The following is a 57671-nucleotide window of genomic DNA, read 5'->3' as shown; positions in this document are numbered from 1 at the left end:
AGGCTCCCATTGCGACGGAGACGATGACATGGCGGATCGAGAAAGGCTCGTCCTGCTCGATCTGGCGCCGGTTCGGGTCGATGGGCGCGGGTGAGAGCGTCGTCGCCATGGGGTGGCGGAGCGGCTTGCGTGGAGGGACCACGATCAACACGAACAGAATGTTGAGCAGGACCCAAACAGTCAAAATCGTCAGGACGATCAGCATCCGAGCCTACCGGAAAAATAACTGCGAGTATGAGCCGAGTTTAGCCCCGGGGAACCGAGAAAGAAAGATGCCTAAAGTTTCGGCATTTTCAGGCCTCAAGGCTCGGATCGTCTCGTCTTATCGACAGCTGCTGGCACCGGCACAAACTTTCCCGGCGACCACCGTATCCGTCAATCCTTGCTTTTGGCTAGAGCAATAACTGCAAGTTGTGGATTCCGGACGAATACGGAGCCCGCGAGCAGGTCCGGAGCGCTTGCCGCATCTCGGTCCGTGCGCGAGGGCGCACGGGATGCCCTTCAAGCGACCGCCAAGCACGAATAAGGCCCGCTGCCAATCGGCAACGGGCCCGAGCTCATTCCAGTTGTTCAGTGGGAGCGGCGCCTCGCCTCCGCCTAGGCGTGCTCGACGTAATAGCTGTTGTGGTGCTTGCCCTTGTAGGCCTCGATGCGCTTGAGCATCTTCGGGTTCGCGCGGTTGAGCACGGCGCCGATCAGCTTCTTCTGGAGGACTTCCGAACCCGAAACCGACTCCTGCAGAGCGGTTCGCGTGGTCTGGCCCCATTCGATCACGTAGACCATGGCGTCGATCAGGAAGCTGACGGCCTTGGAATCGGCCACCGGCATCACCGGGGCGAGATCGATCACGATGTACTCGTAGTGCTCCCTCAGCACCTTGAGCAGCTCGGCCATTGCCTTGGATCCGATGACGTCGGCCGAATTGACCATGCGCGAGGCCACGACGGAGGGCAGGAAATCCAGTCCCGTCTCCTTGCTTCGCTGCACGTGGTAGCCGAGGTTCGCGGGATCGTTGAGAGCCTCCACGAGGCCGGTCTTGGCGTTGGGCGCGAGCTCCCGCGTCAGCGAGCGCGTGTGCAGATCGCCGTCGATCAGAACCGTGCGATGCCCGGTGAGGGCGATCAGCTGCGCGAAATTGGCGGCCACCGTCGTCTTGCCCTCCTTTGGAAGCGAGGAGACGATGCCGATCACCTTGATCTCGCGGGTCAGACGCGCGACGTCGATCGAAACCTTGATGTTGCGCAAGGTCTCGGCAAAGCGTGAGAACGGATGATCGACGACGTAGCGGGACAGATCGGGAGGGCCGGTCTTCGCTGACGTCGGGAGCAACGTGCCGGCCGTCGTCGGCGGACGTATGTCCGGCAGCACGCCGAGGCATTTCACGCCGAGCTCATCCTCGACCTCGCCGGGGGTCCGCAGCACGTCGCTCAGCAGTTCACGCGCAAATGCCGCGCCGAAGCCGAGGCAGAGGCCGCCGACCAGGCCGCCCACGAGGGCGAGGACCGTTCGCGGCGAGCTCTTGCGGTCCGGCTTGGTGGCGGTGCTGATGAGGCGGGCCTCGCTGAGGGGAAAGCTCTGGTTCTGCGTCGCGCTCTGCAGCTTTTCCAGGAAGTTGTTGTAGAGATTGCGGTAGGTGTCGGCGGCACTTTCGAGATCGCGCAGCTTGACCTCGGCCTGGCCCTTGTTGCCGGCCTGGGCGACGAGCTCCTTGACGTTCTTCTCGAGCGAGGCCTCCCGGCTCTTCGCGATCTCGTAGTCGCTGCGATAGGCGTCTGCGATCCGACGCAGCTCGTCGGCGATGTTCTTGCGCAGCTCCTCCATCTTGTTGGCCAGATTGACCGCCGCAAGGTGGGTCTTGCCGTAGCGCCTGGACCAGTCGGCATATTGCGCCTGGAGGTCGAGATATTGAGCGCGCAGACGGGTGATCACCGAGTTGTTGAGGGCATCCGTCACGGTCGACTGCGCAACATCCTGATCGGAAATCGTGTCGATCCGGTCAAGCCGGGCCTTGGCTTCGGCGGTCGCAGCCCGCGCCTGAACTAGCTGCGTGTTGAGGTCCGACAATTGCTGCTCGGACATCAGGCCGCGGCTGGTTCCGACGATGTTGTTCTCGGCCTTGAAGGTCTGGACGGCGCGATCGCTGGCCGATGCCTGCTCGCTCAGCTCGAGGCTGCGCTGCTGCAGCCATTCGGTGGCCCGCTTGGTGGACTGATATTTGGCCTCCAGGGCGCCGACGAGATAGGCATTGGCGATCGCGTTGGCGATCTTGGCGGCTTTGTCGGGGCTCCGCGCTTTATAGCTCAGCGACAGCACATATGTCGTCAGCACGCGCTCCGTACGCAGATTCTTCTGAATCTGCTGGACGACCGCATGTTCGATTCGCTCCTGGCTTGCTGGTTCGCCGGAGCCGAATAGCGATGTCAGCTTGCCGATGATGATAGAGAGCAGGCCGGGCTTGGAGCCGTTGAACTCCGGGTCTTCTGTCAGCTTCAGGCGGCGGACGACGGACAGAATGAGGTCGTCCGAGTTGATGATCTCCACCTGGCTGTCGACGTAGCCCGTGTCGATCAGGGCGCTGCTGGCGTTGCTGTCCTTGTCCAGAACTTGCGTCTGCCGCGTATCCATCATGATGCGGGCATTTGCCGTATACATGGGCTGCGCCACGGCCAGGTAGACGATCACCAGGGCCAGCGAAGCTCCCGTACAGACCGCGATGATCGGCCATTGGCGGCGAAGGACGTCGGCCACGCGCTCGAAGCTGAGGACCGCCCCGCCGAATTCGATGCCGAATCGGTGCCCCGACTGGAAATGTTCCCTAGGCTGGTACATGTGCTAATTCGCTGCCTTTGACGATCATGGATCAATTCGGAAGGGGGACGGGCTTGAATGGATTGGCCAGCTTGGTTCTCCACTCGCCTTCGAGGAGTGCTCCGCCACGGCCCGGCTGCGGCGAGGTCTTGATTTGCGATTGGGCCTGGACGCCGGAGCTGTCCTCTCCGGCGCCGGAATAACCGGCCTGCACGTTGAGATCGCCGATCCGCTGCACGAAATCCCTGATCTTGCGCGCGGCGTCCGGCTTGGTCGACGTGCAACGTGCTTCGGCAAGGCGCAGCGCAGCGCCGATGGACGAGCGATCGGCTGAAGCCGACGCCGAGATGAGCGTCTGGACGGACGGCAGCACCGACGGATTCGTCGCGACATAGCGCGCGAGCCAATACCGCAACTTCTCCTTGTCATTGCGCAACCGCTCGAGGAGCGAGGACGGCGACTTTGCGAAGGTGTCGAGTTCGAGTTGCGAGGCGCGGTCCGAGAATTCGACGCACTGCGCGCGGCAAGCACCAGCGCTCGACACAATCAGCGCAGAACCAATCAAGACAATCGCTAGCCATCGCGGCTGCGCATGACGACGTGTTAGTCCGCGGCCCATCCGTGTTCCTTGCTTCTGTTGCAATAGGAGAACAGGCGAAACTTGACAGGTAACTGTGTCATCTTTTTGTGCGACGCAAAAGCTGGTGCAAAGCTGGCGACAAAACAAACGCGAGCCCGCTTGTTCGCCGGTTGCAAAAACAAGTTCTACAATGCCTGCGAGATCGGCAAATCACGCCCATGAATGTTGCAACCTGAAAACATATCGGGCACTCGCGCAGCCGCTCGTCGCAAAACCGACACACAAGTCACGACGCGCGTTTATTGTTCCCCATTGGCGAAAGATTTTTTCGCGCGACATTGGCACGCAGCAATCAATGTGCTGCAAGGGCCTCGATCGCAACAGTGCCGAATTTCGCGCACACTTTGCGCGCAAATACTCGCAATCATCCCATGTCGATTGGCTTGCGCGCCGAAGCAGGCGCACGTCGGATGAAAAGTGGCATGAACTTGGCGCTCGCATGTCCGAATGATCTGCAAGCTTTGAAATTATTGTCGGTCGTCATGCATCGAATGCGGCTCCGTGATTGCAGAGATTGATCACGCGTTGAGACCTGATACACACTGCTGCGGTGCAACAGCTACGGAATGTTGATGTGACGGAGTTGGTTCATCGTGAGAAGGCGCACGTCCTGCCGCTCGACAGCATCCGGGGGATCGCCGCGACTTCCGTGGTGATCCACCATCTGCTGCTGATGCCAACCTTTCTCGCGGCATTCCCGCACAACGCCTGGATCAACTGCTCCTTCTTCAGGAGTGCATGGCTGCTGGTCGATCTGTTCTTCGTTCTCAGCGGAATGGTCATGGCGCTCAGCTACGTCGAGAACGACTTCACGCGCTTCTCGCTGCGCGAATTTATGGTACGGCGCCTGGCGCGAGTCTACCCGCTGCATATCGTCATGCTGCTGGCAAACCTCGTCTTTCGCCTGCTGCGCATCGGCCTGGTCATGGCGGGGGTGGTCGTCGCCGCGCCTGCGGCGTTCGAAGTGAACAATGCCTATTCCTTCGGCCTCAACGTCCTGCTTCTCCACTCGATGGGGTTCATCGACTATCTCAGCTGGAATGCGCCGAGCTGGAGCATCAGCGTTGAGTTCTACACCTACCTGGTGTTTGGTCTGATCGTTCTCATTGCCCTGCGCATGCGCTCGCTGGCGTGGTTTTATGTCCTCTCCGGGCTGCTCGCGGTCGGAAGTCTCGTCTTCATCATCTTCGTGCTCGAAAAGAAGAGCATCGAGCTTCAGACGGATTTCGGCTTGCTACGCTGCTTCGTCGGCTTTTTCCTGGGCGTCTTGATGGTGAGGATCGTCGATCGCCTGCCGGCCAAGCCGGGGCCTGCCGTGCAGGGCGCATTGCAATTCGTCGCCATGATCGCGAGCATCGTCCTGGTGTCCCTGGCGGAGGCCAATCCTGCCGCGACCTTCCTCGCGCCAGTGATGTTCGCGATCTTCCTCGGCAGCCTGCTGGCCTTTCCGGATGCGCTGCTGGTGCCGCGGATCCTGGTGGCCAAGCCGCTGATCTGGTTGGGGCGTCGTTCGTACTCGATCTATATGGTGCACGCGCTCGTGGTGCTGCTGGCTGAATACTTCGTGCGGGGCGTGGGGGCGGGGCGAATCGCCGCCCTGGATTCGATCTGGGCAGGCCTGCCGGCGACGCTGAATCTCGTCGTTTCACTGGCCGCCGTGCTCGCGGTTTCGCACCTCACCTATCTCTATGTCGAAATTCCCGGCGGCAGGCTCCTGCGAAATGCATTCGGAAGCCCCCCGGATTTTGCGCCATCCCCCGCCCGATCGGCGCGGCTGAGCAACTGAGCCGCGCATGAGCACCTTCGCGCTGCAACCCCGCAGGATGATGCTGATCAGCCTCAATATCGAGGCGATCGCGCTCGCAGCCTATCTGGTCCGGGATGCCTTCGGCGGTATGATGCGGTACTACACCAGCATCATGCATTTGGACGCGCTTTGGTTCGTGCCGGATGGCATTGCGCTTCTGTGCCTGGTCCAGTTCATCGTGCATTGCATCTTGCGCAATCGCAGTATCATGGCTGCAGTTGTCCTCGTGCAGATCATGCTGTCGCTGGTGCTCGGCTACTTCATGCTGGGGACGGTCAACGCGGCGATGTCGTCGTTTAAGATGATGCTCCCGGTGTTCGTCGGATTTTGTTTCTGCGACACCAGTCTGGGCTCCTACAAGAAGTTGCTGTCGGTCATCGCCGCGACGTTCTACCTCTCGCTGATCGGCGTGCTACTGACGAAATTCTACTTCATGCCCTGGGTCGGATACAAATATGAGTCCTTCGGCGCCGTTCGTGAGGCGGGTCGCTTATGGTGGGCCTATGGCGGTGACGATCAGCGTCTCACGGGCTTTGCTGCCGAAAGTACCATGGCGGCCTTCTTCATACTCGTGTCCTTCGCAATTACGTCGATCCGTAAGAGCACGATTTGGTGCCTTCTGTACGGCTCTCTTGCGGTCTACATCATCCGTCTGACGACCAGCAAGACGACCATGATCGTCCTCGTGCTCTACTTGATTCTGCTGGTGTTCGTGCGGATGCTCCCGGAGAAGTCGCGCTTCTCCGCGATACGGAACATTGCATTGTGGTCGTTTGCCGCGATCCTGGTGCCGTTCTTCATGATCGTGCTCGCTTCGGGTACCGCCGCGGTGCCGCACACGACCCTGTTCAGCATCGTCGACCGCATCAACAACAGCTGGCAACTGCCGTTCGTCTACCTGAGCCAGCTCATGCCCGTTGGTCTCGTGACCGGCTGCGGCGTGGGCTGCTTCAACTATCCGCAGAAGCTGTTCTCGCCGCTCGCCGCCTTCTGGGTTCCCGTCGACAATTTCTACATCGGCACGTATCTGATGTTCGGACTCCCGTTCGTCGCATTCATGGTGATGGTATTCCGGGCGACGTTCGGCACGACCGACGTCTACAAGCTGACGCTGATCTTCGTCGTCAACTTGTTCACGATCACCGTTCTGAATTACGGCCCGGCGTCCGGCCTGCTGATCATCGCGTTGAGCTTCAGCGAGGTGTTCTCGCGGCGCGCGACCACCGCGCGGGCGGGCGACGCCGTGCCAATCATCGTACGGCCACCGATGCCGTCATTAGAAGGCTTCCGCCCGGATGTACCGGCGGCGAGCGGAAGCAGGTGAGAACGAACAATGCATAAACGGCTCGCATTCATCGACACACTGCGCGGCATTGCCGTGCTGGCCGTCCTGGTCCAGCACGTGTTCGAGGTCATCCTGGAAAAGCACCCGACGGGTGTCTATTACGGGCCCCTCCACGACATATTCGGCTACTACATGAACTTTGGCCGGTTCGGGGTCGTGTTGTTCTTCTTCGTGAGCGGCTTCGTCATTCCGTTCAGCTTCCCGGACAGCGCCACGCCTGTGCGCGATTTTATGATCAGCCGCTTCTTCCGGCTCTATCCGGCTTATTGGACTTCGATCGTTGTCGGGCTCGTGTCGGTGCAGCTGCTGGATTCGAAGAGTTTTCCGCTGGGGCAGATCGCCGCTAACGTGACGATGTTGCAGACTTTCGTGAACGTCCCGAATCTCTGGGTGTTCTATTGGACGCTGGCGATCGAACTCTTGTTCTACGTCGGATGCACCATTCTCTTTGCGATGGGGCTGCTCAACCGGCGCTTCACGGCGGTGACCATCGTCGTTGCCGCCGCGCTGGTGGGAACCACAGCTGCACTTTTCGTTGAGAGCAGGGCAGTCTCCTCGGTGATGGAGGTCGGCTTGAACCTCTCGGCGATGTTCCTGGGCAAGATCATCCGCGACACCGTCATTGGCGGCAAGCTGCGGTGGACGCATGTGACCGTCTGCACGCTTCTGTATGCGGTCTTCGCCGCCACCCTGTCCGACCGCCGGTTCGGCGGCGTGTATCACGAGAATTTCTTCTACAGTTATTCGATCGGATCGGCCTATATCTCCGCGGCGCTTGTCTTCATCGGCTTTGCCGTGTTCGGCGAACGGATGGCCTGGCGTCCGATGGCATTCGTCGGCGTGATCAGCTATTCGGTCTATCTGATGTCGCCGTTCGCGATCGTCTACGTCCACCGCCTGGTATGGTTCGGCGACGGACCCCTCGGATGGTCGATCTTCCTGGTCGTCATCCTGGCATTGTCGATCCTCGTCAGTTGGATGACATACACGTTCATCGAGAAGCCCAGCATTTCCTTCGGGCAAAGATTCCGCTCCGCGCGAAGAAAGCCTGTCGTCCTCGAGCCAGTGCTCAGCACCCAGGGTGCCGCAGAGTGATCAAGGCACCTCACCAGCCGGGCGCCGCCTATGATGGATCGTTCCTTCCTTCGGTCCAGGGCCTTCGTGCCATCGCGGCGCTGAGCGTGCTGATGGATCATTTCTACGACATGCCGAAGGCAGGCATGTACGACATCCCGAACCCCGGATTCTTGCCGCCGATCTGGCCCTGGCTGCAATCTGTGATCAATGTCGGCGGGCACGGTGTCGAGCTGTTCTTCATGATCAGCGGCTTCCTGATCCCGGCCAGTCTGATACGCCACGGTTCGCTGTCGCGGTTCTTCTTCGACCGCGTCCTGCGCATCATGCCGGTGTTCGTCGTGCTGCATCTTGCGCTGTTCGCGATCGGGCCGATCGTGGCCTACAAGTTCTTCCGCGGGATCGATCTCACCAGCTATCTCGCGATCTTTGCGGCCAACCTGTTCTTCGTGCAGGACGCGCTCGGCCTGCCCATTGCCCAGCAGAATGCGTGGACGTTGACCTATGAGTGGGCATTCTACATCTGGTTTGCGCTGACATTCTCGATGTGGCGCGCCGGCGGCAGGCTGCTGGCTGCGCCTCTGATCCTGCTGGGCGTGGCCTGCCTGATGCGCTGGCCTATCACCGCGTTCTTCTGCATCGGGATGCTGTTCAGCGCGACGGGATTTCGCATTTCCATTCCCGGACGGCTCGGTCTGGTCGCAGGGCTCGTCTGCGGGGCCGCGCTGTATGCGAGCCTGGTGCTGTTTCATCCGTTCGTGGGCCTCATTCCCGGATTTCTGCTGTTCGCCATGGTGCTCGCCCCGGAATCAGGCCTCGGGAAGGCCCTGAGCACGCCGGCGCTCCAATATATCGGCAAGATCAGCTACAGCCTCTATCTCGTGCACCCCTTCGTGCTCTTCCCCTTGCAAGTGGTTGGCCTGAAGCTGGTTGCCGCCGGCGTCGACCGCTGGTTGCTATGGGCGGCTTTCATCGGACTCGGGCTGGTGATGTCACTGGCTGCAAGTGCGATCAGCTATGAACTGATCGAGGTCCGGCTGAGGCGCTTGCTGGACGGCGCGTTCCGCAGCACGTTCTTTCGACCGCTGAAAGTGGGGCAATCGGCATGAGAGAGCGCGTGTCGCGCTCACTTCACGGTGCGACCGGCGAGCTTGTGATAGGATCCAAGCAACCGTTCGGCAATGTGGTCCCAGTTCAGAAGGCCGGCCGCGGTCTGCCGCGCGCCGTCAGCCAACGTTGTGGCGAGTGAATTCGACGTCAGCACGCGCTCGAGTGCATCGGCGAGCGCAGTGGCATCGCCGGGAGGGACCAGGAGACCATTGACGCCGTCCGTCACGACGTCGGGAATGCCACCGGTGGCGCTGGCGACGACGGGACGCGCATTCCCATAGGCGGATGCGAGCACCCCGCTTTGTGATGCATCCTTGTAGGGCAAGGCAACCACCGTAGCAGATTGAAATAGACGTCCGGTATCCGCAGGCGAAATGTAGGCATTGATGGTCTTGACCGTCGGCATTGCCTCCATCCGGGCGCCGAGCCGTGTCATCTCGGGGCCGCGCCCGGCGACGATCGCTTCATGCGCGACGCCGCGCTGGGCCAACATGTCGATCGCGTCGATGAAAACGTCGAGGCCCTTGTAAGCCCACATCCGTCCAAAAAACAGGATGCGTCCGGATTCGGGCTCGGTGAACGAGCTTTTGTCCGGCGGAACCATCAGCACGCCGTGCATGCTGGAAACCGTCTCGCCCTTGAAGTCGGGCGAGGCGCGATGAAAATCTGCAATGCAGCTCTCGCCGTGCGTCGTGACGATCGAGGCGGCCGCACGCATGCGTCCGCGCCAGGCATCTTCACGGGGCGAGGTGCCGGAGCCGCCCTCCGAGTGCGGGATAGCATCGTGAACGGTCAGCACCAGGGGAATGCCGAGCGGACGCAGGAGCTGAATCAGCTTGGACGTGTAGATCTCGGGAACTTCGTGACAATGGATCACGTCCGGGCGGAAGGAAATTATGTCGATGAACGAGGCAGGGATGCCGATTGCGCCGCCGCGCCGCAGACTGAGGTCGCGAATCCGTGTCTCGAACGGCGCCGTCACAGCGATATCGGCAAGCTCCCATTGCTGGTTCGCGTCTTTGCGGTTGAGCACAAGCCGAACGTCGCAATGATGCGCCAGTCCCGATGCGAGCCGGTAGGAATATTCCGCAAAATGCGGCGCGTAGATGGCCACGCGAAGGCGCTTGGCCATGTTAGTTCTTTCCGCTCCAGAGGTCGATCGGGAATGCACTCATCAAGGCACGATGATCAAAGTTGAGGCGCGCAGCTCCCCCCATCTCGCGACCTTCGTCAATACTCGTCGCAAACTCGACGGCGAACCGGCCGGTGCCCTCATAATAGTCATGATACTTGAACTCGGCCTCTCCGCTGCTCAGCCGTACGTATCGAGCCGGTATCCCGAATGCCTCGGCGACGATGATGCCGTGGAGCGAGCTGGCCAGAACCAGTTCAGCTTCGAGTATGGCGTCAATTCGGCGGTTCCAGGATCCCAGCGGTGAGACCACCGTATCGGCGGCAGGGTCGACGATGTTCAAATCGTGCAAATTCGGAACAAACACCCACGGCTTCTTGGCAGTAGGGCGAAAACGATTTGGAAACAGCTGAGGAAGCAGCAACGCCGGATCTCCGAACACTTCGGGAACCGCGATGCCCCGGCGCTGCAGAACTTCCCGGGTACGGGGGCCGCGCACCGCTCGCACGTCCAAATTCTGCACGCGATGGTTGAGGTCGCCTTGGCCGGGGCGTCCGTTTACGCCGCTTCCCCAGATCACATCGCCATTTCGCGCGTAGTGGAGCACGGAGCCGATCGCGAACAAGCGCGCTTGCCGCGGCACCTCATCGGCGAGCGTATAGCCGAATTGCCGCAAGAGATGGTCAACGACAACGATCGAAAGATGATCACCGAAATTGATCGTTCCATCGTCGGGACGCCAGAAGAACAAGTCCACGTGCGGATAGGGCAGTTGATGAATAAAGTCGCAGCCGACCTCGTTGATCAGCCGTCGTAGATTGCCTCGAAAATTCATGCTGCCTCGGATGTAGCTGCTTTCTTGCCGTAGTGTCCTCGTAAACAAGGCGACTATTGGACCATAGCAGCCAATGGCTCTCGACGAATGTCGACCTAATCCCGAATTGTGACAGGCTTCCAATTGCGCCACGAGATTATCAAGCCGCGCTCGATCGTTTCGGGCGTCATTTGGTCGGCGCTCGATTCCGCGGTCGGGCAGGCGCTCACGCTCGCAATCTACATGATCATGGCGCGGCTGCTGTCGCCGCAGATTCTCGGCATCGTGGCAACGGGAGCGCTGGCGCTCGAGTTCTGCCGGGCAGTCCTGATCGAGAGCATCGCGATTGCCGTCCAGGCGCGTCCCGATCCGAAGGATGAGGATTACACTGCCTCGTTTTGGCTCATCGCGGGCCTCTCCTTGTTTGCAGCACTCGCACTGTTCGCCTCGAGCGGCGCCATCGAACGATTCTCCGGTCTTTCGGATCTTGCCATCGTTCTCAAGGGATTTTGCATCGTGGTGGCCGTGCAAGGCCTGTCACGGACGCACGAAGCCTGGCTGACGCGCAATCAACTCTTTCGATCCCTCGCCATCCGTTCGCTTTCTTCAATCTCTATCGGCGGGGCGGTAGGGATCGCGCTGGCGATACAGGGATACGGGGTCGTTGCGCTGGTCGGACAGCTCGTCTCGACTTCGTTGATCTCGCTGGTCAGCCTTTGGATCCTGACGCCCTGGCGCCCTCGGCTCCGGGTCAGCCGGCAGGCTGTTATCGATCTGCTGAGCTATGCGCGCTACGTGGCGCTGACGGGAATCACGAACTTTGCCAATGCCAATTCCGATCTGATTTTCGTCACTTGGTATACCGGCGCCGCCGGCGCGGGCTTCTACAGCCTCGCCAAGCGCCTGGTCAACGCCGTGAGTACCGTGATCGGGAATGCGTTGAACCGCGTGTTCTTTTCGACCATCGCTGGCCTCCAGCATGACCGGGAAGCATCGCGTTCGACGCTGGTCGACTTCGTCAAATACACGTCACTGCTGACAGCCCCGCTTTTCGCGGGGATAGCGGCTCTGGCGCCGGATCTCATCGTCGGTTTCTTCGGATCCAAGTGGGGCGAGGCCGCCCCTCTACTCGCGATCATGTCGATCACCGGGTTCTTGACCACAATCGGCCTCTACAATCACTCGGTTATCCTGGCATTCGGCAAACCGCACTGGCAGACTTGGCTGACGCTGATATACGCGGTTTCGAACATAGCGATCTTCATCGTCGCTGCGCCATTTGGCCTTATCGCGATCGCTGTCGGCTACGTCGTTCGCGCCTTGTTGCTGTATCCACTGTCCGCCGGAGCCTCGATGCGGATCTTGGCGCTCGGCATCAGGCCCTATGCCGCGGCGCTGATGCCGGCACTTGCGGGCTCCGCGGTGATGGCATGCGCGGTCGTTGCTGCCTCCGTTACCATGCCGGCCACGTCGCCATGGCTGCGTCTCGCGGCGCTCGTGCTGCTTGGTTCTTCGGTCTATCTTGCCGTTGTCATGGCGGTCGCCCGGCCGGCCGTGGTGCGGATATGGCAGGAAGTCTTGGGTCGTGTGCGGCGATCGTCTAAGACCTAGCCAGAATTCGGCCTGCACGCACCAGCTAGCTTGCGTTGGCCGCCTGTCTGGCCTCGGCAAGACCGAGCGGCTCGGGCTTCGGGACGCGGGCTGATCTTGCCCCGCCAGGCGCAAGCCGGTTGATCAATCTTCTAGCGGGATCTTCGACGTAGCGATATGTCACGTCGGCAACGACTGTCAGAACGATGCAGCAGACCAATGCAAACACCGGAAACATGCTTGGCTGAAGTCCGAAATAGTGCCAAGCCGGCTTGAAGAGCAGGATCAACAGCACTTCGTGCACCATGTAGATGGCATATGACGTGTTGCCGAGGCGGCCAAGCCAGTCGGAGCCGGGAAACCGCGCGAAGGCGCTTTCTCCCGTGGCTGTGACGAGGATCGCGAGAGAGAACAGTATGATTGCAAGGTCGGGCTTGGCAAAGAAGTTGAGGACCAGAACCGAGACGGCAAACAGCGCTATTCCGGCGAATGCAACCGGCTTCTTGCGATAGTCCCTTGAGAGCCTGAACAGGACGGTTAGGAGAATCCCGTTCAGGAAGCTCGGAAGCGCCCGTAACATCCCGAAATCGAAAGTTGCCCCATACATCTGAGAGCGTTCCTGCCAGATCGGCAGGTGAGCATGGGCAAGGATGCCGTAAGAGAGCGCGACGATGATCGCCAGCATCAGCGGCGAGATCCTCCCGGCCAGCAGCATGAACAATGGGAATAATAGGTAACAGAACAGCTCGGCGCTGATGGACCAAGCCGGCGAGTTGAAGCTGAGATGATCTGTGATACCCCACGCCTGCACGAGGAAGAGGTTTTGAATGAAATCCGTCCAGCTCGCGTGCGAGGTCGGACCGGATATGCCCATGAGAGCAAGGACCGCGAATATCAACAAGGTGAGCAGATGCAAGGGGTAGATTCGCGCGATCCGCCTAATGAGGAAGCGCGCATAGGAGCGCGGGCCTGTCGAGGTTGAAGGATAGGAGTAGGAAATCACGAACCCGGACAGGATGAAGAACATGTCCACGAACAGGCCATAGGACCCGTTCCAGGCCGGTGAGATGCCCTTGTCGATCAGCTTCAGGTGGAAGATGAAGACCCCGAGCGCGGCGACGAAGCGGTAGAAGTCGAGAACGACAAAACGTCTTGCTTCACTGGCTTCCATCGGGGCTCGGTTTCCTTGCACGTTTCGTCGCTCTTCTAGAGACGAATTGTGACGCAAGTTCGCAAGCGCGGCCGCCGATGGCGGCACAACCCGACGATCCCTCCGAATTCATGGGGCTCATCCAATTGCGGATGGCAGAGAGCCCTTTGCTCATCGATGAGGCAGGCGCCCGACCAACGAACGATCAGGGGCCGGGACATGGTCCCGGCCCCCAGCGACGTTGGCGCCCGTTTGGGCAGGTCTCACCGGCTCAAACGAACACGAAGTCGTGGCTGGTCAGGCTGGAGACGTAGACGTTCTTCAGCAGAATCGAGTCGGTCGCCGAGAACGTGATGAGCGCGTTCGTGCCGGACTGCGTGATCTGGAGCTGGCTGTAGTCCTCCGCCAGCAGTTTCGAGATCGCGATCGTGTCGTGCGTCGTCCCGCTGCCGGCCTGGAAGTTGAGGATCTGGTCCTGGCCGTGGTCGTACGCGATGGTCGTCGAGTTCGGCGCCGCCGAGAATACGTCATTGCCGGCCCCGCCCTGGATCGTCACGCCGCTGGCGACGGCCGTGACGTTATGGGTGCCATCGGACTTGGTCTGATCGATGAACTCGAGCGCCTTGGCGGTGTTGTAGCTCTCGTGCTGCGTGACGCCGGCCTGTCCGTTGAAGTTGAACAGGAAGACGTCCCTCGAGCCGTCGGCGTGGCTGGCGATCTCCTGGGTCTTGATGCCGGCACTGTTATAGATGTCGGTCAGCTTGCTGCCGTCATTGTTGATGACCTGGGTATAGTCCAGAGTGCCGTCGGCGTGGGTCCTTGTGATCTCGACGATCTTGCCCGAGGCATCGAGGTGCTGGTGCTGCGTCGTGTAGGACTGGCCTGTGATGTTGTAGTTCCAGTTGTCCGACGTGCCGTCGGCGTTCTTGATGTAGGCAGCGGTCTTGATACCGCCGGTGTAGACCGTGGTGGAACTGTAGCCGTCGCTCTTGGTCGTCACCTCGCTGGTGATAATTCCTTTGGCGTCATACCAGCCCGAGGTCTTGGTGCCGTCGGCGCTCTGCACAAGAGTGAATGCCAGGCTGTCGTCGGCGTGGGTCCGCACGATGTGCGTCAGGAAACCGGTGGTATCGTAGGTATCGTGCTCTTTCGTGTAGTTCTGACCGATGACGTTGAAGAGATAGACATCCCTCGAGCCGTCGGAGTGATAGTCGGTTTGTGTCTTCTTGAGGCCTGAAGCGTCGTAATTGGTCACGACGCTGCCACCGTCGCTGCCGACGACCTGGGTATAGTCGAGCGTGCCGTCGGCGTGCCAGCGGGTCACCTCCGTCGTCTTGCCGGTCGGATCGAGATGCTGGTGCTGCGTGGCATAGCTCTGCCCGGTGATGTTGTAGGTGTAATTGTCTTGGCTCAGGTCGGCATTGGTGATGTAGGCCGCAGTTTTCAGGCCGTTGGTATAGACCGTTGTCGAGCTGTAACCGTCGGCCTTCGTGATCACCTCGCTGGTGAGGACCCCCTTGGCATCGTACCAGTCCGTTGTCTTGGTTCCGTCCTTGCTCTGCACCAGCTTGAACGCCATGCTGCCGTCCGCGTGCTTCCGGATCAGCGTCGTGAGGAAGCCGGTTGCATCGTAGACATTGTGTTCGGTCGTGTAGTTCTGGCCGGTGATGTTGTAGAGGAAGACGTCCTTGCTGCCATCAGCGTGGTACTCGGATTGTTTCGTCCGTACTCCCGTCGAGTCATAGATGGTGACGACGCTGCTCCCGTCGTTGTTGACGACCTGGGTATAGTCGAGCGTGCCATCCGCGTGCTTGCGGGTGACGGACGTGACCTTGCCGGACGGATCGATGTGCTGGATCAGCGTGGTGTAGCTCTGGCCGGTGATGCCATAGGCATAATTGTCCAGACTACCGTCGGCGTTCTTGATGTAAACTTTCGTCTTGACGCCGTTGCTGTAGAGGGTTGTCGAGGCGAAGCCGTCGGCCTTTTGGACCACCTCGCTGGTGAGGCTGCCGGCGGCATTGTACCAGTTGGTCGTCTTGGTGCCGTCGGCGGTCTGCATCAGCTCGAAGGCCAGGCTGCCGTCGGCATGCAGGCGCGTCAGGGTCGTGAGGAATCCGGTCGAATCGTAGACGTCGTGCTGGGTCGTATAGTTCTGGCCCTTGATGTTGTACGTCCAGACATCCTTGCTGCGATCGGCATGGTAGGCGGTCTCGACCTGTTTCACTCCCGTGGCGCTGTACAACGTGATCACGCTGCTGCCGTCACTATTGTAGACCTGGGTCGAGTCCAGCGAGCCGTCGGCATGGCTGCGGATCACCGAAGTGACCTTCCCCGACGCGTCGAGATGCTGCACCTGGGTGGTGAAGCTCTTGCCCGTGATGTTGTAGGTATAGTTGTCCTGCGAGCCGTCCGCGTTCTTGACGTAGGCGGCTGTCTTCACGCCGTTCGTGTAGAGCGTGGTGGAGTAATAGCCGTCGGACTTCTGGACGACTTCGCTCAGCAGGGTGCCGGCCGTGTTGTAGGTGTCGGTTGTCCGGGTTGCGTCGGTTCCGACATGAACGAACTTCGTCTGCACGCCGCCGGTGTAGCTGATCACGTCCTTGGAGCCGTCGCTGTGGACGATGGTGGTCGAGGTCGGCTGTCCGCTTGAATTGAGGCCGGTGTCGGATTTCGAGAGCAGCTTGCCGCTCGAATCGTAAGTCCTCGTGCTGGTCCAGGTCGCCGCCGAGTTCGTCACCGAGAACGAATATCCGCCCTGGATCTTCGAGAGCGCGTTGCCGTAATGGGCGATCATGTAGTCCATGGTCGCCTTCGACGCGACCTGCAGGACGTGGGAGTCGGTCAGGGTGATTGTCTGCAGCGCCGTCGAGTCGCTCAGATCGGACAGTTGCGGTACGATCTCCGCAGCCGTTCCGGTGACGCTGGTCCTTGTGTCCGGGGCGGGCGGCGTGGTCGGGGGCGCGTCGATCTCGATGATCACAGGGTGATCGCTGACCGGAATGGTGATGGTGCTGACGTCGGTGTAGCTGGCGATCGCTGTGGTGCCGGTCAGCGTGTCGTACACCTTCACGGTATGATGGACGGCGCCGAGGTTCACCGTCACCGTCTGGGCCGCATTGGACAGCTCGGTATCGGTGGCATCGTTCCAGAGCTTCGGCTCGGCCCAGACGACGAGTTCGTAGGCGCCATTGCTCTTGCCGAGCACCATGCTGTTGCCGGTGGCCGGCATGTTGCTCAACGTGTAGTTCAATGGGTCAGTCGGCTGCAGGCCGCCCTTGCCGTCGTCGGCCAGAATGGTCGTCAGGTTGTGAATCGCCGTCGCGGCGAGCTTGGGCGTGCCGTCGGAATTGAACAATCCGAAATTGGCTTCCGGATTGGTGTTGGCTGCAGACGAGTCGCGGTCGAACAGCTCGTAGAGGTAAGTTGCACTCACGCCGGCCTTGTAGGCGACGACAAGCGTGTTCAGGATCGATTTGGCCTGCACCGTCTCGTTGGCGCCGAGATACTGGGTGTTGTTTTGCGTGGTGTAGCCGGTTTCCGTGATGACGACAGGCTTTCCCGGAGCCGCGGCCATGACGGCGCTCAGCGTCGCCGCAATGGAGCTGCTCGGATTGAGGCCGGTGCTGACATAAGCGTGGGCGTTGGCATAGTCGACCGAGCCCGACATGTTGCCGAGCTGGCTGTAGCCTTGCGGATCGTTGTAGGCCAGTGACAGATTGTAGACGGGGATGCTGGCGAGCGTCGCGTTGGCATTGACGGCCTGATAGAGCGCACTCTGGAACTGGGCCGCGGCCGAAAGGCTGGAGCTGCCATTGTAGCTGAAGGGCTGGTGATTGGCCTCGTTGAGCCCCTCGATGGCGGTGATGCTACCCGAATAGCTCGTCGCGAATTTTTGGAGCGAGGCGATGTAGGTCTGCAACCCGACCGTACCGGACTGGGGCAGCGCAGACGATACCAGAAAGTCGAACTTGTAGCCGGCGGCGGCCAGGCCCTCGACGACCGGCTGCGCAGCGGGGTTCGTGCCCATCGCGTCGCGGAGATGGGTGACGCCGATATATTCGAGGCTGTCGGCCATCAGCGCGAGGTTGTTGTAGCCGGTCCATCCGAAACCGGCGTGCGTGTTGACGCCGATGGAGTTGATGAAGCCGCTGGCGGACAGGATGGTTTGATCAGGCATTGCAAACTCGGGTTTCAGCGCGAACGAAATTGCTCGCAGGGATTTGCGTCGAAGCTTCTCTGTCGAGTGTGAATTTCAGATAAAAATCGAAGCTACAAATCGCGAGTGAAATGCGGTTCCTTGTGCAGGAACAGCTCGACTCGTGTTGCAGCAGAATGCTGATGCGATGCCCGTGCAGGATGGCGTGAGAATGGCGCTTTCAAGATTTCCACGATTCACGCTGCTAAATATATGCGCAAGCCGTGCGAGTTCGATCCAACGCTTCGGCTTGAGAGCGTGTCATACGAACGCGGCGGTGGGGTGCGACTCTTTCGTCTGCGTCATCGGATGGCACAGGGAGTCGGCAGATGCCATTTTCATGGGCGATCAATCTGAAAGATTTTATCGCACTGGTTGTATCCGTATTTTCCCGGATATGACCGGCTTGGTTTGATCGGGGAGGCGCAATGGTTCCGTCCAGGACCTGAATTTGAGCCGTGGCCCAACGGCTCAGTTGCTCGCCCGCTGTGTTCCGATCCGTGCCGGATGCGGCGAATTGGGCTAGCCGCGACGGGCCAGCATCAGAAAGTCACCGCGCCATCCGACGATCGCCGTTGCGAGCGCGGCGATCACGATCTTGCCGGCAAGCCATGTCGCGGGCTCGGTCGGCATCGCGCCGAGTGATCCGATCAGGACGGCGGCCACCAGCGCCTGCGCGACCAGTGACCAGCGCGGGAATGCCTCGAACCGCAGGGTCGGACCGAGCGCAAACAGAATCGCTGCCAGCGTGGCGAGGCAAGCGCAGCCGACCGCCTGGTGCGGCGACAGGCCGGCCCATGCCGCGGCCAGCGCGACAGCAGCGACGATCGCGAGCTGGCCGGCCGCAACGATCACGAGCCTCGTTGCGAGCTTCTCCAGGTGCGGAACGACCGCGACGGTCGCCTGGAGATGCGTGTGCAGGAAATAGAAGACGGCCACAACAGGTGCCGTCGTCAGGAAGCCATCAAGGCTCTCCCGCGGCACCAGGATACGGGCTGCATCCGGAATGAAGCCGACGAGACCGCCGAGCAGCACGAGGGTCGTGCAGACCATGAACTCGAACATTCGCCGCGTCGATTGCACCGACTTCATGACGGTTCCGTGCTCGAAATCCTTCACGACATCGGGATAGCTCACGGTGTGGATCGCTGCATTGAGGACCCAGAACGGGCGTTGCAGCAGGTCGAGCGCAATCGAGAATCCGGCGCCGGCGCCCGTCGCGCCCAGCCGGCCGATGATGATGAAGCGGAGCAGCACCGGCACCGAGAGATGGATGACGGACGCACCCGCCGCCAGCATGCCGTAGCGGGAGAAATCCTTCCAGTCGGCCAGCATCGTCCGCAGCGGAACGCGCTCCAGGGGGGGGCGATAGGCCACCAGCCCGGCGAGCAGGCCCAGGGCGTGGCCCGCACTGACGCCGAGCAGCGCCGCTTCCGCCGTTCCCCAAATCGCCGCACCCGCGGCGGCTCCGGTCAGAAGGGCGGTAGCGCGAAACGCCAGGAGAGAGGAGGCGACACCCAGCCGGTCGGACAGGCGGACCGACAGCAAATAGAGGTCGGTCAGGCCCTGAAGCACGGATATGCCGAGGCCCAGCGCGATGATCCCGGCCGGGAGTACGCTGGCCAGAGATGCGCAGCCGCCGACCACGACGAGCGCGCCTGCGCTCGACAGGCCCGCGGCAAAGAGCGACCACCTCAGCCGCGCCGCCTCGTTCTCCCCGGCTGCTGCCAGAAAACGCAATCCGGCGAGTTGCAGCCACTCGAACATCAGGACGCAGAGCAACTGGCTCGAGGCCAGTGCCAGCGAAAAATTGGTGTAGTCGGAGGCGGGCAACAGATGACTGATCGCGAAGATCAGGATGATCGCCGCGGCGCTCTGATAGAGGTAGCCCGCCATCGCGAAGAGGCGTGTCATCTCGGAATGAGGCGCTCCTTGCCGACGGCCCGCGGCGCTTCAGTCGTTGCTGCGCGCACGCGCGACATCCGTTGCTCGCGCAGTTGCTCGTACAGATTCTTGTAGGATGACAGCACGTCGGCAAATACCCATTTGTTGGTATCTGCGATCAGGCGCCGGCTGATCTCGTCGATCTTGTGCGGATCAGACGCGACTGCAAGCATGCTGTCGGCCAGGGATTGGGGATCGGCTTCGGTCAGCCAACCCGTCACGCCGTGCTCGATGACCTCGGGCATGCCGCCAAAGCGCGTTCCGAGCAGCGGCCTGCCGGCCGCCTTGGCATCTGCGACGACGAGTGGACCGGGGTCGTGCCAGATCGAGGGCGCGACCACCACGTCGACCTGCCTGTAGAAATCGTCCGGCGCCACGAAGCCCATGAACTCGATGCGCGCATCCGGCGCGAGCGCCTTGAGGCGGCGCTGCTCCTCCTCGCTGACCCGGCCGGCGATCATCATTCGGATGCGGTCGGGGGGCAGCATGGCAAGGGCATGCATCAGGTTGTCGATGCCCTTCTCCTCAGTGAGGCGGCCGATGAACCCGAACGTCACTTCCGTGGTGCAGACCGGGCGAGGGTAGGGCTCGCGCGGCGGCTCGGTCGAGGCGTTGCGGATCACGGTTCGGATCGGCGTCTCCGCGAACATGCCCATGTCGGTATGGATCGACAGCACGCGCTCGCTCACGCCGACCACGGCGCTCAGCCAGTGCGTCGCCCGCTTGCGATGGAAGGTCAGGATCCCGCAGCTCGTGCAGGTGTGCTCGCAAGAGCGTCCCTTGTCGAAGCGCGAGCAGCGCGGGCAGGTCAGATAATAATCGTGAAGCGTATGCAGCACCGGCACGCCGAGCTGGGCGGCGACGCGCCAGATCGCGGTGGTGAGACCCGACAAATTGTTGGAGTGCAGCACGTCCGGCTTGAAGGCCCGGATGCGTTCCGCTATCAGCGGCGCCTGCATCTGCCAGTCGTCGACCGCATGCCAGATGCTGCGCTTTACGATGTTCTTCGGCAGCGAGAAGGGCAGATGGAAGTTGCGCACCGGCGCAGAATAGACGTTGATGCCGTTGCAGCTTTCACGAGCCTGCTCGGGCGCGGATGCGCTGCGGATCACCTCGACCTCGTCTCCGCGCTGCACCAGGCCTTCGGCGAAGCGCCGCGCGAAGATCTCCGCACCGCCGACGATCTTGGGGGCCTGAGGCGTCGGATAAAGAGTGGACGTCAAAAGAACTTTCATCACTGAACCTCATGTCTTGCAAAATCGCGCTTACCGCGCCGGCCTTATCTCCAAAGCGGGCATGGCACCGTTGCTCGCTGCAATGAGAACCGGCGTGGTCGAAACCGGAATCCAGGCACCGGACGCAGGTCTTGCGGCCGAGTCGCACGGCATCGCAAAGGTTGCGCCGTCCTGATCCCCCTTGATCCGGACCTCGTAACGCCGCTCGGGAGTCTCGGACCATACCGCAACTCTGGCGCCGGACGTCGTCGTTGCATTGATCGACACGACGCCACTGGCGAGCTCGCGTTTCTCGGCGCTCAGGCTGGAGCGGATGAAAGCCCAGGCGCCCTGAACCGCGCAGGCGACGGGCTTCGGCGAATTGTCGAAACGGTAGAGCCCGAAATTGTGCTCCAGATCCGATGCGTCCTTTCCACTGTCCTTGAGTTCGTAGAACCACATTCCTTTGAGCCAACGCGCCGCGGTTGATGCCCACAAGATGAGCTGCGCACTATTGTCGGACTGGGCTTGTTCGCTGACGCCGCATTTATTGGTGGCAGCCGTGGTCCACCCCGTCTCGGTGACATAGATCGGAAAATCGGGGTTTCCGCTCGCCTGGCCGACCAGGCGGTGAAACGCCGTCAGCCTGTCGATGATTTCGGCCGAGGTGCGTTTGCTCGGGCCCATGCAGAAATTGTAGAGATGGATCGATGCGCCGTCCGCATATTGAAGAATGCCCGTCCGCAGCATCTTCTCGGTCCATGTCCAGCCCAGATCGTCGCCGAGGGCGCCGACCAGGAAGGGTGCATTCGGCGCCACCCGCTTGACTACCGGCCGCGTGACCTCGGCAAGCGCCCGATAGTTTTCCGGCGAGAACGCAGGATCTTTCTTCGCCGCCAGGTTCCATTCGTTCCAAAGCTCGAACAGCGGATGCTGCGCCACCACCGATTGCGCGGCCGCCGCCGCATAATCGGCGAACCGCTGCCGCGCCTCGTCCGTCGTCGGTGGCGAGGAATTCGGAACGAGATGATGGCCGAAGGCGAGGATCAGGAGAGGGCGCGCGACGCCGGACTTGACTTGCGCTTCGAGCCTGCCAAGTCGGGGTGTGAAGCCCATCCGGCGTCCGCCAACCTCGAACTCGGACCAGGGAAAATCATCGCGAAAGGAATTGAGACCGAGTTGCTTGATCTGGGCGACGTTTTCCGAAGGCACGTATCCGCGCGCGCTCACCGGGCCGCCCAGCCCCTGATGCGTGCCGACCCCCAGCAGGAATCGGGCATCGAGCGGTTGCGCCTGCTGTGCGCAGACCGAGACCGGCAGGAGGATGGATGCGATGAGGCTCGCGAGGCGGAGACTGTCGCGGACCAAGGTGCGTGGGAGCGGTGCAGCCATCAGAAATTCTTGGAGAGATCCGACTGCAGCGCCGCCTTCGTTGCGACGGGCGTCCGGTCGTCCTGAAGCAGCTCGACATAGACCTGCTGCAATTGCGCATGCGTCTTCTCGACGTCATAGAGCTGCTTGAAGCGGTCGTAGCCGCGCTGTCCCAGCACCTTGAGATCGAGGTCGAGTGCGCGCCGGAAACCATCCACGAGCGGCTGGACCGCGACGGGCTCGCAAAGCACGCCGGTCACGCCATCGACGACGATCTCGGGCAAAGCTCCGCTACGGAACGCAAGGATGGGCTTGGCCGCGCGCATCGCTTCCAGGGCAACGAGGCCGAAGGCTTCCCAACGTGACGGGATCACGACGAGGTCGGCGGCCTCGAGCTGGGTCTCGATGATCGGGCGGTCGAGCCAGCCCAGCAGGGACACGTTGGACGGGACGGTCGGACCTTCGTACTTGTTGACGACGGAGGCGCCGATCATGCGGACGTCCAGCACATCCTCGAGCGCGCGTGCCGCTTCGATCAGCAGATCGAACCCCTTCTGCCGGTCCAGGCGTCCGATGAACAGCACCTTGACCTTTTTGGAGGTCCAGTCAGCCGCGACGGGCTGCGGCGTGCGGCTCTTCGAGATGCCGTTGTGGACCACGGTGAGGCGGTCGGCAGGAATTCCCGCGCGCACCGCCTCGTTATACTCGTCGCTCGAGATGCAGATGATTCGGTCGGAGGTGCGCGCAAGCAGGTTCTCCGCGGACTTGGTCAGCAAATGACTGAAGCGGCCGGTCTCGCGCGAAAATGCCCAGCCGTGCGGACAATAGACGACGCGCGGTCCGCCTGAGCGGGCTGCCAGCGCGGGCCGGAGCACGAGCCCCGCCAAGGAAGAATGCAGGTGCACCACGTCCGGTCTGAAGGCATCCAGCGCTTGCATGCTCGCACGCAGCATCTGGAATAGGCCGGCGACGCTCCGGCCGGATCGTTCGAATGTTGTAATCTGGTTGTCATCGATTGCGCCAAGGTCGCCCCGATGATCCGACGGCACGACATAATGTACGTTCTCGGCACCGAAGCTGGCCTGTTGTTGAGGATGCAACTCGTTCAGATAGCTCGCGATCCCGCCACGGATCGTTTCGGCGATGTGCAGCACTTTCATCGTTTGCCTTGCGTAGGGCCGCGTTGGAGAGCCGGACATCTGTATCCCTGTTCTGTGTTCGCTAGTGCGAAACACAGTTCCTCGAATACGTAGCGATATTGGGGCAGCGATGTGGTCATGTTGCGCCAAGGCGCTCGCGCTTGCGATCATCGCAAGAACGAAGAAGAGTCATGGAACCAGGCAAAGAGCTGCGAGTTGCAAACTGTTTGTGCAAAAACCGTTGCGCGCGATAGGCGAACCGTGCCGCGTTTCACGCAGCGCTGGCGACGTTCGCCGGCGCTGCGAGGTGATCGAGCAACGCCTTCGCCGATTTCTTCCACGAATAGAATGCAAGGCGATCCTGTTGCCGCCGGCGTTCCTGGTCAGAGATCGCGCCGATTGCCAGTCTTTCGAGCATGAGCTGCTTCAGCGCCTCGAAATCCGTGGCGTCAAAATACGCAGCCGCGTCGCCGCACGTCTCCACGACGGCGTCGGCCCTCGAGGCGATGACCGGGCAGCCGAAGATCATGGCTTCGAGCGGCGGCACGCCGAACCCCTCGTAGAGCGAGGGAAACACGAAGGCCGATGCGTGCGCATAGAGCGCGGCAATCTCGCTGTCGGTCAGACGGCCGGCCAGCACCAGGCCGGAAGCCCCTTCGCCCGAATTATCCTGAAAGACCTTGCTGTTGTCGCCGCCGACGATGACCAGGGGAACGTCTGCCCGGTCGAGCAGCTGGATGGCGCGGATCGCGACGGACAGGTTCTTGTTCTTGGTTTTCGAGCCCACGAAGAGGAAGAACTTCTGCGGCTGAACGCCAAGTCGGGCCAGGATGCCGGGATCGGGCTGCGTGGCTGCAAAGTGCTCGGCGCTGTTGGGGAAGACGGGAATGCGCGATGCCGAGAGATTCAGCACGTCCGCAAGCTCCTTGCGGGAAAAACCCGACACCGTTGCGATGCTTGCGTGCCGCGCGAGCATCCGCCCCATCGTGCGATGGACGGTCAGATAGCGCCAGTTGAAGAAGTCGGGCCTGCGAAAGACCTGGGCGTCATGAATCACGACGATGTGGTCGCGATGGAGGACGGGCCCGGAATTGGCCAGGCTGATCAAGCGGCCTCCGGCGGCAGCGCGGGCGAGATCGATTTGATCCCACGCGTGCCCATGCAGCCGGCCGACAGCGCGAATCTTGATCCGGTCGAGATCAAGTTCCTCGCTTGCATCCGCGGGCTTCAACAATTGCCAGTCTGCGTTGCGCAGCGAGGCCGGAATCTGCTCCGACGCGAGCAGCACGTCGATCGCCTTGACCATTTCAGCGGCATAACGCTGCACGCCCGTGAGCTTTTGCGACAGAAAGCGGCCGTTGATGAAGAATTTCAATTGGGGACCACGATGGTTCATGGAGTTCCGGCCGGGTTCGCGGGGAGCTCGCGGTGGAGGAGCCGCACGTGAGCAATCGTTAGGTACAGAAATATGACGCAGCCGGGCATGGCTCGGAGGCGCGGCCTGCATGGCCCGGCGTCGCCTTGCTGCCTGCCAGGCCGGGGTGTAGAGGTCGGCCATGACCGATGACACCCACTCCTTCCGCTGCGGCTCGCTCACCGCGACCGTCAAGGCGCACGGCGCCGAGCTCTGCTCGCTGAAGGGCGGCGGCACCGAATTCCTTTGGCAGGCGGGGCCGGAATGGCCGCGTCACGCGCCGCTGCTGTTTCCGATCGTCGGGCGCCTTGCCAACGACGAATTGCGGCATCAGGGCAGGACGTATCGGATGACGCAGCACGGCTTCGCCCGCGACAGCCGCTTCGTGTGGGCAGAACGCGGCGAGAGCCGCTGCACCCTGGTGCTCGATGATAATGAGACGACGCGCGCGCTCTATCCGTTCCCGTTCCGGCTGACGGCGGCCTATGCGATCGATGAGTCCGGCCTCGATCTGACGCTCACGATCGCCAACACCGGCAAGGAGACGTTGCCGGCCTCGCTCGGCGGTCATCCCGCCTTCAATTGGCCGCTGCAGCTCGGCGCGGCGAAGGAGAGCCATGCGCTGACTTTCGCGAGCGCCGAACCGTCTCCGGTCCGCCGTCTCGAAGGTGGATTGCTGCGGCCGGCAGCGGAGCCGAGCCCGGTCAAAGGCACCTCGCTTCCCTTGTCGGACTCCCTGTTCGTCGACGACGCCATCATCTTCGACCGCATCGAGAGCACTTCGGTCCGCTATGCCGCGGCGGGAGGTGCATCGACCGGGCCATGGCTGAAAATGTCCTGGCGCGGATTTCGCGAGCTCGGCGTCTGGTCGAAACCGTCAGGCGCGCCGTTCCTCTGTATCGAGCCCTGGCGCGGCTACGCAAGTCCCGCCGGCTTCCATGGCGAGTTCGCCGACAAGCCGGGACTGATGCACATCGCGCCGGGCGCTGAGGAAGAATTATCCTACCGGATCGAGGTCGGATCGTCCTGACGCCGAACGGCTTCCGCACGCATGATTTGTTGCGGCGCGCGTGCTTCGATCTTCGATCATCCTCAGACCTCGATGCGCGTGAGATCCTCGCCGAGCATGACCGGTCCTGCATAGTCCCGCCTGACGTCATCAAGCAATGCGTTCAGCATGGCATCGTCGGTGCGCGGACGGTGATGGGTCAGCGCGAGCTTCTTGACGCCGGCTCTGGCCGCGATCTTCCCGACCGTGTCGCCGCAGGCGATCGTGTATTTCGCAAGCCGGCGCAAATGCTCGTTGTTGATCTCCGGCGTGGCGAGGAAGCAGCACTGCACCAGCAGGTCGGCTCCCTCGGCCAGCCGCTCGAGCCCGGGGCAGGGGACGGTGTCGCCGGAAATAGCAATGACCTTGCCTTCCGCTTCGAAGCGATAGCCGAGACAGATCCAGCGCGCCAGAAAGGCCGGCGGCATGTCGAGGCCATCGCCATGCGAGACCAGTTCGGCACTGATCTTCCAGCGACCGGTGTCGAGCACGGGGCCTGGAATGATGTCCGTTGCGGCGACCGGCTTCCAGCCGCCGAAGCTCGGCTCGCCCTGGTCCCGCCAGATGATGTCCTTGTCGTAGACCTGCGTGATGAGCGTGTTGACGAGCCGCTCAGTGTCCGGCGGCCCATAGATGCGCAACTCATCCTTGCGCCCGTGCATCCACGAATTCAACATCACATCGTAGAGATCGCCGATGTGGTCGAAATGGTGATGGGTGAGGAAGACCGTGTTGATGGCGCCGAGCGGCACGCCGGCCTTGTGAAGCTGCACCATGACGCCACGGCCGGCGTCGAACAGGATGTTCTCCTCGCCAAGCCTGATCAGCGTGGTCGTCGCCATGCGGCGCGGGTCCGGGCGCGGGCCGCCGGTGCCGAGCAGTATGACCTCCATGCGCCACCTCCGAGTGCAGGCTTTTGGAGGCACAGTAGATGCGAAGCTCACAGGGGAGCAAGCCGCAGAGCGCCGCCCGAAGTACGATCTGCTTTTCCGAAAATCGGGAGACTGCCGGCGCGACGGTGCGCAAAATGAGAATTGTGGGCCAATTCATACTTAATGTGCCAAGAGCATGACCAATATTGTTTGCGCATCACAACGCGCCTAGTATCGCGGCAGGCAATTTCGGGGGCTCGAACAGGCTGTGAATGCCCGTTCACATGACGGCGCGTTGCGCGGCGACTTGAATCTGCAGGTCGGGACGCAGGCACATGGGACCGCCAGGACGGCGGTAGCTTCCGCTCGTCCGCCCGGCCGCGAGCGGCTGATCGTCGTCGAGGACGATCCGGTGACGCGGACCATGCTGGTCGACTATTTCAGCGACAACAATTTCGACGTGGTCGGCGCCGGCACCTGCACGGAGTGCCGTCAGGCGCTGCGCGCGCGCACCGATCTCGTCTTCCTCGACGTGCAACTGCCTGACGGGGACGGCTTCGAGCTCGCCAAGGAGATCCAGGCCACCAGCAACGCGGGCATCATCTTCGTGACGCGGCGCGACACCGACGTCGACCGCATCCTCGGCCTCGAGGTCGCCGGCGACCATTACGTCACCAAGCCGATCAACCTGCGCGATCTGCTCGCGCGTGCGCGCAGCGTGCTGCGGCGTCGCTCGATCGACCGCAAGGCGGCGCGCAACCACAATTCGATCGCGTTCGGCGACTGGATCATCGACCTGACCCGGCGCGAATTGCTCGGCAACGACGGCAAGCCGGTGGCGCTGACGCGCGCCGAATTCGACCTGCTGGCGGCGCTCGTCGGCGCCGACGGCAGGCCGCTCAGCCGCGACTATCTGATCGAGGTGGTCAGCAACCGCCAGGCCGAAGTCGACATCCGCACCGTCGATGCGCTGGTGGCGCGGCTGCGCCGCAAGCTCGTCGGCAGCGGCACGCCCGTGATCGCGACCGTCACCGGCGTCGGCTACAAGCTCGCGCTCAGCGAGCGGCTGTAGCGCAAGATCCGGAAAAGCGTGCAGCGGTTTTCCGGCAAGATCATGCTCAGACAATAGCAACATCGCCGTCAGCGCGATGCGACGCGCTTCCAACGTGCTTCGATGCGCGCCTTGATCCGGCTGACCCTGGCCTCATGGGCCGCCCAATAGGCGCGGCTGGCGGCCGCGGTGCCTTGACGATAGCGGGCATAGACCGCCTTCGGCTGCACCGGCATCTTCGGGCGGCTCGCCGGTTTCACGGGCGCCGCAGCCGCAACCGCAACGGCAGCTGCAACCGTGGACGCCGGATCCGGAGCAGCCGCAGCTTCGCGCTCTCCCGGCATCGCGCTCATCGCGACAAGCCGGTTGCGGGCCCGGTTGCAATAGACCTGCGACCGCGCGCTCATCTCCACTTCGCCATGACCCGCCCGGTATTTCATCAGCGCGCGGCAGAGGTCCCCGCCCGAAAGCCGCCAGGCTTGGCTGAGATAGAGCACCCCGTAATGGATGTTGACGTCGGGTTCGGCCAGCTCCGCGCTGCTGCCGCGGAAGCCCAGCATCGCCGCGGTCTCGGGGCGCACCTGCATCAGGCCGATTTCGCCCGCGCTGCCGATGACCGCCGGGTTGTAGCCGCTTTCGACGAAGACGACCGCCTCGGCGATATCGGCCGGCAGATTGGTGCTCTTGGTTTCCCTCTCGATGATCTTCCGGATCGTGGTCCGCGACGACGGCGTTTCCCCGGCGCCGAGCTCGCTGCTGCCGTCAGCCGCATGTGCGCCGATCGGAGCCGACACGAGCAGGACGACCGCGACGTGCCTCCACGTCGCGCCGAGAATGAAGCGCGCCCAATCCCGCAGCATGGGCTTGTCATAGAGCGCCGGAGTTAACAAACCGGCCTCAGGCGTGTGTGCGTCACGGTCGCGCGCGGGCGCTCTGGTCGGTGGATCTGGCCTGCGACGGCTCCTCCAGCTGGTCATCGACCGCATAGAGCGTGCAGCTGGGCGACCATTTCATGCAGGCTGCCAGCGAGTCGCGCCGGGCCTCCTCAGTCGTCGCCCGTCCGGCGCGCCAGCCGTAGCCGCCGTTCGGCGACACCGCAAAGGCCTTGTGCGGCAGCAGGCTGGCGAGATAGCGCGCGAACTCGGCCCGCGCGGCCTCGTTGAGCTGGCGTGGCGGCGGCAGCGGATCGGGCAGGCTCAGGAGGTCATGGCCGAGCCCGCGCTCGCGCAGGAAGGCGTCGAGATACGGTGTCCATTGCGGCCGGCCCGCGACCGAATAGAGATAATGCCCGTCTTCGCCGTAAGCCGGCGCCGCGACGAACCTCGCATTGCCGCCGCCCGCGCGAAATCCGTCATGGAGCCGGCGCGCGAAGTCGGGACCGAAATAGGAATCGTTGCTGGCATAGACCCACAGCATGGGCACGTGCGAGGTCTTGCCGAAGGTGGCGAAGGCCTGCACCAGCCCATCCGGATTGCAGACATCGTCGTCGTTGCGCGAGCCGCGGCCGCCGGCAAAATTGATTGCGGCGACGAGGCCCGCCGGCGCCTGTGCGCTCAGCGCCACCGTTGCAAGGCCGCCTGCGGAATGGCCGGCCGCGATCATGCCCGATGTCGTCACGTCGCCCCGGTGCGCCATCGCATCGATCGCGGCGCGCAGATCGGCAACCGCGACGGCGGCCGCCGGCAGGTACGCGGCCTTTGCGCAACCGCCGACGCTGTCGACGCGCCCGCCCGGCGAGGTGCCGTAGCCGCGCCGCATCACCACCAGCGCCGCAAAGCCGCGCCGGGCGTATTCCAGCGCGATGCCATAATATTTGTGCGCCGACATGGTCGCGCGGTCCTCGAACTTGCGCGGCGAGCCATGGCTGAGCAGCGCCAGCGGATAGCGCTTGGTCCCGACTGGTCGGACCAGAAAGGCCTCCAGCCCCTGCGGTCCGGCCTCCGCCATCGGGATGCGCAGGTCCTCGGTGTAGAACTCCGCGGCGCGCGCCGGTGCACCGGCCAGGATGAGGCCGGCGATCAGCACGAGCAGCTTGCGCGATGGGATCATCAGACGATTCGAAAGGGCGGTGCTGCCGAGCATAGCACGAAGGCCGCTCATGGGGACTGCAGCGCCTCCAAGGAACGCCTTCCCTGTCGCGCGTGTTGTGCCCTTGGCGGGGGCTTGGCCGATGCTATGGTGTCCCGCACTCACGACAGGACGAGGGTATTCCAGTGGCTGATGTTCATCCCGCGGCGGGCAAGCAGGCCTCGCCGGACGCGCTCACCAATATTCCGCGGCTGGTGACGGCCTATTTCGCCGGCAAGCCGGATGCGTCCGATCCGGCACAGCGCGTGGCGTTCGGCACGTCGGGCCATCGCGGCACCTCGTTCAAGAACACCTTCAACGAAGGCCACATCCTCGCGACCACGCAGGCGATTTGTGATTACCGCAAGGAGAAGGGCCTGACCGGCCCGCTCTTCATCGGCATCGATACCCATGCGCTGGCCGAGCCGGCGTTGGTCAGCGCCATCGAGGTGTTCGCAGCCAACGGCGTCGAGGTCATGATCGACAAGGATGGCGGCTACACGCCGACGCCCGTCATCTCGCATGCGATCCTCACCTATAACAAGGGCCGCACCTCTGGTCTTGCTGACGGCGTCGTCATCACGCCGTCACACAATCCCCCCGAGGACGGCGGCTACAAGTACAATCCGCCTCATGGCGGCCCGGCCGATACGGACGTGACCGCTGCCGTCGAGAAGTGCGCCAACGCCTATCTCGCAGGCGAGCTCGAGGACGTGAAGCGCATCGACTATTCGAGGGCGCGCAAGGCCGCGAATGTCCACGCCTACGACTTCATCACGCCTTACGTCGCCGATCTCGGCAATGTCGTCGATCTCGACCTCGTCAAATCCGCCGGCGTCAAGATCGGCATCGATCCGCTCGGCGGCGCCGCCGTGCATTACTGGCATCCGATCATCGAGCGCTATGGCCTCAATGCCAATGTCGTGAACGAGGCGATCGACCCGACCTTCCGTTTCATGACGGTGGACTGGGACGGCAAGATCCGCATGGACTGCTCCTCGCCCTACGCGATGGCGAGCCTGATCGGCATGCGCGACCGCTTCGACGTCGCCTTTGCCAACGACACCGACGCCGACCGTCACGGCATCGTCACGCGCACCGGCGGGTTGATGAATCCGAACCATTACCTGGCGACCGCGATCTCCTACCTGTTCGCGCACCGTCCGGACTGGGGCAAGGATGCGGCGATCGGCAAGACCGTGGTGTCGAGCTCGATCATCGACCGCGTCGCCAAAAAGCTCGGCCGCAAGCTGGTGGAGACGCCGGTCGGCTTCAAATGGTTCGTCGACGGCCTCGTCACCGGCGGCTTCGGCTTCGGCGGCGAGGAGAGTGCAGGGGCCTCGTTCCTGCGCCGCGACGGCGCGGTGTGGACCACCGACAAGGACGGCGTCATCCTCGGCCTGCTCGCTGCCGAGATCATGGCCAAGACCGGCCGCGATCCCAGCCAGATCTTCAATGATCTCACCGCCGAATTCGGCATGCCGCATTACGCGCGCATCGACGTTGCCGCCACCGGGCCGCAGAAGAACATCCTGAAGTCCCTCACGCCGGAGCAGCTCGGCCTCAAGGACCTCGCTGGCGATCCGGTTCGTGCGACGCTGAGCAAGGCGCCCGGCAACAGCCAGCCCTTCGGCGGCATCAAGGTCGAAACCGATTTCGGCTGGTTCGCCGCGCGGCCGTCCGGCACCGAGGACGTCTACAAGATCTACGCCGAAAGCTTCCGCAGCCCCGAGCACCTGAAACGGATCCAGGAGGAAGCCCAGGCGGGCCTAGCCAAGGTGTTCGCGGCGTAAGAGAGGTCGCCGCTGTCTTACCCTCCCCAGGGGAGGGTAAGCGGAGCCGGAGCCGGACGCGGTCATTCCCCCGTTATGTATACAATCACGAGGATAAAGGTATTAAGGTAGAGCTTATTCCATCTTGAACAATTCCATCCCTCAGCTATTGTATACATAACGTATTCATAAGCCGTGGGAGTGAGACATGACAAAACCCTTCCCCATGAACGCCTGGTACGCCGCGGCGTGGGACGCCGACGTCAAGGCGGCGCTGCTGCCGCGGACCATCTGCGGCAAGCATGTCGTGATGTATCGCAAGGCCGACGGCACGGTGACCGCGCTGGAGGACGCCTGCTGGCATCGCCTGGTGCCGCTGTCCAAGGGCCGGCTCGAAGGCGACACCGTCGTCTGCGGCTATCATGGCCTGAAATACAACGCGCAGGGCCGCTGCACCTTCATGCCCTCGCAGGAGACCATCAACCCCTCGGCCTGCGTGCGCGCCTATCCCGTGGTCGAGCGTCACCGCTACGTCTGGCTCTGGATGGGCGATCCCGCACTCGCCGATCCCGCGCTCGTCCCCGACATGCACTGGAATCACGACCCGGCCTGGGCCGGCGACGGCAAGACCATCCACGTCAATTGCGACTACCGCCTCGTGCTCGACAATCTCATGGATCTCACCCACGAGACCTTCGTGCACGGCTCCTCCATCGGCAATGATGCCGTCGCCGAGGCGCCGTTCGACGTCACCCATGGCGAGAAGACGGTGACGGTGACGCGCTGGATGCGGGGCATCGAGCCGCCGCCGTTCTGGGCCAAGCAGCTCGGCAAGCCCGGCCTCGTCGACCGCTGGCAGATCATCCGCTTCGAGGCGCCGTGCACCATCGCGATCGACGTCGGCGTCGCGCCGACGGGCACCGGTGCGCCGGAAGGCGACCGCTCGCAGGGCGTCAACGGCTTCGTGCTCAACACCATCACGCCGGAGACCGAGAAGACCTGTCATTACTTCTGGTCCTTCGTCCGCAATTATCGGATCAGTGAGCAGCGCCTCACCACCGAGATCCGCGAGGGCGTCTCCGGCATCTTCCGCGAGGACGAGCTGATCCTCGAAGCGCAGCAGCGCGCGATGGACGAAAACCCCGATCGCATCTTCTACAACCTCAACATCGACGCCGGCGCGATGTGGTCGCGCAAGCTGATCGATCGGATGGTGGCGAAGGAAAACGCCCCAAAGCACCTTCAGGCCGCGGAGTAGAACATGGCCGAGCGTGAGGTCGACCGCTCCATCTCGCAGACCGTGAAGGCGCAGCTCGCGCTGCGCGACCAGATCCTGTCGGGCGCCTTGCGGCCGGGCGAGCGCATCTCCGAGCTGCAGGCGGTGGAGACCACAGGCGCCTCGCGCACGCCGGTGCGCATGGCGCTGGTGCGGCTGGAGGAGGAGGGGCTGTTGGAGGCGATCCCCTCCGGCGGCTTCATGGTGAAGGCGTTTTCCGAGCGCGACATCTCCGATTCCATCGAGCTGCGCGGCACGCTGGAAGGCCTGGCGGCGCGCTTTGCCGCCGAGCGCGGCGTCTCTGCGCGCGAGCTCGAGCCGCTGAAGGAGTGCCTTGCTGCGATCGACGAGCTGCTGCGGCAGGTCCCGATCTCGGTCGATGCTTTCTCGGCCTACGTCGCGCTGAATGCGCGCTTCCACGCCCAGCTCACGGAGCTGTCGCGCAGCCCGCCGCTGATCCGGCAGATCGACCGCGCCTCGGCGCTGCCGTTTGCCTCGCCGAGCGGCTTCGTGATGGCGCAATCGGCGTTGCCGGAGGCGCAGCAGATCCTGATCATCGCCCAGGAGCACCATCGCGTCGTGATCGACGCCATCGAGAACCGCGAAGGCGCGCGCGCCGAGGCCGTCATGCGCGAGCATGCCCGGCTGGCGGTGCGAAACCTGCGGCTCGCGCTGCGCAACCGCACCCATCTCGACCTCTTGCCGGCGCTCGCGCTGATCAAGACCGCAACCGATTGAGGGCAGTCACCATGCGCTTCATCGAGACCTGGACCCCGGCAACGCTCGTCGCCACCCGCGATCTCACCCCGAACGTCCGCGAATTCCTGATCAAGCCGGATCAGTTCGAGGCCGCGGCCTATCCGGTCGGCAGCCACATCAATGTCAGCGTCACCATCGACGGCCTGCCGGAGACGCGGTCCTATTCGCTGGTTGGCGAGGCCTCGTCGCACGGCCTCCGAATTGCTGTGCGCCGCGCGGAGGATTCCCGTGGCGGCTCCCGCTACATGTGGTCCTTGCAGCCGGGCGCGCGGCTCGACATCACCCAGCCCGCCTCGCTGCTCGCGGTGGACTGGACTCGCGAGAATTATTGCCTGATTGCCGGCGGCATCGGCATCACCCCGATCCTCGGCGCCGCGCAGGCGCTGGCGCGGCGCGGGGCGGATGTCACGCTGCATTATGCCGTACGCTCGCGCCGCGAGGCCGCCTATCTCGACGATCTCGCCGCGATGCTTGGCGATCGCCTTGTCGTTCATGCCAGCGAGGAAGGCAGCCGGCTCGATATGGACGCGCTGTTCGCCTCATTGCCGCAAGGCACGCTAGCGCTGTTCTGCGGCCCGATGCGCATGCTCGACGCCGCACGCCATGCCTGGATCGGCGCCGGCCATCCGCTCCCCGATCTTCGCTACGAGACGTTCGGCTCCAGCGGCACGCTGCCCACCGAAACGTTCAGGGTGCGCCTGAAAGACTCCGGTGTCGAGCTCGAGATCCCGCGCGAGCGCTCGATGCTCGACGTGCTCAATGCCAGCGGCTTTGAGGTGATATCCGATTGCAAGCGCGGCGAATGCGGCCTCTGTGCCATCGACGTGGTCAATGTCGACGGCGAGATCGACCATCGCGACGTCTTCTTCAGCGACCACGAGAAGAAGAGCAACCACAAGATCTGCACCTGCGTCTCCCGCGCCCGCGGCACGATCACGGTGGATACGTTGCTGCGCGCGGATGCGGTTTGAAGGAGGCCGGAGCGGGACTCTCCTAGGAGCAAGTAGACGGCGCCGCGGGCTCCACCTCTCCCGCTTGCGGGAGAGGTCGCGCCGAAGGCGCGGGTGAGGGTTCTCTCCTCTGGGGGAATCCCTGTAGCCCGGATGGAGCGGAGCGAAATCCGGGGCGGTGTTGCTCCGGCGCACACTCGTCCCGGATTGCGCTCCGCTCCATCCGGGCTACGAAGGACCAATCGGTAGAGCCCTACGCCGCGTAAATCGCCCGGTACTTCTTCGTCTCCAGCAGCGCCATCACCCCGTCCGCGGCCACCGGCCGGCTGATCAGATAGCCCTGCACCTCGTCGCAAGTGATCTGCCTGAGATATTCGAGCTGGTCGGCGCTCTCGACCCCCTCCGCCACGACGCCGATCCGCAAATCGCGCGCAAGCGAGATCACCGATTTCACGATGGCCGCGCAGTCCGGCTGCACCAGCATGTCGCGGATGAAGGACTGGTCGATCTTGATGCGGCTGAACGGCAGTTTGCGCAGGTAGGTCAGCGAGGAGAAGCCGGTGCCAAAATCGTCGAGCGCGAGGGTGACGCCGAGCTCCAGCAGCGCGTTCAGGACCGTCGCGGCCGGACCGTACTTCGCCAGCAGCATCGATTCCGTGATCTCGATCTCGAGCCGATGCGGGGCGATCCTGGCGTCGGCGAGCGCCTGCACGATGGTCTGGAGGATGGCCGTGTTGTGAAATTGCGCGGCCGAGAAATTCACGGCAACCCTGATGTCTTCGGGCCAGTCCGCCAGCGTCGCGCAGGCGCGGCGGATGACCCATTCGCCGATCTCGTGGATCAGCCCGGTCTCCTCGGCGACTGGTATGAATTCACTCGGCGGCACCAGCCCCCGCGAAGGATGCTGCCAGCGCAATAGCGCCTCGAAGCCGGTGATCCGGTTGGTGCCGAGATCGAGGAACGGCTGGAACACCAGGAACAGCTCGTTGCGCGCAATCGCGCCTGCGAGGTCCGCTTGCAGCGCCTTGCGCTCGCGGGAGGACCTGTCGTCGGCCTGTTCGAAGAAGCAGACCTTGCCCGGCCCCGCCTTCTTGGCGCGGTAGAGCGCGGCGTCGGCATTCTTCATGAGGTCGAGCGGTGTGTTGCCGTCGCGTGGCGCCAGCACGATGCCGACGCTCGTCGCGCCGACGATCTGGCGACCCTCGATCTGGAACGGCTCGCTGAAGGCCGCGACGAAGCGTTCGGCGATCTCGAGCGCATCCTCGGGCCGTGTCAGATTGGCCATCACCAGCGCGAACTCGTCGCCGCCGATCCGCGCGACGTGCTCGGCGGCGCGCGTGCAGCGTTGCAGGCGGCTGGCGACCTGGACCAGGAATTCGTCGCCGGCGGGATGGCCGAACTGGTCGTTGACCTCCTTGAAGCGGTCGAGATCGAGCAGGAGCACCGCGAATTCCTCGCCCGATAGCGCCAGCCGCTTGAGCGCGGCATCGAGCGTTTCGTTGAAGGCGACGCGGTTGGGCAGGTGGGTCAGGGGATCGAGCCGCACCGTGCGCTCGGCCTCGATCTGCCGCATCATGCGCCGGGCGAACGAGAACGAATTGACGAACACGCCGCGCAAAAGGACGCTGCCGTAGACCACGACGAGAAAGGCGATGAGGAGAAAGGCGAGATCGCCGTTCTGGCCGAGGCAGATGGCGATGCCGAGGAAGATCGGCGCCGTGAAGGCGATCGCCGCGATCGGAATGGTGGCGAAGGCGAGCGCGCCGCCGGCCAGCATGCCCGCGCACAGGCAGGTAATGACGAGCTGGCCGCCGCTGGAAGCGTCGGCGAAGAAGGCGACCGGGACGATGCCCCAGGCGGCGCCGAGGATGAAGGCGTTGCGCACCAGCCGGTACATCGCGCGACGCGAGACGAATTGCGGCTTGGTGATGCGGCGCGCGACGTGGGATTGCAGGCCAAATCCGATCGCGGCGGCGGCGACAGCCGCCGCCCAGATCAGGGCGGGCATCCTGTCCGGCGACTGCCACAGCGCGATGGCGAGCACGATGGCGTTGCAGGCATTGGCCAGCATGATGCCGACCGAATAGCCGAGCACCAGCGACATCTGCTCGGCGCGGATATGCCCGGCCACGGCCTCGTCCGTTGCGGGGCCGCCAAAGGCCGACAGATCGCCGGCGAACAGCCGGGCGACATAGCTGGTCGTTTGAGTCCGCATTCAATAGCCTAGCAGCACGGGCCGTTCTTTTCGGCTCGATCCGGAGAATTCGCCGTAAACCTTTGACGAACTATGAATTATCCCCGCTTGCCGCGCCGGCCGCGACCACTACTGCGTGCTCTTCACGCAGTATCGATAACAAATCGATACAAATGCCCGACAGGCCGGACATCAAACGGGGCGGGGGCGCGGTCTCAGCTGGGTGATGGCGACCCCGGAGATCGCGAGCAGTCCGCCGACGATCAGCTTGGGCGTAAGCCGGTCGCCGAGAAACAGTACGCTCGAAAGCAAGGCAAACACCGGAAGTAGCAGACCGAAGGGCGCGACGCGCACCATCGAGCAACGGGCGATCAGCCAGAACCAGAGGCCAAACCCGACAATTCCCCCGGCGAAGATCGTGTAGGCGAGCGCCAGCCAGCCAAGTTCGCCCGCCGTCACAAGGCTCGCCGCTTGTCCATGTTCAAGGAGCAGCGACATCAACATGACCTGCGGTACCGTGAGCAGCGAGGACCACCCCATCAACATCAAGGGATCGAAGGGGCCATAACGCTTCGTCAAGACGTTGGACACCGCGAAGGCGAAAGCTGCTCCGACTACAAGCAGCAGCGGAAGCGGGTTGGCGGACTGGTCAGGCTCCGCTGCCAACACGGTCACGCCGACGAAAGCAAGCATCACTCCGGCGCAGGTGGCGAGTGACGGTCTCTCCGCGAGCAGCGGCCATGCGAGCAGGACGGTGAAGGGCGTGGCGAGTTGGTATGCGACGGCCGACATGCTTCCCGAGCCGAGCCCAAGGCCAACGTAGAACAGCCCGAAATTCAGTCCACCAAGGAAGAGCGAAATGGCTGCGACAGGGCCGAGCTGTTGACGCGTGGGCCTGTCCACGAACGGAACAAGCAGCAGCGCAATGGCCAGAAAGCGCAGTGCGAGGAAGAAGAGCGGTGGAAACTCCGCAACGCCCACTTTGATGGCCACGAACTGATAACCCCAGATCAGGGGAACGGCGATCGCGCAGACGATCTGGATGGCAGACATGGCGGATGTCCTTTTTAAAGACCGATCAGTCCAAATATGGGCCCACCATCAGCGGAGGCGTCACGGGGTTGCTTACCTGACGAAACGACCGATGAGAGCGTCGACGGCCGCTTGCGATGTGGTCCGTGCCGGTGCCGTCTTGCCGACCACGCGCAGGCCTTCAACGAAACAGACGAGAACCCGGGCGGCCGTTGCGGGCTCAACACCATCGGCCAACCTGCCCGCCGCTTTCGCGCGGGACAGTGCATCGGTCACTTTGGCCTCCATCGCCTTGAAGAAGCCCGCAACGCGTCGACCGACGTCGGCATCCCCGCCAGCCAATTCCATGGCCGTGGCCACCAGGAGGCATCCACGCCGACCGTTGCTCCCGCTGGTGCGCTCGACGTAACCGGCGAGGTAGGCCTGCAGACCCTCGACCGGATCGTGTCGGGGGTCGAATTCGACATCCATCCGCGCCAAGGCATCCGCAATGTAACGATCGAGCGCCCGCAAGAACAGCGAATGCTTGTCACCGAAAGCGGCGTAGAGGCTGCCCCGCGACAGCCTGGTCGCGCGCAGGAGATCGGGCAGCGCCGTGGCGTGATAGCCGCGCGACCAGAACACATCCATCGCGCGTTCGACGGCGGCGTCCACGTCGAAACTTCGCGGCCGGCCACGGGGCATCGGCGTTGCAGTATTTTGCCTCATGCCGATATATAGACCGATCAGTCATTAAATGACAAGCCCAAGCTCCGGGGATCATCAGCCTCCTATCCGGACCTCAACACCGGAATCTGCGCTGATGTTTTCTTCTCGTCAGCGGATCGAGACGCCCCCTCGATCGCGTGATACGTTTCGTGGACCGGCAGGTCACCGTGCGCCGCGTCGGCACCGGATGCGTTCGAAATTCCGAGGGCCTGTCCATGAGCGAGCCTTCAGCCGATGTGTCGGCAACGGTCGAATACACGATGGACAAATGGCGGATGGACCGGGTCCCCTGGGCCCTGTGGGCTTGCGTCGCCGGCCTTGCGATCGCGGTTCACGCCGAGAGCCGTGGCCAGAATGGAGCCGTTTTGGCCCTCGTCTATCTGGCTCTGCTGGCTCTGGCGTTCGCAGGCTATGCACTGACGAGCCTGATCGGGCGGTCCGGCCTGCCATTGCTTCTCGAATTATTTATCGGCCTCCTGGTCCTGATCATCGTCTCTGCCCTCATCGGTGGGATCAGCCTGATGGTCAGCGGGTCGACCGGCGGCTCCAGCTATGTCGGCACGATGCGCAGTCACTATTGGACTCATCTCGTGAACCCATCGCTGAACGTTTTCGGCTGGATGTTGCTCTATCTGGGTTTCGGATGGATCGCGTTTTCAGCTTACCGGCACTTCTACGCGGATCGGGCGGTCGTCTCCATGTCTTCCGCGGGCATCCACTTTCACAGGCCATGGCTCAAGGGTCTCTTCATTCCCTGGCAGGAGGTGCGCGGGGTGGGCCATCTGGTCGTTCCCGGCATCTCGGGGGTGCCGTATGTCAGTCCATACGCTGCGGCCGTCACGGTCGGTCAAAACTTCTATGAGCAGCATATCGCCCCGAAGCTGGGCTTCCTCGCGCCACCCGGGGCCGAGGCCATGTTCCAGCCGAAAGGCGAAACGATGCAGGTGGTGCTGAGCAGCGCCGACATGGCGGTCAAGCCGGAAGATTTTCTCAGGCCTGCCGAGGCGCGGTGGAAGACATTTCGGGATCAACCGGCATCGCCGCCCCAACGCGGCGGCACCGTCTTCTACGGACGCTGGTCGATCGATGGCTCTCGGTGGCAGGCCGTTCAGTTTCTTGCGCCTCTCGTCGGTCTGGCCGTGGTCATGCTGTACCGATAGGGTAATCCCGCTCAGCGTCCGAGCTGCTTCGGATCGTAGAAGAAGCGCTCCTCGATGATCTCATTGCCTCGCCAGGTCTGCCACGCGATCTCCTCCAGCGTCCGCGTCGCGCCCTCGGCGTCGGTGAAGGAGAACTTCCAGCGGCTGGCGACGACGTCGCCATCGATCAGGCTCGGGCCGAGGCGCACGGCAGTGACCTCCTTGAACGCGGCCAGCACGCCGCGCTCCTTATCCGCGAGCTTGTCGCGCCCGACCACCGGCGCGGCGAGATTCTCATAGGTCGCGGTATCAGCGGTGTAGTAGTCGAGGATCGCGCCGACGAAGTCGCCATCCTCCAGCCGCTTCGCAAAGGCTTCGACGATCTCACGGCTCGGCATGGCGACCTCACAATTTAAAACCGACTGATAGTCGGTAATTACCGACCGATAGTCGAAAAGTCAACTGGCCGGCTCTCGCGAATTCGACTAGACGAGAGCTTATGGCCAAACAGGCGGAGCGGCGGGCGGCGACATCGGAGGCGATCCTGACGGCGGCGCGGCGCCTGTTCGGGACGCAAGGCTTTGCCGCGACCACTATGGACGACATTGCCGAAGGCGCTTCGGTGGCCAAAGGCGCGGTCTATCATCACTTCAAGACCAAGGAGGCGGTGTTTGAGGCTGTGTTCGACCAGGTGTCGCGCGACCTCGTTGCCGAGATCGACCGCACGGCACGCGCCGAGAAGGACGTGCTCGCCGCCATGGTCGCCGGCACCCAGCATTACTTTGCCGCGACCGCGAAGGGGCCGACCGGCCAGATCATTCTGCGTGACGGCCCCGCCGTGCTCGGCTGGGAGCGCTGGCGCGAGATCGACGCGCAGCACTTTGGCGGCAAGATGCCGCGTGCGCTCTCCGCCGCGATGGAGGCCGGCCTGATCGCGCGGCAGCCGGTCGAGCCGCTGGCGCGGCTGCTGCTCGGCGCGGTGACGGAGGCCGCGGTCGCCTGCGCCGGCCGCGCCGATATCGCCAAGGCCGGCGCGGAATATGCCCGTGCGTTCAAGTCGCTGGTCGAGGCGCTGCGCGTCAAGGCCTGAGTGTGCTACTCACAAACTCGAAACGCCCGCTCTAACAAGAAGAACAGTAGCGCATGAACGCAACTTCCTCTCTCGCACCCACCGATCCCGAATTCGACTACATCATCGTCGGCGCCGGCTCCGCCGGCTGCGTGCTCGCCAACAGGCTCTCGGCGAACGGCAAGCACAGCGTGCTTCTACTCGAGGCCGGCCCGAAGGATTCCAACATCTGGATCCACGTCCCGCTCGGCTACGGCAAGCTGTTCAAGGAGAAGAGCGTCAACTGGATGTACCAGACCGAGCCGGAGCCGGAGCTGAAGGGTCGCCAGGTGTTCCAGCCGCGCGGCAAGACGCTGGGCGGATCGAGCTCGATCAACGGCCTGCTCTATGTCCGCGGCCAGCACGAGGACTACGACCGCTGGCGCCAGCTCGGCAACACCGGCTGGGGCTATGACGACGTGCTGCCCTATTTCAAGAAGGCCGAGAACCAGTCGCGCGGCGCCGACCAGTATCACGGCACGGGCGGGCCGCTGCCGGTGTCCAACATGATCGTGACCGATCCGCTGTCGAAGGCCTTCATCGACGCTGCCGTCGAGAGCGGTCTGCCCTACAATCCTGATTTCAACGGCGCGACCCAAGAAGGGGTCGGCCTGTTTCAGACCACGACGCGCAACGGCCGGCGCGCCTCGACGTCGGTGGCCTATCTCGGGCCCGCGAAGGCGCGCAGCAATCTGAAGATCGAGACCTCCGCCCACGCTCAGCGCATCCTGTTCGAAGGGCGCCGAGCCGCAGGCGTCGAATACCGGCAAGGCGCCACCTTGCGCCGCGCCCGCGCGCGGCGGGAAGTCGTCGTGTCGAGCGGCGCCTACAACTCGCCGCAGCTGCTTCAGCTCTCCGGCGTCGGGCCCGGCGATCTCCTGCGCAAGCATGGCATCGAGGTGGTGCTCGATGCTGCCGGCGTGGGGCATGATCTGCAGGATCACATGCAGGTCCGCATCGTCATGCGCTGCTCGCAGAAGATCACGCTCAACGACACCATCAATCATCCGCTTCGCCGCACCATGGCCGGCGCACGCTATGCGCTGTTTCGCAAGGGATGGCTGACGATCGCAGCCGGCACGGCGGGCGCCTTCTTCAAGACCAGTCCGCGCCTCGCCTCGCCCGACATCCAGGTTCATTTCCTGCCGTTCTCGACCGACAAGATGGGCGAGAAGCTGCACGATTTCTCCGGCTTCACCGCTTCGGTTTGCCAGCTCCGTCCTGAAAGTCGCGGTTCCCTCCGCATCAAGAGTGCCGACCCGGCCGTGCCGCCGGAAATCCGCATCAACTACATGTCGACCGAGACCGATCGCACCACCAACGTCGAGGGCATCAAGATCTTGCGCAAGATCCTGAACGCTCCGGCGCTGAAACCGTTCGTGGTCAGCGAGTACGACCCCGGCGCGAAAGTATCTTCGGATGCCGAGATCCTGGATTACTGCCGCGAACGCGGCAGCACCATCTATCATCCGACCTCGACCTGTCGTATGGGCAATGACGCGCTCGCGGTGGTCGATCAGCGGCTGAAGGTGAGGGGACTCGAAGCCTTGCGTGTCGTCGACGGCTCGGTCATGCCCGATCTGGTGTCAGGGAACACCAATGCGCCGATCATCATGATCGCCGAAAAGGCCTCCGACATGATATTGGAGGATGCGCGTTAGTTTCGCGCTTTGAAAGGATTTGGACTTGGCTACGCGACTGAAGATCGGCACACGCAAGAGCGCCATGGCGCTGGCACAGACGGAAGAGATTGCGCGCCGCCTGACCGCCGCGGTGCCCGGTCTCGACGTCGAGATCGTCAAATTCGATACCACGGGCGATCTCGACCAGACCAGCAAGCTGCTGCCGCATGGCGGCAAAGGCGGCGCCTTCGTGGCGCAGATCCGTGCCGCCGTGCTGTCGGGTGAGCTCCAGGCGGCGATGCATTCGTTAAAGGACATGCCTGGTAACGAGGACACGCCCGGCCTCGTCATCGGTGCCACGCTGTCGCGCGATCCGCCTGGTGATGCGCTGGTGCTGCGCGAGGGTGTGACGCTGGAGGCGCTGCGGCAGTCCCGCGGCAAGGGTTTCAAGATCGGCACCAACGCGGTGCGCCGTGCAGCCTATGCGCGGCGGCTGTTCCCTGATGTCGAGGTGATTCACTTCCGCGGCGCCGCCGACACGCGTGTGCGCAAGCTCGACAATGGCGAGAAACAGCGCCTGCCGGATGGCGGCGCTGTGGGGCCCGCGGATGCGCTGATCATGGCGCGCTCGGGCCTCGATCGCGTCGGCCTGTCCCATCGCATCGCCTACGAATTCACAGCAGTGGAGATGTTGCCCGCGGCAGGGCAGGGCATCGTCGCGGTCGAATGCGCCGCGCAGGATTGGCAGACGCGACAGATCCTGTCGTCGATCGACGACGCCGCTGCGCACGCCTCCGCCGACGCCGAGCGCGAGGTGCTGTGGGTGCTCAACGGCCACTGCAATTCACCGGTAGCGGGCTTCTCGACCATCACGGGCGATCGGATGTCGCTCACCGCCTCGGTGCTCGATCTCTCCGGCAACACCATCATCGAAGCCTCGCATACGGGGCCGGCCAACCGTCCGCGCGAGCTCGGCCGCGCGGTGGGATTGGACCTGCTGACGAAGGGTGCGGCGGAGATCATCGAGCGCAGCCGGCCGCGGTAAGCATGCCGAAATCACGATCTCTGATGATGTCATTTTGCACCTGTTTTGCCCGACAAGTCAAAACGCACGGGCGAGTCATGCCCGCCTAATATTTTCAACGACTTGCCTACTGTGCATGGGGTTGTTTTTCGCACTTTTTGCAAGACCCGATCACAACGGCTCGTCATGCCCGGGCTTGTCCCGGGCATCCACGTTCTTCGCGTCGCATGGCAAGGCGTGCATGGCCGGGACAAGCCCGGCCATGACGACGTGGATAGACGGCCCTCACCCCCGCACGCGCCGGATCATCTGCTCGACATGGGCGATCGGCGTCTCCGGCTGGATGCCGTGGCCGAGGTTGAAGATCAGCCGCCCGGCAGCAAAATTGGCCAGCACGTTGTCGACCGCGCCATCGAGCGCGGCGCCGCCCGTGATCAGCACCAGTGGATCGAGGTTGCCCTGCACCGCGACCTTGCTCTGCACCCGCTCGCGGATGAAGGCGGGCTCCGCGGTCCAGTCGATGCTGACGGCATTGACGCCGGTCGCTTCGACATAGCCGGGCAGTTGCGCTCCCGCGCCGCGCGGGAAGCCGATGATCTTCGCGTCCGGCACCTTGGCCCTTACGCCCTCGACGATGCGCCGCGTCGGCTCGACCGACCAGCGCGCGAACTCGGTCGGCGGCAGCACGCCGGCCCAGGTGTCGAAGATCTGCAACGCGTCGGCCCCGGCGTCGAGCTGTGCCAGCAGATACTGAATAGAGTTCTCGACCAGGACGTCGATGATCTGCGAAAAAGCTTCCGGATGCCGGTACGCCATCATCCGGGCCGGCGCCTGGTCCGGCGTGCCGTGGCCTGCGACCATGTAGGTCGCCACCGTCCACGGTGCGCCGCAGAAGCCGATCAGCGCGGTCCTGGGATCGAGCGCGCCGCGCACGATCTTCAACGCGTCGAACACCGGCTCGAGCTTGCCGAAATCGGCGCGCGGCGCCAGCGTCGCCACCTTGGCCGGATCGTCCAGCGGCTCGAGCCGCGGGCCCTCGCCGACCTCGAACCGCACCGAACGTCCGAGCGCATAGGGGATCACCAGGATGTCGGAAAAGATGATCGCCGCATCGAAACCGAACCTTCGGATCGGCTGCAGCGTCACCTCGGCGGCAAGCTCCGGGTTGAAGCAGAGGTCGAGGAAGCCGCCCGCCTTGGCGCGCACCTCGCGATATTCCGGCAGGTAGCGCCCGGCCTGGCGCATCATCCACATGGGCGGGACAGCTTGGTGCTGGCCGGAGAGGACGTCGATGAAGGGTTTCGTCGAAGACTGGGGCACGAATGGTCCTGAAGCAGGTTGTGCTTCCTGATACACCGCCGCGGCCCGCAGCGGAACAGGGGAACCTGGATGATCGGGCCGCGTTGACCAGCCAATGGAGGAGATCATGGCTGAGACATTCAATCCCGCGCCGCACGACAAGCACGCCGAAGACCTGCGCGAGGCGCTCGCTGCCGATCGGCAGTCCAAGCTCGACGACGGGCTGAGGGACACGTTCCCAGCGTCCGATCCCGTGAGCGTGGCGCAGCCGACGCCCTCGAAGGCCGACGCCGATGCCGAGCATCCTTCGCTCTGGGCCAAGGTCAAGGCCATCTTCAGCTAGCGGCGGCGGGCGCCGGATTCCGATCGGCCCGCTAATATCTTGTTAGCGATGCACCGATCGCCGCGTCCGTAAGACTACTGGAAAGGGCGGAAACCGCCGCGTAGTCCGGTAGCGATTTCAGAATTAAATAACAGAAGCGGCAGAGGTTTCCGAACGATCGGAGAACCCTGCCACATGAGCGCTACCCAACGAGCCGGATGGAGCCGCCTGCCGCTGCGCGCGGCGGCCTTCGTGGCGCTGACCTGCGCGACGATCCTCGGCGTCAGCGGTTGGCGTGAATGGACGGCACGCGATGCGGTGCTCAAGGCCGCCGAGATGGAGATGGCGAACGTGGCCCGTTCGCTGACCCAGCATGCCGAAGACAGCCTCGATCTCCTGGATTCCGGTGTCGTCGGCGTGGTCAGCCGGTTGGAGATGGACGGCACCGCACCGGTCACGATCGCGAAGCTGCGTACCTTGCTGGATGTGCGCAAGAAGGCGATCGCGCGCATTCACAGCCTCGCCATCATCGACGATCAGGGCAACTGGCTGACCTCACCCGGTACGATCGGCACGACCTTCAGCGACGATGCCTTCTTCCGACATCACCAGCTCTCGCCGAAGCGCGAGGCCCATGTCGGCCGTCCCGTGAAGAGCCTGCTGGACGGCGAATGGGTCGTCACCCTGTCACGCCGCTTCAGCAAGCAGGACGGCAGCTTCGGCGGCGTGGTGCTCGCGACCATCAGCTCGAACTATCTGTCGCACTTCTACAAGCAGTTCGAGATCGGCCGCAACAGCTCCGTGTCACTGGCGCATGGCGACGGACTGATCGTCGCGCGCAATCCCAGCAACGAGACATTCGTCGGGCGCAGCGTCGCCGACAAGCCGTTGTTCCGCGAGCCGAGCCTGCAACGGCCGAGCGGCGCCCATCATTTCACCTCGTCGCTGGACGGTGTCGAACGCGTCAGCTTCTTCAATCGCAGCGGTCGGTTCCCGCTCCTCCTGCTCGCCACCGTCGACAAGGACGAGCTGCTCGCGCCGTGGCGCGCGGCGGCGATCTCCCGCATGCTCTACGTGTTCGCGCTGGTGATGCTGATCGCAGTCATCGGCGGCGTGCTGGTGCGGCAGTTGCAGCGCGGCCAGCGCATGGCTGTCGCGCTGACCGAGACGGAGGCGCATTTCCGCCTGCTCGCCGAAGGCTCCAGCGACATGGTGACGCGGATCGGCCTCGATGAGCGACTGCGTTATGTCTCGCCCTCGTCGGTCCGCATCGTCGGCTGGCGTCCCAATCAACTGATCGGCACGCCGGCTCTTGCGGGTATCAATCCGGAGGACCTGCCGGAAGTCCAGGCGATCGTCGACGCGATGAAGCGCGGTGAGAAGGAGGAGGCGCGTCTCACCTACCGCAACTCGCATCGGCAGAACGGCGAGATCTGGCTCGAATCGACCATGCGGGTGACGCGCAAGGACAATGGCCAGGTCGATGGCGTGGTCGCGATCTCCCGCGACATCACCGAGCACAAGAGGCTGGAAACCAGGCTCGAGACGCTGGCGATCGAGGACAGCCTCACCGGCCTTGCCAATCGCCGCCGCTTCGACGAGCGCCTAAAGGAGGAATGGGCGCGTGCCTATCGCGACCGCTCCAGCCTTGCTTTGCTGATGATCGATGTCGACCACTTCAAGGCCTACAACGACGAATATGGCCATCCCGCGGGCGATGCCTGCCTGCGCCTGATCGCCAAGATCATCGCGGCCGAAGCGCAGCGCGCCGGCGATCTGGCGGCGCGTTACGGCGGTGAGGAATTCGCCATGCTGCTGCCGAACATCGATGCCGCCGGCTGCGCCCGGATCGGCGAACGGATCCGCAACGCCATTCACGAGGCCGGCCTCGCGCATGGCAGCAATGAGGCGGCTGGATGCGTCACCGCTTCGCTTGGCGGCGCAGCCTGCCGGCCGGCGTTCGAACGAACCGCGGGGGTCGCTGCGCTGGTCGAAGCTGCCGACCGGGCGCTCTATGCCGCCAAGGCCGCAGGCCGCAACCGCCTGGTAATGTCCGGCGAGGTCATGGATCTGCTGCCCAAGGCGTCCGGCCAGTAACACCGTTCAATAATGCGGCGGAGGCTCGTTGGCAGGCCCCGGCGCATTTGCCTCGGCGTCCTGCAGCCGAGCATTGAGCTCGGTGATCTGCCGCGTCAGCCTGTCGATCTGCTTCCACTGCGCGGTGATGGTCTGGTTCAACGTCTCGATCGTATCGTCCTGATAGGCGAGGCGCGTCTCCAGCGTGTCGATGCGCTCGCTCAGCGTCTTGATCTCATTCGTCACGCGTTACGTCCTTGTTTCGCTCGCGCAAGCCGTGGCCGAGCGCCACGCGCTCGTCGAACACGAAGCATTCGCCGCGCCAGCGGCTCTCCGCCTCCGGCACCTCTTCCAGATATCTCAGGATGCCGCCCTTGAGGTGATAGACCTCGCCAAAGCCGCGCGCGAGCAGATGCGCGCTCGCCTTCTCGCAGCGGATGCCGCCGGTGCAGAACATCGCGATCCTGCGGTGCCGTGCCGGATCGAGCCGCTCGGCGGCAAAGTCCTTGAACTGGCCGAAGCTCTTGATGCCGGGATCGAGCGCGCCCTCGAACGTGCCCATCGCGACCTCGAAGGCGTTGCGGGTGTCGAGCACGAGCGTATCGGGTGCTGCGATCAGCGCGTTCCATTCGTGCGGATCGACATAGGTGCCGACCTGACGCGTCGGATCGGCGGCCGCATCGCCCAGGGTGACGATCTCCTTCTTCAGCCGCACCTTCAGCCGTCCGAACGGCATCGCCTCCGCGGCGGAGAATTTCAATTCGAGATTGTCGAGCCTGCCGCCGAACATGTCGCCGCGTGCGAGCTCATGAGCGAAGGCGTCGATCGCCTCCGGTGCGCCGGCGACCGTGCCGTTGATGCCCTCCTGCGCCAGCAACACGCTGCCCTTCAGCCCAAGGCCGGCGCAGCAGGCGCGCAGCGGCTCGCGCAGCTCGCGGTAATCCGGGAGGGCGACGAATTGATAAAAGGCGCAAACCTTGTATGGCGTATTGCTGGACGTCATGGCCGCTCGTTTAGCAGGCGGCTCGCGCCCGGAAAACCCGCATCGCAAGAGCCTGCAAAAGGTCCATACGCCCAGCGGATAGCAGCCATTTTCCTGGTATGCCAGCATTGCCCCGCGGGGCGGGAATGTGCCATGTAGACGCGGTTTTCGAGATGGCGCGCCAACCGCGCCGACGGCCAAGAGAGCAAGACATTCGATGAGAAACTTCCATTTCCCCGGCAGGTCCACGGTCCACGCCACCAACGCGATGGTGGCGACCTCGCATCCGCAGGCCTCGCTCGCCGCGATCGAGGTGCTGCGCGAGGGCGGCACCGCGGTGGACGCGGCGGTTGCCGGCTCGGCCCTGCTCGGCGTGATCGAGCCGCAATCGACCGGCATCGGCGGTGATTGCTTTGCGCTGATCCAGCCGCGGGGCGAGGGCAAGATCGTCGCCTATAACGGCTCCGGCCGCGCGCCAAAGGCGGCGAATGCCGACTGGTATCTCGAACGCAAGATCAATTCCGTGCCGCTCACCTCGGCGCATGCCGTCTCGATCCCTGGCGTGATCGATGCCTTCGCGACCGTGCTGCGCGATCACGGCAAGTTCGGCTTCGACCGGCTGCTCCAGCCCGCGATCAAGGCGGCCGAGGAGGGCTACGTCGTCGCGCCCCGCATTGCCTTCGATTGGAAGAACCAGTTCGAGAAGCTGAAGAACGGTACCAACACCGTGCGCTATTTGTTGCCGAGCGGCCAGCCGCCGGTCGCCGGCGACGTCATTCGCCAGGCCGAGCTCGGCAAGACGCTGCGCGCGATCGCCAGGGACGGCCGCGACGCGTTCTACAAGGGCGAGATCGCGGAGGACATGGTCGAGACCCTCAGGGGCATCGGGGGCCTGCACACGCTCGACGATTTCGCCGCGCACACGACCGAAGTGACCACGCCGATCGGCACCATGTACAAGGGCTATGACGTCTGGCAGTGCCCGCCGAACGGCCCGGGCGTCACCGCGCTGTTGATGCTCAACATCCTGTCGCGGTTCGATCTGACCAAGTACGCGCCCGTGAGCGTCGAGCGCTTCCATCTCGAAGCGGAAGCGGCGCGCATCGCCTACATGAACCGCGAGATGCATGTCGCCTCTTCCGAGCACATGAAGATCAACGTCGCCGAGATGCTCGAGAAGGGCTTTGCCGACGAGTACATCAGCAAGATCCGCCTGGACGGCATGCTCGACCTGCCGAACGTCGCGCCGCCGATGAATCCCTCGACCATCTACATCACGGTCGTGGACAAGGACCGCAACGTCTGCTCGTTCATCAATTCGGTTGCGCATTCCTTCGGCTCGGCGATTGTCTCGAACAAGACCGGTGTCCTGTTCCAGAATCGCGCCGGCGGCTTCCGCATCCAGCCGGGCCATCCCAATTGCATCGAAGGCGGCAAGCGCCCGCTGCACACGATCATGCCGGGCCTGCTCACCAAGGGCGGCCGTTCCACGATGTCGTTCGCGGTCATGGGCGGCCAGTACCAGCCGACGGGCCAGACTCATCTCCTGACCAACATCCTCGACTACGGCTGCGACGTGCAGGAGGCGATCGACATGCCGCGCGGCCTGCACTACGAGGGACAGTATCAGCTCGAGGACAGCGTGCCGGCGGCCGTCGTCGAGGGCCTGAAGAAGCTCGGCCACAAGACCACCAGCGTGGTCGGCCCGCTCGGCGGCGCCCAGGCGATCTGGATCGATTGGGACAAGGGCACGCTCACCGGCGGCTCCGATCCGCGCAAGGACGGCTGCGCGCTGGGTTATTGATCGCCGGCGCAGTTCCCCACGCGAGATCAGGAAAAGTTGACGAAGGGCGGCGCGGCATTTGCTGCGCCGCCCTTCTCTCATCCGGAACTGCGCCCATTGCTCCAGGTTAAGGGGCGATGAGCGGTGCAGGCGTGCGCTGCTTTGCAGATCAGCGGCGGAGGCCTGCCATGCCCGACAAACCAGGTTCCAGATCATCCGGATTCGACCGGCGGGCCTTCATGACCGGCGCGGCGGGCAGCGCGCTGATCCCGATCACGGCGCGCGCGGCGTCGGAGGATGCCCGGGCGCCGGCCGCGCAGGATCCGTCGCTTCCCGTCGAGGTCACGCTGCGCGTCAACGGCAAGGACAAGCGCCTGAGCATCGATGCGCGCACCACGGTGCTCGATGCCTTACGCGAACATCTCAAGCTCACCGGCAGCAAGAAGGGCTGCGACCACGGCCAGTGCGGCGCCTGCACGGTGCTGATCGACGATCGCCGCGTGGTGTCGTGCCTGACGCTGGCCCTCGCCGCCGAAGGGCAGGAGATCACGACCATCGAGGGCCTCGCCACCGACGACCGCCTGCATCCGATGCAGCAGGCCTTCATCGACAACGATGCGTTCCAGTGCGGCTATTGCACGCCCGGTCAGATCATGTCGGCGATCGCGTGCGTGAAGGAGGGCCATGCCGGCAGCGAGGCCGACATCCGCGAATACATGAGCGGCAACATCTGTCGCTGTGCCGCCTATCCCAATATCGTCGCTGCCGTGAAGCAGGCCGCGCCCGAGATCATGAAAGGCTAGGCGCATGCGACCGTTTTCGTATCAAAGGGCATCAGACCCCGACATGGCCGTGCAGGCGCTCGGCGTCGCCGCAGCTGCAAACAATCCGCTGACGAAGGCGGCGGCGCAGCCGCTTGCCGGCGGCACCACCCTGATCGATCTGATGAAGCTCGACGTGATGAGACCCACCGCGATCGTCGACATCAATCCGCTGGCCCCCGCCTGGTCGGCGATCGCGCCAGGCGGCGACGGCTTGCGCCTCGGCGCGCTCGCCAAGATGTCCGACGTCGCCGCGCACGCCGAGATCCAGCGCAGCTATCCCGTGATCGCGGATTCGCTGAAGCTCGCCGCGAGCGCCCAGCTGCGCAACATGGCAACGCTCGGCGGCAACGTGATGCAGCGGACGCGCTGCAACTACTTCCGCGATGTCTCCTATGAGAACTGCAACAAGCGCAATCCAGGCTCCGGCTGTGCCGCAATGGACGGCGTTAACCGCATGCATGCGGTGCTCGGGACCTCCGATCAGTGCATCGCGACGTATCCTGGCGATTTCGCGCAGGCGCTGATCGCGCTCGATGCCATGGTCGAGATCACCGGCAAGGCCGGTACGCGCAGCATGCCGTTCGCGCAGCTTCACAGGGCACCAGGCAGCACGCCCGACATCGAGACTGCGCTTCAGCCCGGCGAGCTGATCTCGGCGTTCTCGATCTCCGGCCGCTGGCCACGCTCCGTGTATTTGAAGGCCCGCGACCGGCAATCCTACGAATTCGCGCTGTCGTCAGCCGCGATCGCGCTCAACGTCCAAGACGGCACGATCCGCGACGCGCGCGTCGCGCTCGGTGGCGTCGCCACCGTACCGTGGCGGGCGCGTGAGGCCGAGGCGCTGTTGAAGGGACAGAGGTTCGACGAAGCTCTGGCACAGCGCGTCGCCGATGCAGCTTTCGCAGACGCCCGCGGGCGCCGGCACAACAGCTTCAAGATTGCGCTCGGCAAGCGTGTCGTGGCACGCGCGCTCCAGCAGGCCGTAACGATGGAGATCTGACCATGACCGCTGCAGCTCCCGGGCCAAGGACGAATATGGGGCAGCCCGTGCCGCGCTATGATGCGGCCGCAAAGGTGACGGGGCGGGCGACCTATGCCTCGGACATGCCGCTGGACAATCCGGCCTACGCATTCCTGGTCACCAGCGCCATCGCCAAGGGCCGGATCGACCGCTTCGACCTCGACGATGCCAAGCGCGTCCGCGGCGTGATCGACATCGTCACGCACGAGAACGCCCCGAAGCTGAAGGAGTCGAAACTGTACAGCAATGGCGGCTATGCCGGCACGACGATCCAGCCGTTGAAATCGGCCGAGATCGCCCATGACGGCCAGATCATCGCCGTGGTGGTGGCGGAGAGTTACGAGGCCGCGCGCGAAGCGGCCAACCGCGTCAAGGTCAGCTATAGCGCTGCTACGCCCAGCGCGACTTTCGATTCGCCGGGGACGACGACAGCCGCCGCGAAAGGACAAAACTCGCAGTTCAAGGAAGACCCGAAGGTCGGGGATTTCGCCAAGGCGTTCGACGCGGCCGAGGTCAAGCTGACCGCCTCCTACGAGACGCCGACGCAGCATCACAATCCGCTGGAGCTGTTCACGACCAGCTGCACCTGGATGGGCGACAATCTCGTCATCTACGAGGGCAGCCAGTATGTCCATGGCCTGAAGCACGGCGTGGCCGAGCAGCTCGGCATCGACGCCGACAAGGTGCGCGTGGTCAATCCCTATGTCGGCGGCGGATTCGGCTCGCGAGGTTCGATGACACCGCGCACCGCCATCATCGCCGCCATGGCCAGGCGCCTGAACCGTCCGATCAAGCTGGTCCCGACCCGCGACCAGGGCTTCACCATTACCACTCATCGAGCCGAGACCCGTCACGAGATCAAGCTTGGTGCGAGCCGCGACGGCAGGCTGGTCGCCTTGAGGCATGAGGGGGCCGAAGTCTCCTCGCGCCCCGACGCCTATTGCGTCGGCGGCACCAAGACCACCACGCGGCTCTATGCCTGTCCGAACGTGGACAGCCTGGTCTCGATCGTGCGTGCCGATCGCAACACGCCGGGCTTCATGCGCTCGCCCCCGGAGGTGCCGTATCTGTTCGCGCTGGAGAGCGCGCTGGACGAGCTCGCCGTGAAGCTGAACATGGATCCGGTGGAGCTTCGCCGTATCAACGACGCCACCAGGGATCCGATTGATGGCAAGCCCTACACGTCGCGATCGCTCATGGCGTGCTTCGACGAAGCCGCCAAGGCGTTCGGCTGGTCGCAGCGCTCGCCACAGCCGAAATCGATGTCGGATGGCGACTGGTTGATCGGCTACGGCTGCGCCGCCACGTGCTATCCGACGCTGGCGGGACCGTCCGCCGCGCGCGTGCGCCTGCAGCGCGACGGCCGCACGCGCGTCGAGATCGCCGGCCATGAGATCGGGACCGGCGCCTACACCGTCATCGCCCAGACGGCTGCCGAGCGGCTCGGCGTGCCCCTTGAGAAGGTGGCGGTCTTCATGGGCGATAGCGACCTGCCGCCCGCGCCGGTTGCCGGCGGCTCCAATTCCACTGCCAGCACCTGCTCGGCCGTGATGATGGTGTGCGACCAGATCCGACAGCGCCTATTCAAGGCGCTGATGCCCAGCGACAGCCTTGCCGACAAGGCCAAGGAGACCGTCGGCATCAGCCCGGCACCCTCGACCCAGGCCGCCAAGGGCGATCGCTCGCTCGATATCGAGAAGGCGTTCGATGCGCTCGGCGTCGGCGTGGTCGAAGAATATGGCGAGTGGAAGCCGGAGGGCGCGCCGCTGGATTCCTTCAGGGCCATGCACAGCGGGCAGGTCCGGCTGGTCGGCGGCCATCAAATGAAGGACCAGATCGCCTATGCGTTCGGCGCCGAGTTTGTCGAGGTCCGCATCAATCGCTTCACGCACGAGATCCGCTGCCCCCGCCTGGTCGGCGCCTTCGCGGCAGGCAGGATCATGAATCCGCGCACCGCGCGCAGCCAGCTCATGGGTGGCCTGATCTGGGGCATGTCCTCGGCGCTGCTCGAGGCCACCGAGATCGATGAGCGCAATGCGCGCTACGTCAACGACAATCTTGCCGATTACCTCGTGCCCGTGAATGCCGATGTGCCCGGTGTCGAGGTCATTCTGCTCTCCGAGGAGGATGATCGCATCAACCCCGTCGGCGTGAAGGGCCTCGGCGAGCTTGGCAATGTCGGCACCAATGCTGCGATCTGCAATGCGGTCTACCATGCCACGGGACAGCGTATCCGCAGGCTGCCGGTTCGGCTCGAAGATATCGAGCTCTAAAGGGGGTGGAAACGGCGACCGCCTTGGGTTAGACACCTCCCGCCTCAAACGGAAGGTGTTTTATGCAGCGTTTCCAGCGCGCGCTCCTCGCCCTGATGTCGGCACTCGCGATCACCGTGATCGCCAACGTGTCGCATTTCGTTTCCACAACGGCCTCGGCCCAGACCGCAGGAAAGACCATGACCACAGCTTCAGGCTTGCAGATCATCGACTCCACCGTCGGCACCGGCGCCTCGCCGCAGCCCGGCCAGATCTGCGTGATGCACTACACCGGCTGGCTCTATGAGAACGGCCAGAAGGGCAAGAAATTCGACAGCTCCGTCGATCGCAAGGAGCCGTTCGAGTTTCCGATCGGCAAGGGCCGCGTCATCGCCGGCTGGGACGAGGGCGTTGCCTCGATGAAGGTCGGCGGCAAGCGCACGCTGATCATCCCGCCGCAGCTCGGCTACGGCGCCCGCGGTGCCGGCGGCGTGATACCGCCGAATGCGACGCTGATGTTCGACGTGGAATTGCTCGCGGTGAAATAACTGACGTCGTCACGCCCGGGCTCGTCCCGGGCATCCACGATCTTCGTGCCGCGCGGTCAAGACGTGGATGGCCGGGTCAAGCCCGGCCATGACGGATGAAATCGATACAAGCAAAAGACCGGCCTTAGGGCCGGTCTTTTCACTTTCAATCTTACGCGCGTCACTCCGCCGCGCGGCGAGCCGCAGCGGCGGCGCGATCCATCGCGTCCTTCGCGGCGTCCTTGGCATCGCCCATGGCCTGCTGGCCCTTGCCCTTCACTTCCTGCACCACGCCCTCGCCTTTCATGCGATCGGATCCGGTGGCTTCACCGACGCCCTGCTTGGCCTTGCCGATCGCCTCGTTGGCGGTGCCCTTGATCTTGTCGGTCGTGCTGCCCATGGAAATCTCCTTTCGATTTGCTTGGAATGACAACGCTGGGCGGCTATGAGGGTTCCGATTTTGGCATGGCTTGCGGCTGCGGCTTTGGGTTAGTTTGCCGCGCACGGAACCAACAGAAAGCAAGTCCCATGACCGGCCCTGACCATTCGCATTCCCACCATGACCATGGTCATCATCATGATGACCGCTGGAAACATGACGGCGTGCGGGTCATTCCCGGCAATCAGCTCGATACCAACGTGCCGTCGACAGCGGGCATGGACCGTGCGGCCGCGATCAATTTCGCCCGCGTCGGCGCCCAGAAATTGTGGGCGGGCACCGTCAGCATCAAGCCGGATGCCAAGACCGGCGCGCATCACCACGGCCATCTCGAAAGCGTCATCTATGTCGTGAAGGGCAAGGCGCGCATGCGCTGGGGCGAGAGCCTGCAATTCACCGCGGAAGCCGGCCCCGGCGACTTCATTTTCGTCCCGCCCTACGTGCCGCACCAGGAGATCAACGCCAGCCCCGACGAGGTGCTGGAATGCGTGCTGGTGCGCAGCGACGGCGAGGCGGTGGCCATCAACCTCGACATCGAACCGGTCGAGAAGCCCGAGACCGTGCTGTGGATCGACCCGGTGCACCGGGATCCCAACGAGAAGAAGTAAGGCCCCGCAGTCGGGGTCCGAAAAATTTGTCGGAAGTGATGTCGGATGGCGGCCTGGCCATCCGTCCTTGGCCAGAACCCCGCCAAGGAGCTTCCGATGCCCAAGATGATCTTCGTCAACCTGCCGGTGACCGACCTCAAGCGCGCGACTGCCTTCTATGAGGCGGTCGGCGCGGTCAAGAACCCGCAATTCAGCGACGAGACCGCGAGCTGCATGGTCTTTTCCGAGACCATCTTCGCCATGCTGCTGACCCACGACAAATTCCGCCAGTTCACGCCGAAGCCGATCGCGGACGCCAGGACCTCGAACCAAGCGTTGTTCTGCCTGTCCGCGGACAGCCGCAGCGAGGTCGATGACATCGTTGGCAGGGCGGAGGCTGCAGGAGGCATTGCCGATCCCAGCCCGAAGGACGAATACGGCTTCATGTACGGCCGCAGCTTCGAGGATCCGGACGGCCACATGTGGGGCGTGAACTGGATGGACCTTTCAGCCGCCCCTCTGCAGCCCGACCTGGCGAACGCCTGAGCCGAAACAGCAGACCTCAAGAGGAGCATTCACCATGTCCAAGCTCGTGCCCTGCATGTGGTTCAACGGCGATGCCGACGACGCTGCAAAATTCTACGTCTCGCTGGTCCCGAATTCGGCGATCACACACGTTCAGCGCAACGTTTCGGACGGCCCCTCCGGCAAGGAAGGCTCCGTGCTCGTCGTCGAGTTCACCGTGGCCGGACAGAAGCTGGTCGCGCTCAATGGCGGCATGAAGATGGAATACACCCACGCCATTTCGCTGATGATTCATTGCGACGACCAGGCAGAGGTCGACAGTGTCTGGAACGCGTTCCTCGCCCATGGCGGCAAGGCGGAGCAGTGCGGCTGGCTGAGAGATCGCTGGGGCGTGGCCTGGCAGATCGTGCCAAAGGTGATGTTCGAGTTCCTGTCGAGCCCGGACAAGGCCGCAGCCGCGCGCGCGATGCAGGCGATGATGAAGATGGTCAAGCTGGACGCCGAGGTGTTGCGGCGGGCGTTCGAGGGCAAGTCGGCGGCGTGAGGGCGGGTCGCTCTCGCCACATACTCACTGTCATCGCCCGGCTTGACCGGGCGATCCAGTACTCCGAGACGGCAGTGATTAAACCGATGGGCCGCGGCGTACTGGATGCCCCGGTCAAGCCGGGGCATGACAGCGGAATGTGAGGCGGTATTCTCGCCGCTAATAGTTGATCCGCAGCCCCACGCCGCCGTGGATCGTGTTGCCGACCGGCTGCGGGCCCAGCGTGCCGTTGGCGAAGAGGTCCACGATCCAGCCCTTCTGCACGCGGAAACCGAGGCGGCCGCCATATTCGAACCAGCCCTGGTTACCCATGGTCGGCACCACCGTGCCCTGGCCGGTCACTGTGGCGACGATGCCGCTGTGGCTGGCGAAGGACTGCACCCAGCCGCCATTGATGTTGGTCTCGATGCTGCTGCCGAACAGATGCGTCCACTGGCCGCCGATCTTGACGAGGCTGGTGCGGTCGGTGCCATCAGCGATGCTGGCGTCGAACGGATTGAACGCCACCGCGCTGTCGCGATAGCCGGAGACGCGTTGCCAGAGCTGCCAGACCTCGATCGAGGCCGCGACCTCGTCGCGCGGCGAGAGGCGGCTCATCCAGCCGGCGCGGCCGTAAACGGCGTAGTTGGACGCGTTGGTCGACCTCGTCACGGGCACCGGCCCGAGGCTGGTGTCGTAGCTGCGCGTGTAGCGCGCCTTCTCCCATGGGGTCAGGATCGCGCCGACGTCGAAGAACGGGCGCGACGAGCCCCAATCGGTGAAGTCGTAGCGAAGCGCGAAAGCGCCGATCGGTGCGCTCGTGATCTCGTAGCCGCGCCCTTCGTAGTGCGTATAGGCGATGCCGGCGAGCAGCGAGAGATTGTTGGTCAGCGCCTTGCGACCATGGATGCCGGCCGAGAACGAGCCGGCCGAGCCGAACGCGCTGATGCAGTCGCCGCAATTGATCTGCTCGTTGACGCCGAGCAGCACGGTGCCGAGCACCCGGTTGGTGATCATCTGATTGAAGCGCTGATTGGCAAGGCCGCCGATCGAATTGCCGCTGGAATCCGCGCCCGTCGGTCCCGACGGCGACGGAGCCGGGCTCGGTGAAGGCGACGGATAGGGGCTGGGCGATGGGG

49 protein-coding genes (1 of these 49 running past the window's edge) are annotated in these 57671 nt (G+C 63.7%); 25 read left to right on the top strand and 24 right to left on the bottom strand.

Annotated elements, in window-relative coordinates:
• From I6F21_RS00245 to I6F21_RS00235, 3 genes are all read right to left on the bottom strand, one after another.
• On the bottom strand, positions 1-205 hold the 5' portion of the coding sequence (locus I6F21_RS00245; RefSeq protein WP_225138986.1) for a hypothetical protein. It extends 83 nt beyond the left edge of the window; 205 of the gene's 288 nt are visible here — the first part of the coding sequence; its start codon is at positions 203-205; its stop codon lies beyond the left edge, outside the window.
• 392 nt (positions 206-597) lie between these two features.
• On the bottom strand, positions 598-2829 hold the full coding sequence (locus I6F21_RS00240) for a Wzz/FepE/Etk N-terminal domain-containing protein (RefSeq protein ID WP_225138985.1): 2232 nt from the start codon (positions 2827-2829) through the stop codon (positions 598-600).
• Between the two features lie 31 nt (positions 2830-2860).
• Positions 2861-3427: a hypothetical protein gene (locus tag I6F21_RS00235; protein ID WP_225138984.1), complete on the bottom strand. Its 567-nt coding sequence runs from the start codon at positions 3425-3427 to the stop codon at positions 2861-2863.
• Between the two features lie 571 nt (positions 3428-3998).
• Between I6F21_RS00235 and I6F21_RS00230 the strand changes: the two genes are divergently transcribed.
• From I6F21_RS00230 to I6F21_RS00215, 4 genes are read left to right on the top strand one after another with little or no spacing between them, the layout of a single operon-like run.
• On the top strand, positions 3999-5234 hold the full coding sequence (locus tag I6F21_RS00230; RefSeq protein ID WP_225112412.1) for an acyltransferase: 1236 nt from the start codon (positions 3999-4001) through the stop codon (positions 5232-5234).
• Between the two features lie 7 nt (positions 5235-5241).
• Positions 5242-6579, top strand: a complete 1338-nt coding sequence (locus I6F21_RS00225) for a hypothetical protein (protein WP_036035382.1) — start codon at positions 5242-5244, stop codon at positions 6577-6579.
• 9 nt (positions 6580-6588) lie between these two features.
• The gene (locus tag I6F21_RS00220; RefSeq protein WP_225182660.1) at positions 6589-7695 is read left to right on the top strand and encodes an acyltransferase; all 1107 of its coding nucleotides are present in this window, start codon (positions 6589-6591) and stop codon (positions 7693-7695) included.
• Positions 7692-8783 carry an acyltransferase gene (locus I6F21_RS00215; RefSeq protein ID WP_225138983.1) on the top strand — a complete coding sequence of 364 codons (1092 nt, stop codon included), beginning with the start codon at positions 7692-7694 and terminating at the stop codon, positions 8781-8783. The genes I6F21_RS00220 and I6F21_RS00215 overlap by 4 nt, the downstream gene beginning before the upstream one ends.
• A 17-nt stretch (positions 8784-8800) precedes the next feature.
• Here I6F21_RS00215 and I6F21_RS00210 read toward each other — a convergent pair whose 3' ends face one another.
• Positions 8801-9916: a glycosyltransferase family 4 protein gene (locus I6F21_RS00210; RefSeq protein WP_225138982.1), complete on the bottom strand. Its 1116-nt coding sequence runs from the start codon at positions 9914-9916 to the stop codon at positions 8801-8803.
• A gap of 1 nt (position 9917) precedes the next feature.
• Positions 9918-10751 (bottom strand): polysaccharide pyruvyl transferase family protein, encoded by an 834-nt coding sequence (locus I6F21_RS00205; RefSeq protein WP_050991696.1) that lies wholly within the window; start codon positions 10749-10751, stop codon positions 9918-9920.
• Between the two features lie 123 nt (positions 10752-10874).
• Here I6F21_RS00205 and I6F21_RS00200 point away from each other — a divergent pair, with 123 nt between their 5' ends.
• Positions 10875-12341, top strand: a complete 1467-nt coding sequence (locus I6F21_RS00200; protein WP_050995920.1) for a lipopolysaccharide biosynthesis protein — start codon at positions 10875-10877, stop codon at positions 12339-12341.
• Positions 12342-12366: 25 nt separating this feature from the next.
• Here I6F21_RS00200 and I6F21_RS00195 read toward each other — a convergent pair whose 3' ends face one another.
• The 7 genes from I6F21_RS00195 to I6F21_RS00165 all read right to left on the bottom strand — a co-directional run bounded on the left by I6F21_RS00195 (position 12367) and on the right by I6F21_RS00165 (position 24711).
• On the bottom strand, positions 12367-13491 hold the full coding sequence (locus tag I6F21_RS00195) for an acyltransferase (RefSeq protein WP_225182659.1): 1125 nt from the start codon (positions 13489-13491) through the stop codon (positions 12367-12369).
• Positions 13492-13741: 250 nt separating this feature from the next.
• On the bottom strand, positions 13742-17650 hold the full coding sequence (locus I6F21_RS00190) for an RHS repeat protein (protein WP_225138980.1): 3909 nt from the start codon (positions 17648-17650) through the stop codon (positions 13742-13744).
• A 540-nt stretch (positions 17651-18190) separates the two neighbouring features.
• Complete coding sequence (locus I6F21_RS00185) at positions 18191-19582, bottom strand: hypothetical protein (RefSeq protein ID WP_225138979.1); 1392 nt, start codon at positions 19580-19582, stop codon at positions 18191-18193.
• Entirely contained in the window at positions 19579-20847 is a 1269-nt protein-coding gene (locus I6F21_RS00180) for a glycosyltransferase family 4 protein (protein WP_036013938.1), read from the bottom strand. Before I6F21_RS00180 ends, I6F21_RS00185 begins: the two co-directional genes overlap by 4 nt.
• Positions 20848-20877: 30 nt before the next feature.
• Positions 20878-22218, bottom strand: coding sequence for a hypothetical protein (locus I6F21_RS00175; RefSeq protein WP_225138978.1), 1341 nt, complete (start codon positions 22216-22218; stop codon positions 20878-20880).
• Complete coding sequence (locus I6F21_RS00170; protein ID WP_225128132.1) at positions 22218-23357, bottom strand: glycosyltransferase; 1140 nt, start codon at positions 23355-23357, stop codon at positions 22218-22220. Before I6F21_RS00170 ends, I6F21_RS00175 begins: the two co-directional genes overlap by 1 nt.
• Positions 23358-23607: 250 nt before the next feature.
• Complete coding sequence (locus tag I6F21_RS00165; RefSeq protein ID WP_225139448.1) at positions 23608-24711, bottom strand: glycosyltransferase family 1 protein; 1104 nt, start codon at positions 24709-24711, stop codon at positions 23608-23610.
• 181 nt (positions 24712-24892) lie between these two features.
• Here I6F21_RS00165 and I6F21_RS00160 point away from each other — a divergent pair, with 181 nt between their 5' ends.
• Positions 24893-25780, top strand: coding sequence for an aldose 1-epimerase family protein (locus tag I6F21_RS00160; protein WP_225128131.1), 888 nt, complete (start codon positions 24893-24895; stop codon positions 25778-25780).
• 62 nt (positions 25781-25842) lie between these two features.
• On the opposite strand, the gene I6F21_RS00155 is transcribed toward I6F21_RS00160, so the two are convergent.
• Positions 25843-26691 (bottom strand): MBL fold metallo-hydrolase, encoded by an 849-nt coding sequence (locus I6F21_RS00155; protein WP_225138977.1) that lies wholly within the window; start codon positions 26689-26691, stop codon positions 25843-25845.
• Positions 26692-26938: 247 nt separating this feature from the next.
• Here I6F21_RS00155 and I6F21_RS00150 point away from each other — a divergent pair, with 247 nt between their 5' ends.
• The gene (locus I6F21_RS00150) at positions 26939-27742 is read left to right on the top strand and encodes a response regulator transcription factor (protein ID WP_036024738.1); all 804 of its coding nucleotides are present in this window, start codon (positions 26939-26941) and stop codon (positions 27740-27742) included.
• 68 nt (positions 27743-27810) lie between these two features.
• On the opposite strand, the gene I6F21_RS00145 is transcribed toward I6F21_RS00150, so the two are convergent.
• Positions 27811-28581, bottom strand: a complete 771-nt coding sequence (locus I6F21_RS00145; protein WP_074448115.1) for a transglycosylase SLT domain-containing protein — start codon at positions 28579-28581, stop codon at positions 27811-27813.
• A 52-nt stretch (positions 28582-28633) separates the two neighbouring features.
• Positions 28634-29770 carry a CocE/NonD family hydrolase gene (locus I6F21_RS00140; RefSeq protein ID WP_225138976.1) on the bottom strand — a complete coding sequence of 379 codons (1137 nt, stop codon included), beginning with the start codon at positions 29768-29770 and terminating at the stop codon, positions 28634-28636.
• A gap of 164 nt (positions 29771-29934) precedes the next feature.
• Here I6F21_RS00140 and pgm point away from each other — a divergent pair, with 164 nt between their 5' ends.
• The 4 genes from pgm (at position 29935) to I6F21_RS00120 (ending at position 34566) form a co-directional block, all read left to right on the top strand.
• On the top strand, positions 29935-31581 hold the full coding sequence (pgm, locus tag I6F21_RS00135; RefSeq protein ID WP_225138975.1) for a phosphoglucomutase (alpha-D-glucose-1,6-bisphosphate-dependent): 1647 nt from the start codon (positions 29935-29937) through the stop codon (positions 31579-31581).
• Positions 31582-31768: 187 nt separating this feature from the next.
• Positions 31769-32818 (top strand): aromatic ring-hydroxylating dioxygenase subunit alpha, encoded by a 1050-nt coding sequence (locus I6F21_RS00130; protein ID WP_036013919.1) that lies wholly within the window; start codon positions 31769-31771, stop codon positions 32816-32818.
• Positions 32819-32821: 3 nt separating this feature from the next.
• Positions 32822-33574, top strand: coding sequence for a GntR family transcriptional regulator (locus tag I6F21_RS00125; protein ID WP_225138974.1), 753 nt, complete (start codon positions 32822-32824; stop codon positions 33572-33574).
• An 11-nt stretch (positions 33575-33585) separates the two neighbouring features.
• The gene (locus tag I6F21_RS00120; RefSeq protein WP_225138973.1) at positions 33586-34566 is read left to right on the top strand and encodes a PDR/VanB family oxidoreductase; all 981 of its coding nucleotides are present in this window, start codon (positions 33586-33588) and stop codon (positions 34564-34566) included.
• A gap of 232 nt (positions 34567-34798) precedes the next feature.
• Here I6F21_RS00120 and I6F21_RS00115 read toward each other — a convergent pair whose 3' ends face one another.
• From I6F21_RS00115 to I6F21_RS00105, 3 genes are all read right to left on the bottom strand, one after another.
• Positions 34799-36760, bottom strand: a complete 1962-nt coding sequence (locus tag I6F21_RS00115) for an EAL domain-containing protein (protein WP_225138972.1) — start codon at positions 36758-36760, stop codon at positions 34799-34801.
• A gap of 171 nt (positions 36761-36931) precedes the next feature.
• Complete coding sequence (locus tag I6F21_RS00110) at positions 36932-37792, bottom strand: EamA family transporter (RefSeq protein WP_225138971.1); 861 nt, start codon at positions 37790-37792, stop codon at positions 36932-36934.
• Positions 37793-37864: 72 nt separating this feature from the next.
• The gene (locus tag I6F21_RS00105; protein WP_057026221.1) at positions 37865-38479 is read right to left on the bottom strand and encodes a TetR/AcrR family transcriptional regulator; all 615 of its coding nucleotides are present in this window, start codon (positions 38477-38479) and stop codon (positions 37865-37867) included.
• 149 nt (positions 38480-38628) lie between these two features.
• Here I6F21_RS00105 and I6F21_RS00100 point away from each other — a divergent pair, with 149 nt between their 5' ends.
• Positions 38629-39639 (top strand): hypothetical protein, encoded by a 1011-nt coding sequence (locus I6F21_RS00100; protein ID WP_225112432.1) that lies wholly within the window; start codon positions 38629-38631, stop codon positions 39637-39639.
• Between the two features lie 11 nt (positions 39640-39650).
• Here the strand turns inward: I6F21_RS00100 and I6F21_RS00095 are convergent, their stop codons facing one another.
• Positions 39651-40016 carry a nuclear transport factor 2 family protein gene (locus I6F21_RS00095; RefSeq protein ID WP_036013913.1) on the bottom strand — a complete coding sequence of 122 codons (366 nt, stop codon included), beginning with the start codon at positions 40014-40016 and terminating at the stop codon, positions 39651-39653.
• A 101-nt stretch (positions 40017-40117) separates the two neighbouring features.
• On the opposite strand from I6F21_RS00095, the gene I6F21_RS00090 reads away from it, so the two are divergent.
• The 3 genes from I6F21_RS00090 to hemC are packed head-to-tail and all read left to right on the top strand — an operon-like array spanning position 40118 to position 43393.
• Positions 40118-40708: a TetR/AcrR family transcriptional regulator gene (locus I6F21_RS00090; protein ID WP_036024750.1), complete on the top strand. Its 591-nt coding sequence runs from the start codon at positions 40118-40120 to the stop codon at positions 40706-40708.
• A 53-nt stretch (positions 40709-40761) separates the two neighbouring features.
• Positions 40762-42387, top strand: a complete 1626-nt coding sequence (locus tag I6F21_RS00085; protein WP_036035330.1) for a choline dehydrogenase — start codon at positions 40762-40764, stop codon at positions 42385-42387.
• A 25-nt stretch (positions 42388-42412) separates the two neighbouring features.
• Complete coding sequence (hemC, locus tag I6F21_RS00080) at positions 42413-43393, top strand: hydroxymethylbilane synthase (RefSeq protein ID WP_225112434.1); 981 nt, start codon at positions 42413-42415, stop codon at positions 43391-43393.
• A 264-nt stretch (positions 43394-43657) separates the two neighbouring features.
• Here the strand turns inward: hemC and hemE are convergent, their stop codons facing one another.
• Complete coding sequence (gene hemE / locus I6F21_RS00075; RefSeq protein ID WP_225136286.1) at positions 43658-44692, bottom strand: uroporphyrinogen decarboxylase; 1035 nt, start codon at positions 44690-44692, stop codon at positions 43658-43660.
• A gap of 106 nt (positions 44693-44798) precedes the next feature.
• Between hemE and I6F21_RS00070 the strand changes: the two genes are divergently transcribed.
• Together I6F21_RS00070 and I6F21_RS00065 are read left to right on the top strand one after the other, a co-directional pair.
• On the top strand, positions 44799-45014 hold the full coding sequence (locus I6F21_RS00070) for a hypothetical protein (protein WP_036013926.1): 216 nt from the start codon (positions 44799-44801) through the stop codon (positions 45012-45014).
• A gap of 174 nt (positions 45015-45188) precedes the next feature.
• The gene (locus I6F21_RS00065) at positions 45189-47090 is read left to right on the top strand and encodes a diguanylate cyclase (protein WP_036013907.1); all 1902 of its coding nucleotides are present in this window, start codon (positions 45189-45191) and stop codon (positions 47088-47090) included.
• 6 nt (positions 47091-47096) lie between these two features.
• Here the strand turns inward: I6F21_RS00065 and I6F21_RS00060 are convergent, their stop codons facing one another.
• Both I6F21_RS00060 and I6F21_RS00055 read right to left on the bottom strand, forming a co-directional pair.
• Positions 47097-47315, bottom strand: coding sequence for a SlyX family protein (locus I6F21_RS00060; protein WP_036024763.1), 219 nt, complete (start codon positions 47313-47315; stop codon positions 47097-47099).
• Positions 47305-48072, bottom strand: a complete 768-nt coding sequence (locus tag I6F21_RS00055; RefSeq protein ID WP_225138970.1) for a rhodanese-related sulfurtransferase — start codon at positions 48070-48072, stop codon at positions 47305-47307. The genes I6F21_RS00060 and I6F21_RS00055 overlap by 11 nt, the downstream gene beginning before the upstream one ends.
• Before the next feature lie 196 nt (positions 48073-48268).
• Here I6F21_RS00055 and ggt point away from each other — a divergent pair, with 196 nt between their 5' ends.
• From ggt to I6F21_RS00030, 5 genes are all read left to right on the top strand, one after another.
• The gene (gene ggt / locus I6F21_RS00050) at positions 48269-49855 is read left to right on the top strand and encodes a gamma-glutamyltransferase (protein WP_225138969.1); all 1587 of its coding nucleotides are present in this window, start codon (positions 48269-48271) and stop codon (positions 49853-49855) included.
• 167 nt (positions 49856-50022) lie between these two features.
• Positions 50023-50637 (top strand): (2Fe-2S)-binding protein, encoded by a 615-nt coding sequence (locus I6F21_RS00045; RefSeq protein ID WP_036013925.1) that lies wholly within the window; start codon positions 50023-50025, stop codon positions 50635-50637.
• A gap of 4 nt (positions 50638-50641) precedes the next feature.
• Entirely contained in the window at positions 50642-51658 is a 1017-nt protein-coding gene (locus I6F21_RS00040; RefSeq protein ID WP_225112439.1) for a xanthine dehydrogenase family protein subunit M, read from the top strand.
• 2 nt (positions 51659-51660) lie between these two features.
• A complete protein-coding gene (locus tag I6F21_RS00035; RefSeq protein ID WP_225138968.1) occupies positions 51661-53952 on the top strand; it encodes a xanthine dehydrogenase family protein molybdopterin-binding subunit in 2292 nt (763 codons plus the stop codon).
• 62 nt (positions 53953-54014) lie between these two features.
• Positions 54015-54479: an FKBP-type peptidyl-prolyl cis-trans isomerase gene (locus I6F21_RS00030; protein ID WP_036024769.1), complete on the top strand. Its 465-nt coding sequence runs from the start codon at positions 54015-54017 to the stop codon at positions 54477-54479.
• Positions 54480-54639: 160 nt separating this feature from the next.
• On the opposite strand, the gene I6F21_RS00025 is transcribed toward I6F21_RS00030, so the two are convergent.
• Complete coding sequence (locus tag I6F21_RS00025; RefSeq protein WP_036013900.1) at positions 54640-54858, bottom strand: CsbD family protein; 219 nt, start codon at positions 54856-54858, stop codon at positions 54640-54642.
• Positions 54859-54986: 128 nt separating this feature from the next.
• Between I6F21_RS00025 and I6F21_RS00020 the strand changes: the two genes are divergently transcribed.
• From I6F21_RS00020 to I6F21_RS00010, 3 genes are all read left to right on the top strand, one after another.
• The gene (locus I6F21_RS00020; RefSeq protein ID WP_036024770.1) at positions 54987-55505 is read left to right on the top strand and encodes a cupin domain-containing protein; all 519 of its coding nucleotides are present in this window, start codon (positions 54987-54989) and stop codon (positions 55503-55505) included.
• A gap of 96 nt (positions 55506-55601) precedes the next feature.
• Positions 55602-56030 (top strand): VOC family protein, encoded by a 429-nt coding sequence (locus I6F21_RS00015; RefSeq protein WP_109145948.1) that lies wholly within the window; start codon positions 55602-55604, stop codon positions 56028-56030.
• Between the two features lie 34 nt (positions 56031-56064).
• Positions 56065-56553 (top strand): VOC family protein, encoded by a 489-nt coding sequence (locus I6F21_RS00010; protein WP_225138967.1) that lies wholly within the window; start codon positions 56065-56067, stop codon positions 56551-56553.
• Positions 56554-56712: 159 nt separating this feature from the next.
• Here the strand turns inward: I6F21_RS00010 and I6F21_RS00005 are convergent.
• Positions 56713-57671 (bottom strand): hypothetical protein (locus I6F21_RS00005; protein WP_225182658.1); only part of this gene is annotated, 959 nt, incomplete at its 5' end.

Source organism: Bradyrhizobium sp. NBAIM03, assembly GCF_020194055.1.
Classification (GTDB): Bacteria; Pseudomonadota; Alphaproteobacteria; order Rhizobiales; family Xanthobacteraceae; genus Bradyrhizobium; species Bradyrhizobium yuanmingense.
This window is presented reverse-complemented; position numbering and strand designations above follow the sequence as displayed.

Bases quoted from the DNA above. Each gene is read 5' to 3' on its own strand.
- I6F21_RS00240 (WP_225138985.1), bottom strand. From the start codon at position 2,829: ATGTACCAGCCTAGGGAACATTTCCAGTCGGGGCACCGATTCGGCATC.
- I6F21_RS00235 (WP_225138984.1), bottom strand. From the start codon at position 3,427: ATGGGCCGCGGACTAACACGTCGTCATGCGCAGCCGCGATGGCTAGCG.
- I6F21_RS00225 (WP_036035382.1), top strand. From the start codon at position 5,242: ATGAGCACCTTCGCGCTGCAACCCCGCAGGATGATGCTGATCAGCCTC.
- I6F21_RS00220 (WP_225182660.1), top strand. From the start codon at position 6,589: ATGCATAAACGGCTCGCATTCATCGACACACTGCGCGGCATTGCCGTG.
- I6F21_RS00210 (WP_225138982.1), bottom strand. From the start codon at position 9,916: ATGGCCAAGCGCCTTCGCGTGGCCATCTACGCGCCGCATTTTGCGGAA.
- I6F21_RS00205 (WP_050991696.1), bottom strand. From the start codon at position 10,751: ATGAATTTTCGAGGCAATCTACGACGGCTGATCAACGAGGTCGGCTGC.
- I6F21_RS00195 (WP_225182659.1), bottom strand. From the start codon at position 13,491: ATGGAAGCCAGTGAAGCAAGACGTTTTGTCGTTCTCGACTTCTACCGC.
- I6F21_RS00190 (WP_225138980.1), bottom strand. From the start codon at position 17,650: ATGCCTGATCAAACCATCCTGTCCGCCAGCGGCTTCATCAACTCCATC.
- I6F21_RS00185 (WP_225138979.1), bottom strand. From the start codon at position 19,582: ATGACACGCCTCTTCGCGATGGCGGGCTACCTCTATCAGAGCGCCGCG.
- I6F21_RS00180 (WP_036013938.1), bottom strand. From the start codon at position 20,847: ATGAAAGTTCTTTTGACGTCCACTCTTTATCCGACGCCTCAGGCCCCC.
- I6F21_RS00175 (WP_225138978.1), bottom strand. From the start codon at position 22,218: ATGGCTGCACCGCTCCCACGCACCTTGGTCCGCGACAGTCTCCGCCTC.
- I6F21_RS00170 (WP_225128132.1), bottom strand. From the start codon at position 23,357: ATGAAAGTGCTGCACATCGCCGAAACGATCCGTGGCGGGATCGCGAGC.
- I6F21_RS00160 (WP_225128131.1), top strand. From the start codon at position 24,893: ATGACCGATGACACCCACTCCTTCCGCTGCGGCTCGCTCACCGCGACC.
- I6F21_RS00155 (WP_225138977.1), bottom strand. From the start codon at position 26,691: ATGGAGGTCATACTGCTCGGCACCGGCGGCCCGCGCCCGGACCCGCGC.
- I6F21_RS00145 (WP_074448115.1), bottom strand. From the start codon at position 28,581: ATGCTGCGGGATTGGGCGCGCTTCATTCTCGGCGCGACGTGGAGGCAC.
- I6F21_RS00140 (WP_225138976.1), bottom strand. From the start codon at position 29,770: ATGATCCCATCGCGCAAGCTGCTCGTGCTGATCGCCGGCCTCATCCTG.
- I6F21_RS00130 (WP_036013919.1), top strand. From the start codon at position 31,769: ATGACAAAACCCTTCCCCATGAACGCCTGGTACGCCGCGGCGTGGGAC.
- I6F21_RS00125 (WP_225138974.1), top strand. From the start codon at position 32,822: ATGGCCGAGCGTGAGGTCGACCGCTCCATCTCGCAGACCGTGAAGGCG.
- I6F21_RS00120 (WP_225138973.1), top strand. From the start codon at position 33,586: ATGCGCTTCATCGAGACCTGGACCCCGGCAACGCTCGTCGCCACCCGC.
- I6F21_RS00115 (WP_225138972.1), bottom strand. From the start codon at position 36,760: ATGCGGACTCAAACGACCAGCTATGTCGCCCGGCTGTTCGCCGGCGAT.
- I6F21_RS00110 (WP_225138971.1), bottom strand. From the start codon at position 37,792: ATGTCTGCCATCCAGATCGTCTGCGCGATCGCCGTTCCCCTGATCTGG.
- I6F21_RS00105 (WP_057026221.1), bottom strand. From the start codon at position 38,479: ATGAGGCAAAATACTGCAACGCCGATGCCCCGTGGCCGGCCGCGAAGT.
- I6F21_RS00095 (WP_036013913.1), bottom strand. From the start codon at position 40,016: ATGCCGAGCCGTGAGATCGTCGAAGCCTTTGCGAAGCGGCTGGAGGAT.
- I6F21_RS00090 (WP_036024750.1), top strand. From the start codon at position 40,118: ATGGCCAAACAGGCGGAGCGGCGGGCGGCGACATCGGAGGCGATCCTG.
- I6F21_RS00085 (WP_036035330.1), top strand. From the start codon at position 40,762: ATGAACGCAACTTCCTCTCTCGCACCCACCGATCCCGAATTCGACTAC.
- I6F21_RS00070 (WP_036013926.1), top strand. From the start codon at position 44,799: ATGGCTGAGACATTCAATCCCGCGCCGCACGACAAGCACGCCGAAGAC.
- I6F21_RS00065 (WP_036013907.1), top strand. From the start codon at position 45,189: ATGAGCGCTACCCAACGAGCCGGATGGAGCCGCCTGCCGCTGCGCGCG.
- I6F21_RS00055 (WP_225138970.1), bottom strand. From the start codon at position 48,072: ATGACGTCCAGCAATACGCCATACAAGGTTTGCGCCTTTTATCAATTC.
- ggt (WP_225138969.1), top strand. From the start codon at position 48,269: ATGAGAAACTTCCATTTCCCCGGCAGGTCCACGGTCCACGCCACCAAC.
- I6F21_RS00045 (WP_036013925.1), top strand. From the start codon at position 50,023: ATGCCCGACAAACCAGGTTCCAGATCATCCGGATTCGACCGGCGGGCC.
- I6F21_RS00040 (WP_225112439.1), top strand. From the start codon at position 50,642: ATGCGACCGTTTTCGTATCAAAGGGCATCAGACCCCGACATGGCCGTG.
- I6F21_RS00035 (WP_225138968.1), top strand. From the start codon at position 51,661: ATGACCGCTGCAGCTCCCGGGCCAAGGACGAATATGGGGCAGCCCGTG.
- I6F21_RS00030 (WP_036024769.1), top strand. From the start codon at position 54,015: ATGCAGCGTTTCCAGCGCGCGCTCCTCGCCCTGATGTCGGCACTCGCG.
- I6F21_RS00025 (WP_036013900.1), bottom strand. From the start codon at position 54,858: ATGGGCAGCACGACCGACAAGATCAAGGGCACCGCCAACGAGGCGATC.
- I6F21_RS00020 (WP_036024770.1), top strand. From the start codon at position 54,987: ATGACCGGCCCTGACCATTCGCATTCCCACCATGACCATGGTCATCAT.
- I6F21_RS00015 (WP_109145948.1), top strand. From the start codon at position 55,602: ATGCCCAAGATGATCTTCGTCAACCTGCCGGTGACCGACCTCAAGCGC.
- I6F21_RS00010 (WP_225138967.1), top strand. From the start codon at position 56,065: ATGTCCAAGCTCGTGCCCTGCATGTGGTTCAACGGCGATGCCGACGAC.